At 66.8% G+C, this 57671-nt stretch carries 51 protein-coding genes (1 of these 51 running past the window's edge); 24 read left to right on the top strand and 27 right to left on the bottom strand.

Annotated features, from left to right (window positions below; all coding sequences use genetic code 11):
• The 5 genes from TV39_RS05685 to TV39_RS05665 all read right to left on the bottom strand — a co-directional run.
• Positions 1–299, bottom strand: partial view of an ABC-F family ATP-binding cassette domain-containing protein gene (locus tag TV39_RS05685; protein WP_043479499.1) — the 5' portion only. The gene continues 1528 nt to the left of window position 1, outside the view; only the first 299 of its 1827 coding nucleotides appear in the window; the start codon lies at positions 297–299; the stop codon falls past the left edge of the window.
• 38 nt (positions 300–337) lie between these two features.
• On the bottom strand, positions 338–1300 hold the full coding sequence (locus TV39_RS05680) for a 4-(cytidine 5'-diphospho)-2-C-methyl-D-erythritol kinase (RefSeq protein ID WP_043479497.1): 963 nt from the start codon (positions 1298–1300) through the stop codon (positions 338–340).
• A gap of 81 nt (positions 1301–1381) precedes the next feature.
• Positions 1382–2269, bottom strand: coding sequence for a 16S rRNA (adenine(1518)-N(6)/adenine(1519)-N(6))-dimethyltransferase RsmA (gene rsmA, locus TV39_RS05675; protein WP_043479495.1), 888 nt, complete (start codon positions 2267–2269; stop codon positions 1382–1384).
• Between the two features lie 174 nt (positions 2270–2443).
• Entirely contained in the window at positions 2444–3634 is a 1191-nt protein-coding gene (locus tag TV39_RS05670; RefSeq protein WP_235347289.1) for a resuscitation-promoting factor, read from the bottom strand.
• A 270-nt stretch (positions 3635–3904) separates the two neighbouring features.
• Entirely contained in the window at positions 3905–4792 is an 888-nt protein-coding gene (locus TV39_RS05665) for a TatD family hydrolase (protein WP_043479491.1), read from the bottom strand.
• A 173-nt stretch (positions 4793–4965) separates the two neighbouring features.
• Between TV39_RS05665 and TV39_RS05660 the strand changes: the two genes are divergently transcribed.
• From TV39_RS05660 to TV39_RS05650, 3 genes are read left to right on the top strand one after another with little or no spacing between them, the layout of a single operon-like run.
• Positions 4966–6084, top strand: coding sequence for an AAA family ATPase (locus tag TV39_RS05660; protein WP_043479489.1), 1119 nt, complete (start codon positions 4966–4968; stop codon positions 6082–6084).
• A gap of 14 nt (positions 6085–6098) precedes the next feature.
• The gene (locus TV39_RS05655; RefSeq protein WP_043479487.1) at positions 6099–7490 is read left to right on the top strand and encodes a DUF58 domain-containing protein; all 1392 of its coding nucleotides are present in this window, start codon (positions 6099–6101) and stop codon (positions 7488–7490) included.
• Complete coding sequence (locus TV39_RS05650) at positions 7487–10006, top strand: DUF3488 and transglutaminase-like domain-containing protein (RefSeq protein WP_043479485.1); 2520 nt, start codon at positions 7487–7489, stop codon at positions 10004–10006. The genes TV39_RS05655 and TV39_RS05650 overlap by 4 nt, the downstream gene beginning before the upstream one ends.
• Positions 10007–10030: 24 nt before the next feature.
• Here the strand turns inward: TV39_RS05650 and TV39_RS05645 are convergent, their stop codons facing one another.
• Together TV39_RS05645 and rsmI are read right to left on the bottom strand one after the other, a co-directional pair.
• Complete coding sequence (locus TV39_RS05645) at positions 10031–11530, bottom strand: NAD-dependent succinate-semialdehyde dehydrogenase (protein WP_043479483.1); 1500 nt, start codon at positions 11528–11530, stop codon at positions 10031–10033.
• A 153-nt stretch (positions 11531–11683) separates the two neighbouring features.
• Complete coding sequence (rsmI, locus tag TV39_RS05640; RefSeq protein WP_235347288.1) at positions 11684–12751, bottom strand: 16S rRNA (cytidine(1402)-2'-O)-methyltransferase; 1068 nt, start codon at positions 12749–12751, stop codon at positions 11684–11686.
• A 54-nt stretch (positions 12752–12805) separates the two neighbouring features.
• Between rsmI and TV39_RS05635 the strand changes: the two genes are divergently transcribed.
• The gene (locus tag TV39_RS05635) at positions 12806–14512 is read left to right on the top strand and encodes a dolichyl-phosphate-mannose--protein mannosyltransferase (RefSeq protein WP_043479481.1); all 1707 of its coding nucleotides are present in this window, start codon (positions 12806–12808) and stop codon (positions 14510–14512) included.
• Positions 14513–14594: 82 nt separating this feature from the next.
• Complete coding sequence (locus tag TV39_RS05630; RefSeq protein ID WP_043479479.1) at positions 14595–16424, top strand: AMP-dependent synthetase/ligase; 1830 nt, start codon at positions 14595–14597, stop codon at positions 16422–16424.
• Positions 16425–16485: 61 nt separating this feature from the next.
• On the opposite strand, the gene TV39_RS05625 is transcribed toward TV39_RS05630, so the two are convergent.
• On the bottom strand, positions 16486–17781 hold the full coding sequence (locus TV39_RS05625) for a TIGR01906 family membrane protein (protein ID WP_043479477.1): 1296 nt from the start codon (positions 17779–17781) through the stop codon (positions 16486–16488).
• Between the two features lie 122 nt (positions 17782–17903).
• Entirely contained in the window at positions 17904–18896 is a 993-nt protein-coding gene (locus TV39_RS05620) for a stage II sporulation protein M (protein ID WP_200890961.1), read from the bottom strand.
• Between the two features lie 72 nt (positions 18897–18968).
• Between TV39_RS05620 and TV39_RS05615 the strand changes: the two genes are divergently transcribed.
• A complete protein-coding gene (locus TV39_RS05615) occupies positions 18969–19778 on the top strand; it encodes an RDD family protein (RefSeq protein ID WP_043479475.1) in 810 nt (269 codons plus the stop codon).
• 10 nt (positions 19779–19788) lie between these two features.
• Here the strand turns inward: TV39_RS05615 and TV39_RS05610 are convergent, their stop codons facing one another.
• From TV39_RS05610 to TV39_RS21595, 5 genes are all read right to left on the bottom strand, one after another.
• Positions 19789–21021, bottom strand: a complete 1233-nt coding sequence (locus tag TV39_RS05610; RefSeq protein ID WP_235347287.1) for a L,D-transpeptidase — start codon at positions 21019–21021, stop codon at positions 19789–19791.
• 118 nt (positions 21022–21139) lie between these two features.
• Positions 21140–22369 carry a L,D-transpeptidase gene (locus tag TV39_RS05605; RefSeq protein ID WP_043479473.1) on the bottom strand — a complete coding sequence of 410 codons (1230 nt, stop codon included), beginning with the start codon at positions 22367–22369 and terminating at the stop codon, positions 21140–21142.
• 158 nt (positions 22370–22527) lie between these two features.
• A complete protein-coding gene (gene ahcY, locus TV39_RS05600) occupies positions 22528–24015 on the bottom strand; it encodes an adenosylhomocysteinase (protein WP_043479471.1) in 1488 nt (495 codons plus the stop codon).
• Between the two features lie 112 nt (positions 24016–24127).
• Entirely contained in the window at positions 24128–24394 is a 267-nt protein-coding gene (locus TV39_RS05595) for a Trm112 family protein (protein ID WP_043479469.1), read from the bottom strand.
• Between the two features lie 90 nt (positions 24395–24484).
• Entirely contained in the window at positions 24485–24874 is a 390-nt protein-coding gene (locus TV39_RS21595) for a DUF3499 domain-containing protein (RefSeq protein ID WP_082049529.1), read from the bottom strand.
• A 143-nt stretch (positions 24875–25017) separates the two neighbouring features.
• Between TV39_RS21595 and TV39_RS05590 the strand changes: the two genes are divergently transcribed.
• Positions 25018–25545, top strand: coding sequence for a metallopeptidase family protein (locus TV39_RS05590; RefSeq protein ID WP_043479467.1), 528 nt, complete (start codon positions 25018–25020; stop codon positions 25543–25545).
• A gap of 7 nt (positions 25546–25552) precedes the next feature.
• Here TV39_RS05590 and TV39_RS05585 read toward each other — a convergent pair whose 3' ends face one another.
• Genes TV39_RS05585 through TV39_RS21590 form a run of 3 tightly spaced genes read right to left on the bottom strand, consistent with a single transcriptional unit; the run spans position 25553 to position 31150 of the window.
• Positions 25553–27247, bottom strand: a complete 1695-nt coding sequence (locus TV39_RS05585; protein ID WP_052500502.1) for a DUF5719 family protein — start codon at positions 27245–27247, stop codon at positions 25553–25555.
• On the bottom strand, positions 27240–30575 hold the full coding sequence (locus TV39_RS05580; RefSeq protein WP_200890960.1) for a glycosyltransferase family 2 protein: 3336 nt from the start codon (positions 30573–30575) through the stop codon (positions 27240–27242). The genes TV39_RS05585 and TV39_RS05580 overlap by 8 nt, the downstream gene beginning before the upstream one ends.
• 29 nt (positions 30576–30604) lie before the next feature.
• On the bottom strand, positions 30605–31150 hold the full coding sequence (locus tag TV39_RS21590) for a WhiB family transcriptional regulator (RefSeq protein WP_082049531.1): 546 nt from the start codon (positions 31148–31150) through the stop codon (positions 30605–30607).
• 406 nt (positions 31151–31556) lie between these two features.
• On the opposite strand from TV39_RS21590, the gene TV39_RS05570 reads away from it, so the two are divergent.
• Positions 31557–32261: a TIGR03089 family protein gene (locus TV39_RS05570; RefSeq protein ID WP_043479464.1), complete on the top strand. Its 705-nt coding sequence runs from the start codon at positions 31557–31559 to the stop codon at positions 32259–32261.
• A 7-nt stretch (positions 32262–32268) separates the two neighbouring features.
• Here TV39_RS05570 and TV39_RS05565 read toward each other — a convergent pair whose 3' ends face one another.
• Positions 32269–32853 (bottom strand): GtrA family protein, encoded by a 585-nt coding sequence (locus TV39_RS05565; RefSeq protein ID WP_043479462.1) that lies wholly within the window; start codon positions 32851–32853, stop codon positions 32269–32271.
• 231 nt (positions 32854–33084) lie between these two features.
• Here TV39_RS05565 and TV39_RS05560 point away from each other — a divergent pair, with 231 nt between their 5' ends.
• The 6 genes from TV39_RS05560 to TV39_RS21335 all read left to right on the top strand — a co-directional run bounded on the left by TV39_RS05560 (position 33085) and on the right by TV39_RS21335 (position 39198).
• Positions 33085–34233, top strand: coding sequence for a 5-(carboxyamino)imidazole ribonucleotide synthase (locus TV39_RS05560; RefSeq protein ID WP_043479460.1), 1149 nt, complete (start codon positions 33085–33087; stop codon positions 34231–34233).
• Positions 34230–34823 carry a 5-(carboxyamino)imidazole ribonucleotide mutase gene (purE, locus tag TV39_RS05555; protein WP_043479458.1) on the top strand — a complete coding sequence of 198 codons (594 nt, stop codon included), beginning with the start codon at positions 34230–34232 and terminating at the stop codon, positions 34821–34823. Before TV39_RS05560 ends, purE begins: the two co-directional genes overlap by 4 nt.
• Positions 34824–34833: 10 nt before the next feature.
• Positions 34834–36462 carry an LCP family protein gene (locus TV39_RS05550; RefSeq protein WP_043479455.1) on the top strand — a complete coding sequence of 543 codons (1629 nt, stop codon included), beginning with the start codon at positions 34834–34836 and terminating at the stop codon, positions 36460–36462.
• A gap of 117 nt (positions 36463–36579) precedes the next feature.
• Positions 36580–37830, top strand: coding sequence for a mannose-6-phosphate isomerase, class I (gene manA, locus TV39_RS05545; protein WP_043479453.1), 1251 nt, complete (start codon positions 36580–36582; stop codon positions 37828–37830).
• Positions 37831–37834: 4 nt separating this feature from the next.
• Positions 37835–38782: a lipid II:glycine glycyltransferase FemX gene (locus TV39_RS05540; RefSeq protein WP_043479451.1), complete on the top strand. Its 948-nt coding sequence runs from the start codon at positions 37835–37837 to the stop codon at positions 38780–38782.
• Positions 38783–38934: 152 nt separating this feature from the next.
• A complete protein-coding gene (locus TV39_RS21335; RefSeq protein WP_052500501.1) occupies positions 38935–39198 on the top strand; it encodes a hypothetical protein in 264 nt (87 codons plus the stop codon).
• Positions 39199–39339: 141 nt separating this feature from the next.
• On the opposite strand, the gene glpX is transcribed toward TV39_RS21335, so the two are convergent.
• Positions 39340–40362 (bottom strand): class II fructose-bisphosphatase, encoded by a 1023-nt coding sequence (gene glpX / locus TV39_RS05530; RefSeq protein WP_175417425.1) that lies wholly within the window; start codon positions 40360–40362, stop codon positions 39340–39342.
• Positions 40363–40556: 194 nt separating this feature from the next.
• Between glpX and TV39_RS05525 the strand changes: the two genes are divergently transcribed.
• From TV39_RS05525 to TV39_RS05505, 5 genes are all read left to right on the top strand, one after another.
• The gene (locus TV39_RS05525) at positions 40557–41264 is read left to right on the top strand and encodes a DUF4245 domain-containing protein (protein WP_043479449.1); all 708 of its coding nucleotides are present in this window, start codon (positions 40557–40559) and stop codon (positions 41262–41264) included.
• A 9-nt stretch (positions 41265–41273) separates the two neighbouring features.
• Entirely contained in the window at positions 41274–41888 is a 615-nt protein-coding gene (locus TV39_RS05520; protein WP_043479447.1) for a carbonic anhydrase, read from the top strand.
• A gap of 86 nt (positions 41889–41974) precedes the next feature.
• Positions 41975–43396, top strand: coding sequence for a class II fumarate hydratase (locus tag TV39_RS05515; RefSeq protein ID WP_043479445.1), 1422 nt, complete (start codon positions 41975–41977; stop codon positions 43394–43396).
• A gap of 195 nt (positions 43397–43591) precedes the next feature.
• A complete protein-coding gene (locus TV39_RS05510; RefSeq protein WP_043479443.1) occupies positions 43592–44263 on the top strand; it encodes a TetR/AcrR family transcriptional regulator in 672 nt (223 codons plus the stop codon).
• Positions 44260–45876 (top strand): MDR family MFS transporter, encoded by a 1617-nt coding sequence (locus tag TV39_RS05505; RefSeq protein WP_043479442.1) that lies wholly within the window; start codon positions 44260–44262, stop codon positions 45874–45876. Before TV39_RS05510 ends, TV39_RS05505 begins: the two co-directional genes overlap by 4 nt.
• Positions 45877–45883: 7 nt before the next feature.
• Here the strand turns inward: TV39_RS05505 and TV39_RS05500 are convergent, their stop codons facing one another.
• Positions 45884–46354, bottom strand: a complete 471-nt coding sequence (locus TV39_RS05500) for an NUDIX hydrolase (RefSeq protein WP_043479440.1) — start codon at positions 46352–46354, stop codon at positions 45884–45886.
• 60 nt (positions 46355–46414) lie between these two features.
• Positions 46415–46975: a prepilin peptidase gene (locus TV39_RS05495; protein WP_043479438.1), complete on the bottom strand. Its 561-nt coding sequence runs from the start codon at positions 46973–46975 to the stop codon at positions 46415–46417.
• 58 nt (positions 46976–47033) lie between these two features.
• On the opposite strand from TV39_RS05495, the gene TV39_RS05490 reads away from it, so the two are divergent.
• Positions 47034–47867, top strand: a complete 834-nt coding sequence (locus tag TV39_RS05490) for a hypothetical protein (protein WP_043479436.1) — start codon at positions 47034–47036, stop codon at positions 47865–47867.
• Positions 47868–47903: 36 nt separating this feature from the next.
• On the top strand, positions 47904–48548 hold the full coding sequence (locus TV39_RS05485; protein ID WP_043479434.1) for a GNAT family N-acetyltransferase: 645 nt from the start codon (positions 47904–47906) through the stop codon (positions 48546–48548).
• A 187-nt stretch (positions 48549–48735) separates the two neighbouring features.
• Here TV39_RS05485 and TV39_RS05480 read toward each other — a convergent pair whose 3' ends face one another.
• Entirely contained in the window at positions 48736–50178 is a 1443-nt protein-coding gene (locus TV39_RS05480) for a PhoH family protein (RefSeq protein WP_043479433.1), read from the bottom strand.
• Positions 50179–50455: 277 nt separating this feature from the next.
• Positions 50456–51217 (bottom strand): isoprenyl transferase, encoded by a 762-nt coding sequence (locus TV39_RS05475; protein ID WP_043479431.1) that lies wholly within the window; start codon positions 51215–51217, stop codon positions 50456–50458.
• 212 nt (positions 51218–51429) lie between these two features.
• Here TV39_RS05475 and trhA point away from each other — a divergent pair, with 212 nt between their 5' ends.
• Positions 51430–52101 (top strand): PAQR family membrane homeostasis protein TrhA, encoded by a 672-nt coding sequence (gene trhA, locus TV39_RS05470; RefSeq protein ID WP_200890963.1) that lies wholly within the window; start codon positions 51430–51432, stop codon positions 52099–52101.
• Here the strand turns inward: trhA and TV39_RS05465 are convergent.
• From TV39_RS05465 to mca, 4 genes are all read right to left on the bottom strand, one after another.
• Positions 52098–52793: an HAD family hydrolase gene (locus tag TV39_RS05465; RefSeq protein ID WP_043479429.1), complete on the bottom strand. Its 696-nt coding sequence runs from the start codon at positions 52791–52793 to the stop codon at positions 52098–52100. The two genes, trhA and TV39_RS05465, sit on opposite strands and share 4 nt — an antisense overlap.
• Positions 52790–55057: a thioredoxin domain-containing protein gene (locus tag TV39_RS05460; protein WP_082049525.1), complete on the bottom strand. Its 2268-nt coding sequence runs from the start codon at positions 55055–55057 to the stop codon at positions 52790–52792. Before TV39_RS05460 ends, TV39_RS05465 begins: the two co-directional genes overlap by 4 nt.
• Entirely contained in the window at positions 55035–55403 is a 369-nt protein-coding gene (locus TV39_RS05455) for a hypothetical protein (protein ID WP_043479427.1), read from the bottom strand. Before TV39_RS05455 ends, TV39_RS05460 begins: the two co-directional genes overlap by 23 nt.
• A 66-nt stretch (positions 55404–55469) precedes the next feature.
• Complete coding sequence (mca, locus tag TV39_RS05450) at positions 55470–56375, bottom strand: mycothiol conjugate amidase Mca (protein WP_043479425.1); 906 nt, start codon at positions 56373–56375, stop codon at positions 55470–55472.
• Between the two features lie 95 nt (positions 56376–56470).
• On the opposite strand from mca, the gene TV39_RS05445 reads away from it, so the two are divergent.
• A complete protein-coding gene (locus tag TV39_RS05445; RefSeq protein WP_043479423.1) occupies positions 56471–56929 on the top strand; it encodes a DUF4307 domain-containing protein in 459 nt (152 codons plus the stop codon).
• A gap of 202 nt (positions 56930–57131) precedes the next feature.
• On the top strand, positions 57132–57626 hold the full coding sequence (gene greA / locus TV39_RS05440) for a transcription elongation factor GreA (RefSeq protein ID WP_011691028.1): 495 nt from the start codon (positions 57132–57134) through the stop codon (positions 57624–57626).
• Positions 57627–57671 lie beyond the last annotated feature (45 nt).

Genomic DNA, 57671 nt, shown 5'->3' with positions numbered 1-57671 from the left:
TTGGCAGCCCACTCGTAGTCCGCTTTGTCGCCCACGATGGCGGCGCCGACCGTGAGGTCGCCGTCGAGAACGTCGCTCTGGTCCAGGTATCCGATGTTGACGTCGCTGCGCTTGGTGACGCGTCCCGAATCGGGGGTGGCGCGCATCGCCAGCAGGCGCATGAGGGTGGACTTGCCGTCGCCGTTGCGGCCCACCATGCCGATCCGGTCGCCCTCCTCAAGGCCGAGGGTAACGCCGTCGAGGACGGTGCGGGTTGCATACGAGACCGTGAGGTTCTCGCCGCCGAGCAGGTGAGCCACTGGGAACTGCTTTCTTCGGTGGAAATTCGTTTAAAGTACTAAAGGAGCGTATCGGAGATGATGCGCGCGCCGGGCACCGGACCGTGGACGGCCAGGGCATTCAGGCCGTGATGGCTGAGGTCTTCCGCTAGGCCGGCTGCCGCCTCAGGACTGTGGGTGAGCAGAGCCACGGTGGGGCCGGAGCCTGATACAAGTCCGGCGATGGCTCCGCACGATTCCCCGAGTCCAAGGGTATCGCGCAGCCCCGGCGCCAGCTCAATGGAGGCTCGCTGGAGGTCGTTGACCAAGACGCGGCTCAGGGCGTCTGCATCGCCGCTGCGCAGCGCCTGGAGGATCTTCGGATCAACGGCGGCGGGCTCATCCACAGCGACGCCTTCCGCGAGGCGGAGCCGGTCCAAAGTGCGGAAGACCTCCGGCGTGGACAGGCCATAGTCGGCAGTGACCAGGACCCAGTCCATTTGGGCCTTCGCCAGCGCCGGCGACAACTCATCACCCACGCCCAGCCCGACGGCGGTCCCGCCGAGGAGGGAAAACGGGACATCGGCGCCGAGTTCTGCGGCGAGATGGGCGAGCTCATCGCGGGATAGCCCGCTGTTCCAGAGGGCGTCGCAGGCGAGCAGCGTGGCTGCCGCGTCCGCTGAACCGCCACCCATGCCGCCAGCCACCGGGACGCGCTTGGTAATTTCCAGGTGGACCCCGGTGGAGTGCTCGGACACGTCGGCCATGATGGCGGCCGCCTTGTAGGCGAGGTTCCGTTCGTCCAGCGGAATGTCCACGTCAGAGAGGTCCAAGGTGCTGGCCGGACTGATGCTGACGGTGATGCCTTCCGCGGCAGTGCTCGTGGCGGCCACTTCCTCATAGAGGGACACCGCCAGATAGACGCTGGCAACGGAATGGTAGCCGTCCTCGCGCAGCGGGCCCACGTCCAGCGAGACGTTGATTTTGCCCGGAGCCTTGACCCGGACCGTCCTCGCGGCAAAGCGCCCTCTCACTGCGTTCATGAGTCCAAGCTATGGCATGGCGGCGTCAGGCTCCAAGCATGCATCCTCAAGGGACCGCGCATACGGCAGCGGCCTGTCACTTCACGCCTGCCGGGCCTGGCGGGCTTCGGCGATCCGTGCGAAGGCTGTGATATCGAGCACTTCGCCCCGCGCAGTGGGGTCGACGCCGGCGGCCCGGAGGCAGCGTTCGGCTTCGGCAGCGCTGCCGGCCCAGCCGGCCAGGGCGGCCCGCAGGGTTTTGCGCCGCTGGGCGAAGGCCGCGTCGATGACGGCGAACACCTCTTCCCGGGTGGCGGTGGTGGCCGGAGGTTCCCGGCGGGTGAAGGCGACCAGCCCGGAGTGGATCTTGGGCGCCGGCCAAAAGACGTTCATGCCGATCACGCCGGCCTTGCGCATGCCGCTGTACCATGCCGCCTTCACCGAAGGCACGCCGTAGGTCTTGGAGCCGGGGCCGGCGGCAAGCCGGTCCGCCACCTCGTCCTGGACCATGACCAGGCCGTGCCGCAGGCTCGGGAAATGCTGCAGGAGATGGAGCACCACCGGCACCGCCACGTTGTACGGGAGGTTTGCCACGAGGGCGGTCGGTTCCACCGGCAGTTCCGTGACCTTCATGGCGTCCGCCAGCACCAGGTGGAAGTCCTTGGCGGCGTCCGGCCGCCACTGCTGCACTGTGCCCGGCAGTTTGGCGGCAAGGACCGGATCGATTTCGACGGCGACGACGGACTTTGCGGCGTCCAGCAATCCCAGGGTGAGCGACCCCAGGCCGGGACCGACCTCGAGGACTGTCTCATCGGCGTGGATGTCGGCGGCGGCCACGATCCGGCGGATGGTGTTGCCGTCGATCACGAAGTTCTGGCCCAGGGTCTTCGTGGGACGGACTCCGATTTCCTCGGCGAGCCGGCGGACATCTGAGGCGCCAAACAGGGCTGCGGGCGCGGTGCCGGAGGCGGCGGGGGTCGGTTCAGTCACCTAGGTATCCTATCCCGTTGGCCTGCGGCGGCGGCCCCTGTGAAGCTCCCCGGCCCACCTGGGACGGGCACGGCGAAGGCCGGGTCCGTTATCCGGACCCGGCCTTCGATTCACCCGCGGCGGTGGTCAGCCGCCGCGGGTGTCAGCAGGAGCAAATGCTCGCTGCAGCGGCTATCAGCTGGTCGCTGCCCAGCCGCAGCCCCAGGGGGAGAGTCCGCGCTGCGCGTAAACGCGGTTGGCAATGTCGATCTGCTGGGCTTTGGTGGCAAGGCTGGCGTTGGGCGCATAGGCGCCGCCGCCGGCACCGATCCAGGTCTGGATGTCGAACTGCAGACCGCCGTAGTAGCCGTTGCCGGAGTTGATGGACCAGTTGCCGGTGGATTCGCACTGCGCGATCTTGTCCCACATGGCTTCATTCATCATGGCGGGTGCCGCTGCACCGGTGTTCGCACCGGCGCTCGAAGCTGCCGCTTCGGCCTTGGGCTTTTCCTTGGTGCCCACCGAGACCTTTTCGGTCACGGGCTGGACGGAGACGGTCTCGGACACGAGGGTCCGGGAGGCTTCGCGGCCGTCCACCAGCACCAGCTTGAAGTTCTTGTCCACCTTGCCGGGAACACCGGCCTGGGTAACCTTCTTCTCGCCCACGAAGAGGTCGGAGCTTTCGGAGCTCAGCGTCTCGAAGGGAACCTCTTCGGACGTGGCGGCCGTTTTGGAGGAATCCACCCGGGACACCTTGATCGCCATGTCGTTGACGACGTGCGCGTTACGCGGCTGGGAAAGCCTGTCGCCGGCGCCGACGGTCACGCCGGCGTCCTTGAGGACTTCCGCTACGGTTGCCGCAGTGGTGGTGGTCTTTGACGCCTTGCCGTCCGCCAGGATGCTGACGGTCTTGGGTGTCGAAATGGCCACGAAGGAACCGGAGACGGCCAGCTGGGCGTCCTTCGGCGCGGAGACTTCCGAGGCACTGGCGACGCCGAGTTCGGTGACCAGCCCTTCGACGTTGGCCGACGTGGTGTTGATCGTCTTCTCAGCCCCGTCGAGGCTGATCTTCACTGCCTTGGCAAGATTGACGTTGATGACCGAGCCATCCTCCACGCGGGCGTCCGCCGACGGGGATACCCGGTCCGCAGCCTGCAGCTCCACCTTGGCACTCTTGACCACTTGGCCTACCGTCCCGCCGAACGTCTGGACGGAGCTGACTTTGCCGTCCACATTCAGGGTGACTGTTTTGTTGTTGCCTACGAAGGCCACCAGGCCCAGCACGAGTGCAGAGAGCACAACCAGCTGGGCGCCGACCTTGACGAAACTGAACTTACCGTCCGAAGTGAAGAACTTGACCACGATTGCCCGTAACTCTAGGACCATCCGGGCACGGGGAAAAACGCACATCACCCACCGACGCAAACACCCTCAGGGCAACTCCGGACACGGTCCGGCTGTTTGCAGCAGACGTGTGCGCCGCCACACTCAGGACTCACCGGACCCGCCGTGAGACGGGCCTGGAACTGAGCGAAATTATCCGAAGGCCTTCCCCGACCCCGGCTAATAGTTTTCCACTGTAACCGAAGCGTTATAAAGCAGCCAAGATTTGATGCATACCTGGTATTCCTGACAGCTGGCTGAGCGGGACCGCTGTCAGTCCCAGGATCCGTATGCCCGCAGGGAATTTTCGGCGATTTGGGAGCACAGCCGGGACAACTCGGTGCTTGTCAATTCGGCCATGGTCCGGACGGTGTGCGGGATCAGGTAACTGGCATTGGGGCGGCCCCGGAATGGATGCGGGGTCAGGAACGGCGCGTCAGTTTCCACGAGGACCCGGGCCGGATCTGCGATCGCAAGGGCCGCGCGCAGGTTGGCCGCATTCTTGAACGTCACCGTGCCGGCGAAGGACATGTACCAGCCTTCGTTGTTGCACGTCCGTGCGAGTTGTTCGTCCCCGGAGAAGCAATGGAACACCACCCGTTCCGGGGGTCCTTCTTCGCGCAGGATCTGGACGACGTCGTCGTGGGCGTCCCGGTCGTGGATCTGCAGCGTCAGCCCGAGGCGTTTGGCGATGTCGATGTGGCGGCGGAACGAGTACCGCTGGTGCAGCAGCCCCTCCCCCTCGGTGCGGAAGAAATCGAGTCCCGTCTCGCCGATGGCGCGGATCCGTGGGTGTGCAGCGAGGGCCTCGATCTCCGCCAGGGCATCCTCCAGCTCCCCCCGGACTGCATAGTCCGGGGCGTCGTTGGGGTGGATGGCCACCGCGCCGAGCAGCCGCGGGTCCAGGTCCACGGCCAGCACCGTGAACCTGGAGGATTCCAGGTCGCAGCCAACCTGCACCGCTCCCTGCACGCCCACTGACGCGGCGACGTCCAGGGCAGCGGCCACGTCCACTGTCACGTCGCTGTTGGGGAAGTCCAGGTGCGTGTGGTTGTCCATGACCGGGACGGGCAGCGGCTCCGGAGCGGGCGGATAGCCGTGCCGGCCGGAGCCGTCGCTTCCGGGCACGCGAAACGGGGCTGGCGTCAACGGGGTGTTCATCCTTCTACCCTAGCCGCCCGGGCATTCCGCCTCCCGCCGGGAATTACCGGAACTCTCTGTCAGCTCCGGCAGTTGTGTTAGTAGTCTGGTAGGCATACGGGCGAAGGCCCGGCGGCGGGCGCGCACTCCTTGCCACCCCGTGCCAGGCTTTCCCGAGGGCTGAAAGGCTGCCGATGGATTCCCACAGACGCACCACAGTAGATGAAGCGCTCCCGGAAGGGCAGGGCTTCCCCGGCGGTGCGGGGGTTGTTGGAAACCAGCTCAACGGAACCCGGCCGACTGCCATGGATGCGGAGGCCTTCCACAACGCCAGCGAGCGCATCCTCTCAGCCATCAACACGGTGATCGACGGTAAGGCGGAGGCGGCGAAGCTGGCCCTCACGGTCCTCCTTGCCCAGGGACACCTGCTCCTCGAAGATGTTCCCGGCGTGGGAAAGACGCTGCTCGCGAAGACACTCGCCCGCACCATTGACTGTTCGGTCAGCAGGATCCAGTTCACCCCGGACCTCCTGCCCTCGGACGTCACCGGCGTCTCCATTTACAACCAGGCCTCGCGGCTGTTCGAATTCAGGCCCGGCGCCGTGTTCGCCAACATTGTCATCGGTGACGAGATCAACCGGGCCTCGGCTAAGACGCAGTCCGCGCTCCTGGAATGCATGGAGGAGCACCAGGTGACCGTGGACGGGGACTCCTACAAGCTGGATGAGCCGTTCATGGTGGTGGCCACCCAGAACCCGATTGAGATGGAAGGGACCTACCCGCTGCCGGAAGCGCAGCGGGACCGCTTCATGGCCCGGATCTCCATGGGCTATCCGGACAAGGACTCCGAGATTGAGATGCTGGAGACGCACCAGGCGACGTCGCCGCTGACGCGGGTGACCGCCGTCGTCACCGCGGCCGATGTGGCCGCCATGATCGCCACCGTCCAGCGGGTCTACGTTTCACAGGCCGTCAAGGAGTACACGGTGTCGCTGGGGCGCGCCACCCGCGAAAGTGCCATGCTCCGTCTCGGCGCCAGTCCCCGGTCCATGCTCCAGCTGTTGCGGGCGGCGAAGGCCACCGCTGCGCTGGACGGCCGGGACTTCGTCCTCCCGGACGACGTCGTCGGTGTTGCCGAATCCGTGCTGGCGCACAGGATCATCCTTGACCGCAAGGCCGCCAGTACGGGTGAAACTCCGCACAGCGTCATCCGAGGCATCCTGGCGAAGCTGCCGGTGCCGCAGGAGATGTCCGCGGCACCGTCCCGGGGCGGCAGCCCGCGAGGCGGCCCCGACCAGCGGCGTACGCGCTAGCCGAAAACACCCCGATGGCCCTCATGGACAAGCTCCCTGGACACCTCTTCACAACGCGCGGCTGGGGGTTGCTGGCTGCCGGCGTGGTTTCGCTGCTGGCCGCGCAGGTCATGGGCCGCCGCGACCTGCTCACGCTGGGCATCCTTCTGGTTGTCCTCCCGCTGGTCTCACTCGCGGGGATCCGCATCCTCAAACCCAGATTCAAGGTGTACCGGGAATTCAGCCCCGCCAGCGTGGAAACCTCCTCGACCACCACCGTGCGGCTCGCCGTGGCCCGTACCGGCGCGGCCGCGGGGCAGGTGATCATGGAGGAACGCCTCCCCTCGCGGTTCGGCGAATCGCCGGCTTTCCGGTTCCCGTCCCGCTCCGCGGCCGGCGGGACCAGCCGGTACGAATACCATCTCCGGTCCGGCAAGCGGGGACAGTTTGTGATTGGCCCTGTGACGGCCGAGTTCACCGATCCCTTCGGCCTCTCGATGCACCGCCACGCGATCGACGACGGCGACACGCTGACCGTGACACCCGCCGCCGTCGAACTCCCCGCGACGGGACTTGCCGGCGCGCGCGGGAACGACGGCGTCACTGCCACGCGGATCCGGGCGAATCCAAGCGACGACGACGTCATGACCCGCGAATACCGCCACGGGGATCCAATGCGCCGGGTGCACTGGGCTGCGACGGCCAGGCATGGTGCACTGATGGTGCGGCAGGAGGAATCCGTTACCACGCCGGAGGCCACCATCATCCTGGACCACCGGTGGTCGGCCTTTGCGCGCGGACCGGGTGCTGCCTTCTCCGCCACCTCCGGCGAGGACGGCCACGAACTGGTCACCAGCGACACGTTCGAGTGGGCCGTTACCGCCGCGATGTCTGTCAGCGCGCACCTGGCGGAACGAAACTATGCCCTGCGGTTCCTGGATCCCGCGGGAGAACCTGCCTTCCTGCATTCGCCCTCCGCCCCCGAACCCGAGGCCGAGGAATACACCGGGTCCGCCGGCCTGCAGTCCATCGCCGAGAGCCTGGCGGCCGTCCAGCTCTCCGGCGCGCACCATGCCGCAGCGCCCGAATCAGGCCACAGGCCCTTCGACGACCGGCTCATGGACAAGCTCTCCGCCCACCGGCAGCGCGGCCCCGTCATGGCCATCCTGGGACATCTGCAGGCAGCAGAGGCACGCGCCCTGTCCGCGGCTGCCGGGTTCGGCGCCAATGCATTCGCGGTAGTGGTCACCGAACACCCGGCCGAATGCCAGGCGGCTCTTGAGACGCTGAGGTCCGGCGGCTGGCGGGCCGTGGCCGTTACCCCTGGCACATCGGTGCCTGCGGCATGGTCCTATTTCGACCAGCGCGACGCGGCTGCCGCCACGGCCGCCGCGGACGTGCGCCGGGGCACGGGGGTCAGCCGATGACCCTGACTCCCCAGCGGCGTTCCGGCCAGGGTCCGGACACCGGCCGCGCGCCTGAGGTCCTTGCACCGTCACCGGCTCCGGCCGCACGGTGGCGCCGCGTAGGTGCGCAGCCGTGGGCCATGGCGGCGGCCGTCGCCCTTGCGGTCGCCGGTGCCGCAGTCTCCCTGAACGGCGTGCTGCGTGGATGGGCCTGGTATCCCCCGGTGCTCACCACCGTCTGTGTGGTGGCCCTGGCCATGGCTGCCCTGAGGTCGCTTCGCGCGCAACCATTCCTCGTGGCGCTGGGCGGCTTTGCGTCCCTCGTTTTCATCCTGACCTTCACGTTCTTCCGCCGGTACAGCATCGCCGGGTTCATTCCGTCCGGCGACACCATGGAGCAGCTGGGCAGATACCTGCGGCGGGCAAGCGAGACCGTCCTGGCCGAGAGCTCCCCCGTTGCGCCCAACGCCGGCATAGTACTGGTCACCTGCGCGGTCCTGGGCCTGGTGGTGATCCTGGTGGATGCCCTGGCAGTGCCGTTGGCCCTGCCGGCAACCAGCGGCCTGGGTCTCGTGGCCGTCCTCGTGGTGCCGGCCATGGTCAAGCCGCAGAGCGTCGGGGTGTGGGGGTTTGCCGCAGCGGCCGCCGGCTACCTGGTGATCCTTGCCTGCAGCCAGTGGTTCGCCCCTGACAACCGCATCACGGCAGACACCGCCCGCAATCCGGGACAGTTCCGCCGCGCAGCCCTTACCGGCGGCATGGCGCTGGTGATCACGCTCCTCCTCCCCCTCGCCGTCCCGGGCTTCGACCAGGGCACGTTCCCGCAAGGTTCCAGGCTGAATCCGTGGGGTTCGGCCACCGGGCTCAACCCCATGATCAGCCTGGGCAGCAGCCTGCGGAGCCCCTCCGGCGACGGGCGTATCACCTATGCCACCAGTGCCAGCAGGCCCCCGTACCTGCGGTCCGTCACGGTGGACCGGTTCGACGGGGATTCGTGGTCACCGGACGACCGCGACGCTTCCCGGCGGGTAGGGGTGGGGAGGATGGACGCCGGGTATGAGATCCTCGCAGACGAGCAGGTCCGCCAGGTCACGGCCGTCAATACCGGCCGTTTCACCAGCCCGTACCTGCCGGTGCCGTATGCTCCGGATGCGGTCAACGGGCTGGCCGGACGGTGGAGCTGGGATCCGGCCACGTTGAGCATCAAGGGCGTGGACACGAACTCACGGAACCAGCAGTACGTGGTGCAGTCGTCTGCGCCCAGGCTCACTCCGGAGCTTTTGTCCCAGTCCTCGGCTCCGGTGCGCGGGATCTCGGAGGAGTTCGTCCGGACGCCCAACAACGTTCCGGAGATTGTGCGCAGGACGGCGGATACCGTCACCGGGGGAAGCAGCACGCCGTACGCCAAGGCGATGGCCATCCAGAACTACCTGCGTTCCGTCGAGTTCACGTATTCCCTGCAGTCCCCGGTCCAGGGTGGCTACGACGGCAACGGACTCTCCGTGCTCGCGGACTTCCTGGCCCAAAAGAGCGGTTACTGCATCCATTTCGCGTCGGCCATGGCCGTCATGGCCAGGCTGGAGGGAATCCCTAGCCGCATCGCTGTGGGCTATGCCCCGGGCCGGTCCACGGGTGCCACAGTTTCGGTTCCCGGGCAAGGGGCGCTGACGGAATACGAGGTCGATTCCCGGGACGCGCATGCCTGGCCCGAACTGTATTTCCAAGGCCTCGGCTGGGTAGCGTTCGAACCCACACCCTCGCGTGGAGTGGTGCCGGACTACGCGTCGCAGGCCTCCACTCCAGGCGGTGCCAGCACCAACGAAAACAACGACGGCCTGGTCCCGTCCAACGCCGCCACGCCGGCCGCGACACCAAGCGCCACGCCGGCGCCGCTGCCGGGCCTGGACTCGGCCGGTGAAGCAGGGCACCCGTTGACGCTGCCGCTCTATGGAGCCGCCGGGGTCCTGGTGCTTGCCCTGCTCGTTGCCTCGCCCCGGCTGGTGCGCGCCGGGCTGCGGTCCCGACGGCTCAGGGGCGCGCCGTCCTCGGGTGGCAACCCCGCTGCTGCTGCCTGGGCTGAACTGCGGGACCTTGCCACCGACTACGGACTGGCTCCCGGCGTCAGCGAAACTCCGCGGCACTTCTCCCGCCGGCTTCTCGGATCGGGTGCGCTTGGCGCGCGCGACGACGGGGACGGCGCCGGCGTCCGGGCGGTCGCCTCGCTCACCGCGGACTTTGAACGCCGGCAGTATGGCCCGCCCGCCGGCCGAGCTGACGCTGGCGCCGCACCGTCCGAAGCGTCGGTGCCACCCGCGGCCGAGAGGATTATGGCGGTCCAGGCAGCCCTGCGCAGGCACTCGCGCCCGGCCCGCCGGTTGCGGGCGGAGTGGCTGCCGCCGTCGGTCCTGAATCGCTGGGGGCACGTGGCCGGCGCTCCGTTCCGGGCCGTCACCCGGGCCGCAGCCACAACGACGCAGGCCGCCGCGCGGTCCTGGCGGACGGTGCGCGACGGCCTGCGGCGGCTGCGGCGGGGCTAGGCTGCTGACTGGCCTGCGTCGGGCTTAGCCGGCGTAGGGGTCTGCGATGCCGATGTACTGGGTGTAGAGGTATTCCTCGATGCCTTCGAGGCCGCCTTCACGTCCCAGGCCGGACTGCTTGACGCCGCCGAACGGTGCGGCCGCGTTGGACACGACGCCGGCGTTCAGGCCCAGCATGCCGGTCTCGAGGCGTTCGCCCATCCGGATGCCGCGGTTCAGGTCCTTCGTGAAGACGTAGGCCACCAGGCCGTATTCGGTGTTGTTGGCCAGGCGGACCGCCTCGTCCTCGGTGTCGAAGGTGATGATCGGCGCGACGGGTCCGAAGATTTCCTCGGAGAGGATGCGGGTGCCCTCGGTGACGCCCTTGAGGATGGTGGGCTGGTAGAAGTAGCCCGGGCCGTCCACCGGGCCGCCGCCGGCCACGGCCACCGCACCTGAGTTCACGGCGTCGGTGACGAGCTCGTGGACCTTGTCCCGGCTCTTGGCATCGATCAGGGGGCCCACCTTGGACTCCGGCTCGGTGCCGCGGGCGGTGGTCATGTCAGCCATCTTCGCGGCGAACTTCTCCGCGAACTCGTCCGCGACGGACTCGTGCACGATGAACCGGTTCGCGGCCGTGCAGGCCTCGCCCATGTTCCGCAGCTTCGCCAGCATGGCCCCGGTGACGGCGGCGTCGACGTCGGCGTCCTCGAACACCACGAACGGGGCGTTCCCGCCGAGTTCCATGGAGGTCCGCAGCACCGTCTCGGAGGCGTCGGAGAGCAGGCGGCGGCCCACTTCGGTGGAACCGGTGAAGGAAAGCTTCCGCAGCCGCTGATCCTTGATCAAAGGCCCGGTGGTGGCACCGGCCGTCGAGGTCGGGATGACGTTCAGGACACCGGCGGGCAGGCCGGCTTCCTGCATCACGGCGGCGAACAGCTGGGAGGTCAGCGGGGTCAGGTTCGCGGACTTGAGCACCATGGTGCAGCCGGCAGCCACGGCGGGGGCGATCTTGCGGGTGGCCATGGCCAGCGGGAAGTTCCACGGGGTGATCAGCAGGCAGGGACCCACCGGCTTCTTGGTGACCAGGAGGCGGGACTTGCCGTCCGGGGAGACCGAGTAGCGGCCGAAGGCGCGGACGGCTTCCTCGGAGAACCAGCGCAGGAATTCGGCGCCGTAGGTGACCTCGCCCCGGGCCTCGGCGAGGGGCTTGCCCATCTCCAGGGTCATCAGCAGCGCGAAGTCCTCGGCCCGGGCAGTGACCATCTCGAAGGCGCGGCGCAGGATCTCCCCGCGTTCACGGGCCGGGACCTTGGCCCAGGAGTCCTGGGCGGCAGCGGCGGCGTCGAGGGCGGCTTTGCCGTCCTCGGGGCCGGCGTCAGCGATGCTGAGCAGGACCTTGCCCGTGGCCGGGTCCTCGACGTCGAACGTCTTCCCGGACGCGGCCGGGCGCCACTCGCCGTTGATCAGCAGGCCGGTGGGAACAGAGGCCAGCAGCTCGCTCTCGCGCTCCGCAGTAACAGTGGGCTGTGCAGTTACAGTCACGATGACTCCCTCGTCAGCAATTGGGGTTGGGGATGGGTTCAGCTCTCGGCTGCTTTACAGCCACGGTACTGCCGCGTGATCCGGAGCGTCTATGCATGTGCGCACTAGGCATGGCGGACTTTGCTGTGCAGCTGCACAAGGTGCGTGCCTGATTTAGCGCGCTGCCAGGACGGCGGAATATAGCTCCCTCTTGGAGACTTTTGCGTCCTCGGCCACAGCCGCCACTGCTTCCTTCAGCCTGATGCCTTGGGCGATCAGGCCGTTGACGGCGGCCACATGGTCCTCCGGCTTGCCTGGCTCACGTTCCGGGGCCCCGCCCACCACGACGGCTATTTCGCCGCGAACCTCGTTGGTTTCCGCCCATCGAAGGAGGTCAGTCAAGGGGCCGCGGATGACTTCTTCATACGTCTTGGTCAGTTCGCGGCACACAGCGGCCGGGCGGTCGCCGCCGAAGCGCTCGCGCAGCGCCCGAAGCATCGGTTCCAGCCGGTGGGGCGCCTCGAAGAACACCATGGTCCGGCGTTCCGCGTCGAGTTCGGACAGCCGGGAGGCGCGCTCACCGGCCTTGCGGGGGAGGAATCCTTCAAAACAAAAACGGTCCGTGGGAAGGCCGGACAGGGCAAGTGCCGTCAGGACGGCCGACGGGCCCGGCACGGCGGTGACTGTCAGGCCGGCCGCCACGGCACCCTCAACCAGCCTGAAACCCGGATCCGAGACAGCAGGCATGCCCGCATCGGTCACCATCACGATGGTCTTCCCCGCCCGCACCTGATCCAGGAGTTCGGCGGTCTTTACCGCCTCGTTGTGCTCGTGGTAACTGATGATCCGCCCGGACACGGCAACTCCCAGGTTCTGCACCAGCCGGTGCAGCCGCCGGGTGTCCTCGGCGGCCACAATGTCAGCGGTGGTGAGGAGGTCAACCAGCCGCGGCGACGCATCGCCGACGTTGCCGATGGGGGTCGCTGCCAGCACGATCCTGCCCGGCAGCGACGCATCGCCGACGTTGCCGATGGGGGTCGCTGCCAGCACGATCCTGCCCGGCTGCCCGTCCGCGGAGCGGGCCGCCGCTTCCCCTGCGGGAGCCCAGGCCTCATCCATGGCACCCGCCGCGTCCTCCGGCGTCGAACCTGCCTCCGGCGTGGAGCCTTCCTCCGGCGCAGTGCCGGCGTCGTCGGAGCCGCTCGCGCGGGAAGAACGGGAAGTGCTGAATTGTTGGTCCACAGAACCAGCCTACTGCTGGCAGGCTCTTCCAGCGCCAAAAGGTAGCATGGGCACGTGACCCAGACCTCCGTACCTCCTGTCGAGGCCGACCCAGCCAAACCGGTGCAGCCGGCGTCCGGGACATTGGGACGCAACCTCGAGGGCCACCGGTGGATCCGCCGGCCGCAGGAAGCATTCACGGAAAGCGCCCTGCAGGAGCGGCTGATCGGCGACATCCGCAGCTGGCGTGACTATCCGCCGTCGCTGCGGCTGTGGTTCTGGCTCATTCCGGCCATCACGGCGGCGATCGGCGGTATCCTCCGGTTCGTCCGCCTCGACAGTCCGCGCAGCCTGGTGTTCGACGAAACCTACTACGTGAAGGACGGATACTCGTTCCTCATCAGCGGGTACGAACGCAGCTGGCCGGACAAGGCCAACGAATCGTTTGTGGCGGGGAACCCCGGCGTCATCCTGTCCTCCCCCGAGTATGTGGTGCACCCGCCGGTGGGCAAATGGATGATCGCGGCCGGCATGTGGCTGTTCGGCCCGGACAACCCGCTCGGGTGGCGCTTCGGGGCAGCGCTCACGGGGACGCTGTCCATCCTCCTGATCACCCTGATCGCGCAGAAGCTCTTCCACTCGCTGACGCTGGGGGCGGTGGCCGGACTCCTGCTGGCAGTGGACGGGCACCACCTGGTGATGTCCAGGACCTCCCTGCTGGACATCTTCCTGATGTTCTGGCTCCTCGCCGCGTTCGGTGCACTGCTGCTGGACCGTGACGACGGACGGCGGCGGCTGGCCGCGAGGCTGGCACGGCAGGCTGGCGCCGGCACGACCGGCAGGCCGTCCGTGATCCAGTTGGTCTCCGGGCCGTGGCTCGGGATCCGCTGGTGGCGCGTCGCCGCGGGGGTCTGCCTGGGACTCGCGGTGGGCACCAAGTGGTCGGGGCTGTTCTTCATGGCCGGCTTTGGGCTCCTGACCGTCTTCTGGGACCTGAGTGCGCGCCGGATCGCGGGCATCCGGGGATGGATCAGCGGCGGCATCATCAAGGACGGGATCCCCGCTTTCCTGAGCATCGTGCCGGTGGCTGCCCTGGTGTACCTCGCCACGTGGACGGGCTGGTTCCAGTCGAAGGATGCGTATTTCCGCCACTGGGCGGATACCAACCCGTCAGCACAGTGGGGCTGGGTGCCCGGGCCGCTGCGGTCCCTGGCCCACTACCACCTGGAAGCGTACAAGTTCCATCAGGGCCTCAGCTCAGACCATCCCTATGAGGCGAGTGCCTGGAGCTGGCTGGTCATGGGGCGCCCCACGTCGTTCTTCTACGAGTCCCCCAAGCAGGGAAGCCCCGGCTGCGATGTTGCCAGCTGCACGTCCGCCATCCTCTCGGTGGGCAACCCGCTGATCTGGTGGAGCGCCACGGTGTCGCTGGTGATCCTGCTGTTCTGGTGGGCCGGCCGCCGCGACTGGCGGGCCGGTGCCATCCTGGCCGGGGTCGGCGCGGGCTACCTCCCCTGGTTCATGTATCCGGAACGCACCATGTTCACTTTCTACGCCGTGTCCTTTGAACCGTTCCTGGTACTCGCCCTGACGTATTGCCTGGGTCTGGTGCTCGGGCGGCGGGAGGACCCGCTGTGGCGCCGGCGTTCCGGGCTCTACCTGGTGGCCCTGTTCGTGGCCGGAGCGGTGCTGCTCTCCGCGTTCTTCTACCCCATCTGGACCGCCGAAATCATCCCCTACCAGGATTGGCGGTTCCGAATGTGGATGCCGTCCTGGATCTAGGGCAGGATGGCAAGGGGGGGCCGCGGGCAAAGGACCGGGGTACCGGGAAACCAAAATCGCGGATCCGGAACGGAGACTGGCTGTGAGAGAAGCAAGCACTGAACTGCTCGTGGAGCTGGACCAGGACAGCAACGTGACCGACCTTCTGCTCGGGCAGCACGCCAAGGACCCGTCCCACGCAATTTATGCCCGCAAAGGCCCCAACGGCTGGGTTGACATTCCCGTCCAGCAGTTCCTGGACAAAGTCGTGGCACTGGCCAAGGGCCTGATTGCCGGCGGCCTGGCGCCCGGCGATACCGTGGCAGTGATGTCCGGAACCCGGTACGAATGGACCCTGGTGGACTTCGCCATCTGGTTCGCCGGCGGCGTCACCGTGCCGGTGTATGAAACGTCCTCCGCCAGCCAGGTGGAATGGATCCTGCATGACTCCGGGGCCCGCAGGGTGTTCGTTGAGGACCCGGCGAAGGCAGAGTTGGTGGCTGGTGTCCTGGCCCAGTCGGAACTGCTCGGCGACGCTGTGGTGACGGTTGTGCGGATGGACGACGACGGCGGCGCACCCAACCTGGCCAGCCTCGCCGCCGCCGGTGCCGGCGTCACTGACTCGGAGCTGGAGCGGCACCGCAGCACGGCCGGCCTGGCCGACGTCGCCTCGCTGGTCTACACCTCCGGAACCACGGGCAAGCCCAAGGGCTGCGAGATAACGCACGGCAACTTCGCCCTGGTGGCCACCAATATTGTGGGGTTCCTTCCCGAGATCCTGCGGCAGGAAGGTGCCCGGACGCTGATGTTCCTCCCCCTGGCGCATGTCCTTGCCCGCGCCGTCCAGGTGGTGTGCCTCAGCGCCGGGGTCACCCTGGGCCACACTGCCAGCGCAGCGCAACTGCTCGAGGACCTGGCCACGTTCAAACCCACGTTTCTGCTGGTGGTGCCCAGGATTTTTGAGAAGGTCTATGCGGGTGCCGCCCACAAGGCCGCCCTTGCCGGAAAGGAACGGCTATTCGCTGCCGCTTCCGCAGTGGCCATCAACTACTCCAGGGCGCTCGACGCTGAGGCCCGCGGAAAAGGCAACGGACCCGGGCTCATGCTCCGCGCCAAGCACTCCGTGTTCGACCGGCTGCTCTATCCCAAACTCCGCCAGGCCTTCGGCGGGCAGGTCAAGTACACGGTATCCGGCGCCAGCCCGCTGAGCTCCAACGACGCCCACTTCTTCCGCGGCGCAGGAATTCCCGTACTGGAAGGCTACGGCCTCACTGAAACCACGGCCCCCTGCACCGCCAACACCCCGTCACGGACCAAGGTGGGGACAGTGGGGATTCCCGTGCCGGGGACCACCGTCCGGGTGGCCGACGACGGCGAGATCCTGGTCAAGGGCATCGGCGTCTTCAAGGGCTACCATGCCAACGAGGCCGCCAACGCAGAAGCGTTCGTGGACGGGTTCTTCCGCACCGGAGACCTCGGTTCGCTCGATGAAGACGGCTTCCTCACCATCACCGGCCGCAAGAAGGATCTCCTTGTCACCGCCGGGGGCAAGAACGTGGCACCCGGGCCGCTCGAGGAAAAGATCCGGGAGCACCAGCTCGTGGCACAGGCGGTGGTGGTGGGAGACGGACGGCCGTTCGTCTCCGCGCTCGTCAACCTCGATCCGGAAGGCCTGGAGAACTGGTGCTCGGCCCAGCGGATCCCGCTCCTGGGCCTCGCCGAAGCCACAGCCGATACCCGCGTCCGGGAGGCAGTCCAGGGCGCAGTCGACCAGGCCAACCTGCTGGTCTCGAAGGCGGAGTCGATCCGCAGCTTCGTCCTGCTGGATGCTGACTTCACGGTGGAGTCCGGTCACCTGACGCCGTCACTGAAACTGAAGCGGGCCGCCGTCGTCCGCGACTTTGAGGCACACATCAACGGGCTGTACAGCTAAACAAACAGTGAAGGCGACCGGCACGCGTGCCGGTCGCCTTTACTGTGGTCCTGAGTCCTCCCTACCGGGCTGCGGAATTTCCGCGTCCGCGGCCTGCCTGGGCGTCAGGGTGCGCTGCGGCGCCGTCGGCACCGTCCTTGGACGTTGCGTCGGTGGCAGCTGCGTCCTTTGCGTCCGCATCCTTGGCCACGGCGTCCTTGGCAATTCCGCGGCGCTTCCGGGTGGGCCAGGTGAGGACCAGGGTGGCCACAGAGGCGATCAGCACCAGGGCACCGATGACAATCCCGGCGTCAACCCAGAACTGGCCCGGGAACAGCCGGATGAGGGTGTCATCCAGGGCGAACGTCCAGGTCCCGTTGGCAAAGAAGATGCGGTGGAACTCAGTGAAGAACTGCTGCCAGCCCAGCACCGCCAACGTGCCGAGCCCGACGATGATCACGATGGTGACGATGGAGCCGGCAAAAAGGCCGCGGCGGACGCCCCCGGTGCTGCGGCGGCGCAGGTAGATGATGGCGATGATGCTCAGCAGGAGCAGCAGCGCACCGCCGGCGAAAGCGGACAGGATGACCAGTTTGACGTCCGCCATGTGGCTGACCTCGCCCTCCTGGAACAGTGCGTCGCCGCTGCGGTTCACGAGTTCGCCGAGATACCGCGGACCGGACCAGTTGCTGAGGTAGTCCACCGCGTAGGAACCGTAGGTCATGCGGTCGTCGGTGCTGAAGCCGTAGCCGTCGCCCGGGAAGCCTGGTCGGTTGTATTCAACCCAGAGGAACAACGGGCTGGTGACGGCCCGGACGGCGAGGACCAGGAGGATCAGCGGGTAGAAGACAGCAAGCAGGACCTGCATCACGCGGGGCAGTACGGGCTTGGTGTTGTTCGCCAGCTCGCGTTCGGCGTTCCGGCGCTCCACTTCATCCTGCGGCGGCCGCACCTGAAGGGCGGACGTGGGCAGCGGCTCCCGGAAATGCGTTCCCCTCCCCTGTGGTTCGGCAGCAGGCTCGACGGCGGCTTCCGCGGCCTTGCGGTCGGCGCGGCTGCCTGCCTGGGGCGCAGCAGCAGCCGGCGACGTTCCGGTCCGGGGAACACCTGGCTGGGAAGCACCCGGCCGGGGAGCACCGGGCCGGGGAGCATCTGCCTGGGAACCGCCCGTGGCGCGCGCAGGGGTGCCGGCGGACGCTGCCGGCTGCTCCTTGCCCGCACCGGGGGAGGTGTTTCCGGCCGGGGTTGCTCCCGTTGCCCCGGCCCCTGTGCCTGCGCCCGCGGGCTTCATCCAGTCGAACGCGGGTTCGTCGGTATCATCGGCCGGATCCAGGTGCGGATCCTGCCGGTTCGGCGGGGTGGGCGTCTTCTCAGTCACTGCAGTTTCACTTCCGTAGGCGTCCGCGTCGCCGGGAACCGCCAGGCAACGCTACTTATCTCCAGATGAGCCTACCGTCAGGCACTCCGTGGCGGCAGGTGCCACCCCGTTCTGTAACGTATTCAGGCAGCCAATGCCGCGTATCCGGCGTCGCCGCTTTCCAGGTCTCCGGTGGCACCCGATCGGTACGCGCGCCTGCCCCACACCAGGACGTAGATCCAGTAGGCAGCCAGGACGGCCGCCCCAATGCCGATCTTGGCCCATACCGGGAGGCTGCTGGGTGTGACAAAGCCTTCCACGAGGCCGGCGACGAACAGCACCAGGACAAGTCCCAGGGCAACGGTGATCAGGGAGCGTCCCTCCGCCGCTACCGCCTGTCCCCTGGTCCGGGGTCCCGGCGACACCAGCGCCCAGAAGATCTTCAGGCCCCCCGCGCAGGCGATGAACACTGCGGTGAGTTCCATCAGTCCGTGCGGGAGGATGTAGCTGAAGAAGATGTCCGATTTGCCGACGGCGGCGAATACTCCCGCAGCGACCCCGAGTCCCTGGGCGTTGCCGAAGAGGATCATGGGAACCCAGAAGCCGGTGATGCCCAGCGCCACCGCCTGGGCCGAGATCCAGGCGTTGTTGGTCCAGACGGCACCGGCAAATGACGCGGCGGGGTTCTCCGAGTAGTAGTCGATGAAATCCTGCTCGACGTACTGTTTGATGGCGGCATCCGAGCCGAGGGCACGGAGCGCATCAGGGGACGACGCGATCCACAGTGCGTAGGCGCCCGCGACCAGGCAGAACGCCACACCGCACCACACGGTGAGCCAGCGAAGCCGGTACAACGCCGCCGGTAGCGCTATGACGAAGAACCGGGCGAGGTCGTCCATGACGTTGGACCGGGCCCCTGTGAAGCGGGTGCGGGCCTGGGCCAGTGTGGCCGACAGGGAGGCGGACAGACCGCTTTCGGGTGCCACGGAGCGAAGCAGGGAAAGGTGGGCGGACGTGGCCTGGTAGAGGCGCAGCAGTTCGTCGGCTTCGCTTCCGTTGAGCCGGCGCTTATACGCCAGCACGTAGAGCCGCGCCCATTTGTCCCCGTTGACCGCGGAGAACGCATCGATGTCCACGGCACTACCCTAGCGCGCCCGGATTAGACTGTGAGCGTTCGGTAGGCGGCGTGTAGGGGACGGGGACCCGGCTTGAGCTCAATCATCACAGGTGAAGCAGTTGTACTGGAGCTCCGCCCGGCGTCGTTCGCCGCGCGGGCACTGGGCCTGATTCTGGACGTCGCTGCGAACGTCCTCCTGCTCACGGTGATGATGACGGTGATTTCGTCGGCCTTCAGCGACCTGGACGGGGCGGCCGCGCGCGCCCTGGTTCTGGTCAGTGTGGTTTTCTGCTTCGTGATCCTCCCGGTGGCGGTGGAAACCCTCACCCGCGGCCTCTCGCTGGGAAAGCTGGCGGCAGGACTCCGGATAGTGCGGGACGACGGCGGCGCCATCCGCTTCCGTCACGCTGTGATCCGCGGGCTGGTCGGTTTCCTGGAGATCTACCTGACGTTCGGCGGCCTGGCCATCGCCGTCGCACTGTTTAGCGGCAAATCCAAGCGGCTCGGCGATGTAGTGGCAGGAACATACTCCCTCCGGCGCCGTGTGCCGGCGGACCCGCCGTTCGTGCCGTTCGTGCAGCCGCACCTTCGGGCCTGGGCGGCCCTGGCTGACATCGGCCGGATACCGGACGCCGTCGCCCGCCGTGCGGGGCAGTTCATCCGCCAGGCAGGCCGGATGTCGCCGGCGTCGCGCGCTTCCATGGCGGCGTCACTGGCCACCGAAGTTTCAGCGTGCGTCGCGCCGCAGCCTCCGGCCGGCACGGGCCCGGAAGAATACCTGGCGGCAGTCCTGGTGGAACGCCGCGAGCGGGAACTGGCAAGGCTGAGCCGGGCGCGGACGCGAAGCACGGGCGTAGGGGAACGGCTGCACCACCTGCCCTACAGCCGGGACACCCCGTAGCGGGCAGGTCCTACCGCTTGGCGTACTGCGCCCAGGGAATGTTCCAGTCGCCGTAGCCTTCCAGCGGTTCCACGGGCGGAGCGCCCGTGTTGAGGGTCTGGACAACGTCGCCGGTCTTCATGTTGTTGAAGAACCAGGCCGCGTCAGCCGGCAGCAGTCCGACGCAGCCGTGTGAGACGTTTGCTTTGCCGACGTAGCTCCAGGCGGATTCGAGGGCCTGGTGGACGTAGACGCCTGAGGAGGTGAGCCGGTTGGCGTATTCCACGGTCAGCGGCGGGTAGTAGCCTTTGTCGCCGGGCTTCAATCCGATGCTCCCGGCGTTGAACTTGGAGTGGCGTTCCTGCTCCATGATCACTGCGTAGCCGGTGGGCGAGAGCCACTCGGCATCACCGAGGGTTACGGGGGCGGTCTTGACCAGTTGGCCGTCAAAGAAGACGTTCATGGTTTTGGTGACATCATCCACGACGGCCACCCGCTGCGGGCCAACCTTGAAGCTGACCTTGGTGTCCACGTTGCCCACCATCTCGTTCCCGAAGTCCACGCCGAACAGCTTCAGGTCAACAGTGACCTGGCTACCGGATGCCCAAAACGCCTCGGGCCGGATGCGCACGCGCTGGTCCGAATACCAGCGCCAGGCGACGGCCTGGCCCGAGGACGAGGTGATGGTGACGGCCTTCTCCATGGCCGCCTTGTTCAGCACCGGCTCCGAGAAGACGATTTCAATCGGCTGGCCGGACCCGACGGTGGAACCGTTCTGCGGGTACACGGCGGCGTCGGCCTCGTTTGCCGTGGCCACGGTGTTGAAGGTCTGCGTTTTCTTGGTTTCGCGCCCCGCCTGGTCCACGATCGTAAAGGCGTACTCGTAGGACGCGTCGAACTCCAGGGGGTCAAGGGCGGTCCAGGTGGAACCGTCGGCACTGTAGGTGCCCTTGACGGGTTCTCCGCCGTCGGCCGTTGCCAGGACAACGTCCTTCACCGTTCCGTTGACGGCTTTGACAGACGGCGCGACCGCGGGATTTATGCCCGCGGCGCCGTCTGTGGGGGTCACGCCGAGCTCAACCGCCTTGACCACAGGGGCAGCGAGTCCCGGTTCGTTGCGGACCGGGCTGGAAGACTCCGACTGGAAAGCGGGCTCCGCCCAGCTGGGGGCCGTGGCGACGCCGATGCCGCCGGCAGCAACCGCAGCGCAGATGGCCACGACGCCCAAAATTTTCATGGTTTTCCGCTTGTGGACTTCAGTCATGACCTTCTCCATGTCCCCCGACAGGCCCGTGATCAGCCCCAATACCGTCTTAGTCTCATTCAGTGAGGTGCCGCAGCTCCCACCACTGACCAGACGATTTTACCGTACGGCCGGCGAGTCAATTGGCGTACTGGGCCCAGGGGATGTTCCAGTCACCGAATCCGTCGTCGAAGTTGGCGTTCTCACCCTCTGTGTTGACCACCTGGACGACGTCCCCGGTGGTCATGTTGTCGAAGACCCATTTGGCGCTCTCCGCGGCGAGGCCGATGCAACCGTGTGAAAGGTTGGTCACGCCGATGTACGGCATCGCGGAGTCCGTGGCCTGGTGGATAAACTCGCCGCTCGGCGTTAGGCGCGTGGCGTAGTTGACGTCCAGCTCGCCGTAGTAGGCCGGGTCGCCCGGCTTGAGCCCAATGCTGGCAGCAGACATGTGTTCCACGCGGTACTTTTCCATGAACACGAGGTAGCCGCGGGCCGACGGGAACCGGGTGTCACCCATGGTTGCGGGCCACGAACCGGCCGGCTGGTCATTGACGCTGACTGAAAACGTGTGTGCCGTGGCATCAGCCACAGCCACCTTCTTGTCGCCGATATGGACCGTGACTTTCTTGTTGAAATTCCCAATCTGCCCGTTGCCGAAATCCACGCCGAAAAGTTGCATGTCCATGGTCACGGTGCTGTTGGCCGCCCAGAAGTTCTCCGGCCGGTACCGGACCATGGTGTCGCTGAACCAGTGGAACTCCCCCGCCTGGCCGGACGTCGACGAGATCTTGATGGCCTTCTCCACGGCATCCCTGTTCACCACGGGCTCACTGAACGTCACCTGCAGCGGCTGGGCGACGCCCACCTTCATGCCGTCCAGCGGATAGACGGCGGCATCCGCCTCATTGGCGGTTGACACCGTGGTGAAGGTGCGGGTGTCGTTGGTCTTGCGGCCGGCCGTGTCCGTCACGACGAAGGTGTACGTGTAGGTGCTGTTGAACTGCAGCGGACCTGCGGCCGACCAGCCGGTTCCGTCCGCGCTGAGGTTCCCCTCAACGGCGGTGCCCCCGGCGTCCGTCAAGGCCACGCGTTCCACCGTTCCGTTGCTGACCTTGAGCGAGACGGGTGCTGCCGGGTTCACCTGCTTCGCGCCGTCGGCCGGGGACGCCGCAAGTTGCACCGGGGCAACCACCGGCGCAGCGAGGCCCGGGGTGGTGCGTTCCGCGGCGCCGGCCTCGGATTCAAAGGCGGCGCGGCCGGCCCCCGGCGCGACCGCGGCGAAGACACCGCCGCCCGCCGCAAGCACGCACAGTGTTCCGAGCAGGAAGGCCTTCCTGCGGGTGGTCCAGCGTTCCCGGGCCGTCACAGCTCGGGGACCGTTGCAGTCATCATGGGCACAGCTTAGGCCACACTCCTTGGAGTTGCCGGGGAATCCGGCATCGTAACGGTCACGAAGAAGGGCCCCGGATCTTGAACCGGGGCCCTTCAGATGGTGCTTTCCTGCCGGTTTGGCAGCCCCAGTCCTTAGTAGCGGTAGTGATCCGGCTTGTACGGCCCCGCAGCGTCCAGGCCCAGGTACTCGGCCTGCTCCTTGGACAGTTCCGTCAGCTCCACGCCCAGGGCATCCAGGTGCAGCCGGGCGACCTTCTCGTCAAGGATCTTCGGGAGCACGTAGACCTGGTTTTCGTATTCCCGCTCGCCCTCCGGCTGGTCCCGCTTGGTGAAGAGTTCAATCTGCGCGATGGTCTGGTTCGCGAACGAGTTGCTCATCACGAAGGACGGGTGGCCGGTGGCGTTGCCCAGGTTCAGCAGGCGGCCTTCGGAAAGGACGATGATGGACCGGCTGTCCTTCCCCGTAGCGGGGTCTGCGTCGAAGACCCACTCGTGCACCTGCGGCTTGATTTCGACCTTCTTGACGCCGGGAATCCGCGCAAGGCCTGCCATGTCGATTTCGTTGTCGAAGTGGCCGATGTTGCCCACGATCGCCTTGTCACGCATGCCGGCCATGTGCTCGGCCATGATGACATCCTTGTTCCCGGTGGTGGTGATGAAGATGTGTCCCTCGCTGAGGACACTCTCCAGCTTGGCCACCTGGTAGCCGTCCATTGCGGCCTGCAGTGCACAGATCGGATCGATCTCCGTGACAATCACGCGGGAGCCCTGGCCGCGGAAGGCCTCCGCCGCGCCCTTGCCGACGTCGCCGTAGCCGCAGACGACGGCGATCTTGCCGCCCATGAGGACGTCGGTGGCACGGTTGATGCCGTCGGGCAGCGAGTGCCGGATGCCGTACTTGTTGTCGAATTTGCTCTTGGTCACCGAGTCGTTGACGTTGATGGCCGGGAAGAGCAGCTTGCCCTGCTCCGCCAGCTGGTAGAGGCGGTGCACGCCCGTGGTGGTCTCCTCCGTGACACCCAGCAGCCGGGAACCGATGCGGGTCCACTTCTGCTTGTCCGCAGCCAGCGAGGCGCGAAGGACGTCGAGGAAAACCCGCCCTTCATCGGACTCGTCCTCCGCTGCGGCGGGAACGGAGCCGAGGGCTTCGAACTCAACGCCTTTGTGCACCAGCATGGTGGCGTCGCCGCCGTCGTCGAGGATCATGTTCGGGCCAAGATCCGGGTTGCTGTCCGCACCGGGCCACGTGAGGATCTGCTCGGCAGTCCACCAGTATTCCTCCAGGGTCTCGCCTTTCCAGGCGAAGACGGGGACGCCCTGCGGGTCATTCACCGTGCCGTTGCCCACCACGACCGCGGCAGCGGCTTCGTCCTGGGTGGAGAAGATGTTGCAGGAAGCCCAGCGGACCTCGGCGCCCAAAGCTGTGAGGGTTTCGATCAGCACGGCGGTCTGGACGGTCATGTGCAGCGAACCGGCAATCCGGGCGCCCTTAAGGGGCTGGCTGGCGCCGAACTCCTCGCGCAGGGACATCAGTCCGGGCATTTCGTGTTCCGCAAGGCGGATCTGGTGGCGGCCGGCCTCAGCCAGGGAGATGTCAGCAACCTTGTAATCGAAAGTCATGTGAGTCCTTGTGTTGTATCCGGAAAATTCTGGAACGGCGGAAGAGCATGTCCGTTCGGCGAACTATGGGAAGTTCGGCGCCAAGTGGACGGGCGATGGGCCGGCCGGGCAGTTATTCGGCGCTGGCGGGGCGCGGCGCTGCGGAACCTGCCGCTGCGGCGCCGGGACCGCCGTCGTGCTGGTCCGAAGACGCAGCGTTCGCCGCGGAGACCAGTTCCGGCGGCAAAAGCAGCGGGATGCCGTCCTCGATGGCGTAGCGCAGCTTCTCCCCTGACTGCCCCGCGGCGGTGGAGACGAGTTCCTCGCCTTCCTGCACCAGCGTTGAGCCGGTAACGGGGCAGCGCAGGACAGACAACAGGTCAGGACTGATCTTTGGCATGGTGGATGCTCCCTGATGGCGCCGCAGCAGGCGCCGGTGGCCGATGGATTTGCAGCTTCCAGCGTACAAGCTTCGCGGCGGCGCCGCGGCTCAGGAGGGTTCGCGGAGGACGCGCAGGTGTCCCCTTCGGGCGCCTTCCGAAGCCGGCGGGGCCTCAAGCGAGGCGTGGGCCGGACGCTGGCCAGGTGCGGGATCTGCGGCGGACGGCCGCAAGGCCGCCTCCCGGACGGCGTTGGCGAGGGCTAAAAGGTCATCAGGTCCCGGCTGCGGCGGCGTGGCCGGCATGGCCAGTCGCAGCACTTCCCAGCCCCGCGGCACCGTGAGCGACCCGGCATGCTGTTCGCACAAATCGTAACAATGGGGCTCCGCGTACGTAGCCAGCGGGCCCAGGACAGCCGTCGAGTCCGCGTAGACGTACGTCAAAGTCGCCACCGCCGAGTTGCGGCAGGCTGATCTTGAACATTGACGAATAGCACCCACGACATCACAGACTACTCCCCGTTTGCTGCGGTGCCGTGCATTCCGGCCCGCAGTGTCCTATGTTGTCGGCTGACACCCGGGCGGCCAGTGTGGCGTTCGCCAGTTATGTCGCGTATTTCAAGCGGCGGGTCTAGAGTCGATATATGCAGCAATCGCACCACGTTCCGGGGTTTACGGTCCGGTTGGCTGACCCGGGAACCGGCCAGCCGGCGGACGACGCCGCGCCCGCGGTAGCGGTCCGCGGCAAGAGCTTCAGGCAGCGCCGCAGGAACCGCCACGGCCGCGGCCTGCGCGGCGAATTGATGCTGCCCACGCTACCCGGATACCGCACCCGTTCCGACCGCTTCGACGAGATGGTCATGGACTCCGCCCAGCGTCTGCATGACATCTGGGGAAAGCCCTTGGACGGCGTCAGGTTTGCTGTTGACGAAATCCCGCAGGGCCTGGAACAGCTAGTTGCAGACCGGTCCCCCGCGCCCATGGGGCTGTACGAGCCCGCCACTGCCGACGAAGGCCCGGTGATCACGCTCTACCGCCGGGTCATCGAAAACGCCTGCTCCAGCCGGGACGAACTCCAGGACCTGGTGCACGACGTCGTGGTGGAGCGCACCGCCGAAATGCTCGGGGTAGCACCGGAAACACTGGACCCCGTGTACCGGCGGCGCTACTAGCCCCGGGCTAGTAGCCCAGTTTCACCGCTACCTGTTCCTGGCCGGCGGCGCCTGCGGCTACCGCAACCGTGGCGATGTCCGTGCGACCGTCCTGTTCCAGCAGCACGGTGCCGTACGCGGCATCGCCGGAAGCTGACACAACGTACCCGAGCACCTCGGTACCGCCCACTTCACCCGGCACCTTGATAACCGCCGTCGTGCCGCCTGCGATGTCCGCCGTGGCGGCGGCGCGGACCTTGCCGTCGGCGGTGATGGGCGTGTAGGTGATTTTGGCCCGGTCCTCGGGAGCGCCAAAGACCAGGTACCGCTCTCCGCCGCGCGGTACCGTGACCACGTGCTGGCTGCCCAGCCTGGCGGACGACGGCGACCACGCGAAGTCCGTGGCACTGTCAGATTTGAGGCCGCGGGTAACCCGGGCAGCGGCGGCGAACGATACGTCGGAAGTGGCGGCAACGGTGTACTGGCCGGTCGGCACCCCGGCCAGCGACACCTCAGTCACGGACCCGCCCTTGGCTGTCACAACGCCGCCGCCTGGCAGCGCCTTTTGGCCGTCGCGTCCATACAGCTTGATTTCCACCACGGCGTCCGCCGGGCCCGGAACAGTGATGTGCAAGGCAGCCGCGGCATCGGCAAATCCCTGTTTGGCGGTGAGTGCCCTGGCGGATGCGGGGTCTTGGATGTCCAGTCCGGACATGACCTGCCGGGTCGCAGGTGCCGCGCCGGGCACGATGAAGTCCACGCCGCCGGGGGTGAGCCCCCGGAGGACGCTCTGCTGGATGACCGCAGTGACCGGGCCGCCGGCACTGCGTGCGTGGATGCTGAGCTTCTCCTGGTCCGGAGCCAGTCCGGCCAGCACGATTGAACGGGTAGTCCCCGGCGCCACCAGCAGCCCCCTGCTGCCGGGCGCCTGAATCTGTCCCGCCGCCCCATACAGCTCCAGACTGACTGTTGCCGGGGTGCTGGAGGCATTACTGAGATTAAGGACTGCCGTCCGTCCCAGCGACGTATTAGCCCCTACCAGCCACAGGTCGTTGGCCGGCTGCTGGCAGCCTGCCGCAGCTAAGCCCCGCAGGTCGCCGTCAGTGGCGGTGTAGCTCATGACAGCGCCAGCGGTGGCTTGCTGGTTGCCTACGGCATCTGCACTCAGGACGCTGACGGAATCCACCGTGCGCTGGGAAACGACACCTGCCAGCAGCGCAGGAGGGGTTGGCGCAGCGGTGGGAACACCGGGGTCCTTGGCAATTTCGGCCAGGGGATTGCCGTTGAGCTCCGCGAGCCTGCTGCCGGGCACCACACCGGCGTTGGTGCTCAGCACGGCTGCGCTGACCAAGCTCTTGGCAGTGGCCGATTCCGGGCTGAACTGCGGGTCGGTGCCGACGGGTGTACCCTCCAGCAGGCGGGCCGGACCCGGGCAGATCCCCACATTGCTTCCCGCCGGGACTGCCGCCAGCGGCGCGTCAAGCGGGCGGCTCCCCGCGCTTTGGGGTCCCAGGGACGCTGCCGCGACCAGGCTTCCGGCTGCGGCCACGATGACCACAGCTGACACCACTCCGGCGACCGTTCCGCGGGCGGACAGTCCGCGGGCGCCGGGTGCCTTAACGCTGCCGGCCACGGGCGCTTCGTCCGTGTTCCCGCGTGCTGCGTCGGAGCCGTCCGCTGCCTCGTGGACACCCGTCGCGGCGTCGTTCCCGTCCTTATGCATGCTGATGTTCCTTACGCAGGGAGCCTTCATCCCGGGAGAGGCCCGTGTTGGGCCGGCGGGCGGGCATGGGGATGGCCAGCAGGACAGTCAGTCCGATGACCGTCGCCTGCATGATGGCGGACCACACTGCCCACGGGTTTTCGTAACGGATGGTGAGCTGCCCGGCCTGGGCGGGCAGAGTGAAGGCCTGGGACCAGCCGGAGGTGGTGGACGTCAGCCGCTTGCCATCCATCCACGCGGACCAGCCCGGATCGGAACGCTCCGCCAGGACCACGAGCCTGCCTTCCGGTCCTTCCGGAACGGCGGCATCGACTGTTTCCAGGTCCGAGGGCAGGAGTCCGATCGCAGCGCCGGCGCCGTCCACGATGCGCACGCGGTGGGCAACGGCGGCGGCGTCGATGACGGGCTGGTTGAGCGGACTGATCCGCCAGAGCCAGCCGACGTTGGTCTGACCTACTGCCACCAGTCCGGGCACTGCATCCATCCGGCTCGCGGTCAGCTGCGCGGCAGTGTCCGACGCCCGCAGCACAACGAATCCCGCGCCCAGGCGTTCCAGCTCCGGCCTCGGGTCGACGCCCTGGCCGGCAACCACCGTGGCTACGACACTGCGCAGCGCCGCCGTGACGGCGTCGTCATCCCTGACCGTTTCCTTACCGGGGTCACCCATGATGTTGCGGGCGGCTGCGATGGTGGACAGTCCGTCAAGGGTGGTCCCGGCGCCACGCACGATCGAGGCGTCGAAGCTGCCGTCCTCCGCCGTGTCGATGACCAGCGTCCGGGTCTGCTCGGGGCCCTGGCCCCGGTCGATGGCCGTGGCCGGCAGCGTGCGGGCGGCCGTGGGAGCGATCTGCCGCGGGGTTCCCAGGGGGGTTGTACCAGCGGGGGTCGCTTCGGCCGCTGTTGCCCCTGATACGGACTGCAACAGGTTCTGGGCTGCCCACGCGGTCAGTCCTGCCGCGGGTCCGGCCAGGAGCAGCACCATGGCTAGGACGGACACGGACTTGAGGCCGATCCGTCGGGCGGCCGGGGCTGAGGCCGTCTTCTCAGCGAAGCAGAGCAGGCCGTCGGCTCCGATCAGGGCGGCGCCCAGCAGGAGGAAGCCGGACGCGGACACGGCCGGTCCTGTGAAGGGAGTGACAAGGGTGTCCGCGCTGGCGCCGGTGGCGATGTGGTTGGCGAGCCAGCCGCCTGCGAGGACGATCAGGGCGGCTACCCACAAGGCGCGGGCCACGCGGGTGCGCTTGCCCGGGACAAACAGTGCCGCAGTGGCGAGTGCAACCACAGGCAACCCGACCAGCAGGGCCAGGAGCAGCGCCCACGGGACGCCGGAACCGCCGAAGACGGCAAGGCCGGCCAGGCCGCCGTCGACGTCGAAATACAGGGGTTGACCCAGAAGCTGCTGCCACAAGGGCGCGCCCTGGAAACCGAGCGGGACGCCGGGGTCGGCGAGCAGTGCCCGTGGGCGGTCAAGCACCGAAATACCGAACGGAATGAAAATGGCGGCACTTGGCAGCAGCGCCCACCATACTGTCCGCCCGCGCCTGCCAAGCAGGATCCCGGCCAGGACAACCACGACGACGAAGGGAAGCAGTAATGAGGGTGCAGCTGCTGTTACAACAGCCAGAGCCAGACCGGCGGCCGCCGCCGCAGTCCATGAAGGGGTGCCGTTAACGCCCGGCTTGGCGGGAGGCTGTTCCTGGAAGCGCCGGTCCCCCGGCTCGGGAACAGCGAAACGTCCCTGGCCGCGTGCGGTGCCGGTGGCACGCAGCAGTGCCAGAACCAGCAGCGGCATCATGATGTGTGCAACCAGGGCACCAAGGCGCCCCTGGTTCAGCGCAACCTGCAGGGCGGGAGCCCCGCCCCAGGCAACTGCTGCCACCAAGCGGAAGCGCCGCCGCGTGGTCAGGCCGCCCGCCGCGAACCACGCGGCAAGGCCGGAGAGCGGCATGGCCAGGAGCAGCAGCCAGGCGAGGGCGCTGTTCGCGTCCCCTCCGCCCACAAGGCCAAGGACCCACAGAAGAAGTGCGAAGGGGTCGCCGTGGCCGGGCAGTCCGGCGCCGAGGCCGATCCACCAGCTGGTGGCGTGGTGCCAGATGTCCGATACCTTCGACGAGACCGGAATCAGGGCACCGCCGGAGACAGCTTCGGCACGGAAGAACCCGGAGAGACCAATCAGCGATGCCGCCGCTGTCAGGATCACCGCGAGCAGGGCACCGTTGCCCACCCATCCGCGCTCCGAAGTGGTCAGCGCGGCAAAATCATCCGTGGAGTCACCGCTGGGCTGTTCCGCCAGCGGATCGCTCCTGGCTGCGTCCCCTCCCGGGTCATCGGAGCCCAGGGCTTCAATGAGGGAACGCCGGTGGGCCCAGACCTCGCGGCGCGGGGTCTGGAGCCCCTTGATGACCGAGCGGCGGATCCGCCGCGTCCTTGCTGCGTCGCGGCGTCCGCGGATCACAGCCCCGGGCCGGCCCAGCGGCACGAAGGTTGCCATGAGTTGGGAGAATCCGTGGCCGGGGTCCTTGACGGCAATGCTCAGGACGAGTTTGAAGAGGCTGCCCAGCAGCGCCCCTGCGGCGTGCAGGGGTACCTTCCACCACACTGTGTGTTTGAGGCGCAGGTAGACCTGGGCCTTCCGGGCGGCACTGGCGCTCCCCAATGCTTGGGGCCGATGCGAAACGTGGAACATCCGTGCGGTGGGCACCACCACAACGCGGTGTCCAGCCAGGCGGTTGCGCCAGCAGAAGTCCACATCGTCACCGGTGCCGGGAAGGGCGGCGTCGAACCCGCCCAGTTCTTCCCAGACGTCGCGCCGGACCAGCATCCCGGCCGAGTTGACCGCGAAGGTGTCGCTGCGGCCGTCGTACTGCCCCTGGTCGAGTTCGTCCGCCTCAATGAGGGTCAGCCGTTCAGCCCAGCGGCTGGTGGAAAGCCCGACGTCGATCAGTCGGCGCTTGGCGTCCCAGTCCAGCTGCTTGCACCCTGCCACCGTCACCGAGGGCGCACGCTCCACGGCATGGAGCAGTTCGGCCAGGGCTTCCGGCGCGGGAGCGGCGTCGTCGTGCAGCAACCAGATCCACTCGGTGTCGTTCCGGCTGTCCGGGTTTCGGGGAGCCAAGGCGGCCAGGCCGGCCTTGACCGCGTCCCCCATCCCGGTCCGCCCCTGGTGGAAGCTGGTGACGTTGTCCTCGCCGAATGCCTGGTCAAGCAAAGCCAGGGAATTGTCCCGTGAGCCTGTGTCAACGCCAATAAAAGCATCTACCGGACGGGTCTGCTCCGACAATGCCGCCAAGGTCCTGGGAAGATAGTCACCGCCGTTGTGGGCGACCACAACGGCGGTGACGTGTACTACTTGAAGAATTAGACTGCTCGCTTCCTCAGCCGACGGCGCTCGCGCTCGGAGAGGCCTCCCCAAATGCCAAAGCGTTCGTCGTTCGACAGTGCGTATTCCAGGCACTGTGAGCGCACGTTGCACGCGCCGCAAACTTTCTTGGCGTCGCGGGTGGATCCTCCCTTTTCGGGAAAGAACGCTTCCGGGTCAGTCTGGGCGCACAGTGCGTCCGTCTGCCATCCGAGTTCGCCTTCGTCGTCGAAGTTCTGCTCGAAAGGAAGCCCGATCCAGACCGGCTGCGCAGTGGTTTCCGAATGGAGGGTCTGCAGTTCCATCGGCGGATCGTGAAGATCGCCGTCCTGGTCAGGGTTTCCCGCCAGAAGGGCTTCATGAGCTGCAAGGAAGGCCGTGGCCTGGTCCTGCAGTAAATCACTGGTGCTCTGGTTGTACCGCTCGGCGGCATCCGGATCTGCCGGATCAACGTACCAATCGCTTGGCACGCCGCGAGAACGGTACTTTGCCGACGCCTGACCGGCGACGACTGCATCTTCATGGATACGCTCAACTTGCCCCATTTGTGGCGTCCCTCCTGATGTTGCTGCCCCTGACTGAATAACTGAACACTCGGTTGTGTGCCCCGTATTTGCGCAATGGCGATCGATACCTAATTACACGTGTGTAAGTCGCTGGGAGTCAAGCGGCAGCCGGGATAATAATCAACTTCGACCGCAATCCGCTGCCACGCCACGCCCGGGATTTTTGGACGACTCGCCGTCATCCCGGGAATTTTGACAGCATACTGACTACTTTTCTGGGAATTTCCCGGGAATCCCGGGGAAACCGGCCCTGCTCTGCGCTTTAGGCAATCAAAATGAGCAAAAGGAACGTGGCACAGATCACAGGGCTTTGCGGGGCGTTGGCCTCCGACCGTGGCCCGCCCGCCACCTCCCGGCGCGGCGGGCACCGTGGCAAGATGTTGCCATGAGCATCCCGGCGATCGATCTGATGACTGCACTGCGGTCCGGCCACTCCACCTCACCGCGACTCACCTGGTACGGACCGGACGCAGAGCGGGTGGAACTGTCCGGCCGTGTCCTGGACAACTGGGTCGCCAAGACCAGCAACCTGCTGCAGGACGAACTCGATGCCGAACCCGGGACGCGGTTGCGGCTGGACCTTCCGGCGCACTGGAAGTCCATGATCCTGGCTCTCGCCGCCTGGCAGCTGGGAATGGAGGTCGTCCTCGGCTCCGCCGATGCCGAACTCCTCGCCACCGCGTCACCGGAGGCCGGTCTTGAGGGTGAGGCGTTCGACGCCGTCATAGCTGTGCCGCTTCCGGCGCTGGCCATGCGGTGGCCCGGTGAGCTGCCGCCCGGCGTCGTCGATTTCGGCGCCGAAGTCCGTTCGCACGGCGACGTCTTTATGGCACATGAGGATCCCGAGGGGTCGCGCCCTGCCGTCGTATCCTCAGCCGGCACCTTGCACGCGCACTCAGACCTGCTCGAAGGGTTCGCCGCCGCCCACGAAACCGGCGTCCGCTTGCTGGTGCGGGCCGGCGACGGGCTTGAAGCGGCCCTCGTCCAGTGTCTGGGAGCATGGCACAACAACGGGTCGGTCGTACTGGTCCACCCTGACGTCGCAGTGACGGACAAGCTCCTCAGCGACGAACGGGTGCAGGGAGGGTAGGCGGAGCCTAGCTGCTGCGGGGCGGTCCCGGACGCTCCGGATCCTGCACGTCGGCCTGCGCCTCGTTGGCGGGAACGCGAACCGGGTGCTGGTTCTGGTGGTGGTGCAGTTCGATGATCTCGTGGTCGTGCGAGAAAGCGGGCTCTTCGTCGAGTTCCTTGTTGAATACGAGGAACCGGTAGGCGAAGAAGCGCACCACGGTGGCCACGAGGATGCCGGCCACGCCAGCCAGGAACAGCATGTTCTTGTCCGTGATGCCCATCGAATACTTGGCCAGTGCCGTGAAGCCGGTGGAGATGCCGATGCCAATGCCGTTGATCAGGATGAACATCAGGAATTCCCGGATCACGTTGTCCTGGCGGCGGTGCCGGAAGGTCCAGAACCGGTTGGCGATCCACGAGAAGATCGTGGCAACCGTCGCGCCCACGAACCGTGCCTTGGCCTCGCTGTCGGTCATGGGGCCGTGCATCAGGTAGTAGGTCAGGCCGTTGTCGATCACGAAGGCGACACCGCCGACGGCGCCGAACTTGGCCACCTCGCGCCAGAAAAGCGAGGCGAGTCCGCGCAAACGTTCTGCAAGTGTGTAAAACATGACCCTCCATGGCCGACTGAAATTTCAGGCCACAGGGCCGAGAACCCATTTTAGCCCGCAAAGCTGGGAGCCGCCCCGCCTGGCCTGGAGCGCGGTCTCCTGCGACGCTGCCATGACGCAAAATTCCCGGCCGAAACGGTGGTGAAGCCCGGAACACCCCTGCTGTTCTGTAGGCTGGCTCTTGTGACTTTTCCAGTAATAGGCGTAGTTGGCGGCGGCCAGCTAGCCCGCATGATGGCCCCCGCCGCAACGGCCCTGGGCTTTGAACTCCGTGTCCTGGTCGAAGGCGAGGACGTTTCGGCGGTTTCCGCCGTGCCGACGTCGCCGGTGGGCGACTACAAGGACCTTGACGCCCTCCTCGAGTTTTCGCGCGGGCTCGACGTCATGACGTTCGATCATGAGCACGTCCCCAACGACCACCTGCGGGCACTGCAGGAGGCCGGCGTCAACGTCCAGCCCGGACCGGATGCCCTGGTCCACGCGCAGGACAAGCTCGTGATGCGCGCAGCCATCGACCGGCTCGAGCTGCCAAACCCCGCCTGGTCAGCTGTTGCCGACGTCGACGCCCTGGTTGCTTTTGGCGAGAAAACCGGATGGCCGGTGGTCCTGAAGACGCCCCGCGGGGGCTACGACGGCAAAGGCGTCCGGATGGTCGGGTCGGCTGAGGAAGCCGCCGACACGGCCGACTGGTTCGCGGCCATGACGCCGCTGCTGGCAGAGGCCAAGGTGGACTTCAGCCGTGAACTGTCGGCGCTGGTCGCCAGGACGCCGGACGGTGAATCCCGGGCATGGCCCGTCGTCCACACCATCCAGGTGGACGGCGTCTGCGACGAAGTGATCGCCCCGGCCCAGGACATTCCGCTGGAGGTGGCCGCTGCCGCCGAGGACGCCGCAATCCGCATCGCCAACGAACTCGGAGTCACCGGCGTTATGGCCGTGGAGCTCTTCGAAACCCCCGGCGTCGGTTCCGGCTTCCTGATCAACGAGCTCGCAATGCGTCCGCACAACACCGGCCACTGGACCCAGGACGGATCGGTGACGAGCCAGTTCGAGCAGCACCTGCGCGCCGTGCTGAACCTCCCGCTCGGCGCCACCGATGCGCTGGGGCCGGTCGTCGTGATGAAGAACTTCCTCGGCGGCGAGAACCAGGAGCTGTTCTCTGCGTATCCGCTGGCCATGGCCAGCGAGCCGGCCGCCAAGATCCACTGCTACGGCAAAGCCGTCAGGCCCGGCAGGAAGATCGGCCACGTCAACCTGGTGGGGGCATCCGCTTCCGACGTCGACTCCGTCCGGCAGCGCGCCACCACCGTCGCCAACATCATCCGGGACGGCCGTGCTCCGGCGCGAACAGCACCGGGGAACTCCGAGGAGACCGTATGAGTACGCCTGCATCGCCGATCCGTCCGGCGGGAACGGACAACGCCGGGCCGATCGTGGGCCTCGTCATGGGCTCCGACTCGGACTGGCCCGTTATGGAAGCCGCAGCAGAGGCCCTCGCCGAGTTCGGCATCCCGTTCGAAGCCGATGTGGTCTCAGCCCACCGGATGCCTACTGAAATGATCCGCTACGGCCAGACGGCGCACGAGCGCGGTCTGCGCGTCATCATCGCCGGAGCCGGCGGCGCCGCGCACCTGCCCGGCATGCTGGCGTCTGTGACGCCCCTGCCGGTCATCGGCGTCCCCGTCCCGCTGAAGACGCTCGACGGCATGGACTCATTGCTGTCCATCGTCCAGATGCCCGCCGGTGTCCCGGTGGCCACAGTGTCGATCGCCGGCGCACGCAACGCCGGCCTGCTCGCCGTCCGCATGCTGGCATCCGGGACGGACGACCTCGCCGTCCGCCTGCGCGACGAGCTGATTGAGTTCGCACAGGAGCTCAACGACGTCGCCACCCGCAAGGGCGCGGCCCTGCGGCACAAGGTCAGCGAAGTGTTCTCCGACGGCAACGTCGTTCTCCGGGGCAGCCGTTAGGAATCAGCAGATGACCACCAGCCACTCCAGCCCCCAGGCGCCGCAACAGGCCCTGACGGACCCGGTCCGCAACCCCGTGAACGCCCCGGCGCCGGTCAGGACGAAACGCGCATTCGTCCTCCTCCTGCTGACCCTGTTCGTCCCGGGCAGCGCCCAGATCGTTGCCGGCGACCGCAAACTGGGCAGGATCGCCCTGAGGGTGACGCTCGCCGTCTGGGGACTGGCGCTCGTGGCACTGGTGCTGCTGCTGGCAAACCGGACGCTCCTGATCGGGATCCTCACGAATTCCGTGGCGTCGCTTCTGATCATCGTCATCCTCATCGCCCTCGCAGTGGGCTGGGCCGCGCTCTTCGTCAACACCCTCAGGCTCATCCGGCCTGTCCTGCTGGCACCCGGAATGAGGCCTGTCGTCGGGGTTGCCCTGGTCCTGGCAATGGTGCTCAGCACCGGAACGCTTGGCTACGCCGCGTACGTGCTGAATGTGAGCCGGAACGCGATCGGCAGCATCTTCTCCGCGGGTCCCGCCATCGACCCCGTGGAGGGCCGCTACAACTTCCTGATGATGGGCGGTGACGCGGGAGACGACCGAACGGGCCGGCGACCGGACAGCCTCTCCGTCCTCAGCGTCGACGCCAAGACCGGCCAGACCGCCATCATCTCGGTGCCCCGCAACCTGCAGAACGCGCAGTTCAGCGAGGGCTCCCCCATGCGGCAGATCTACCCGGACGGTTACGACTGCGGCAACGAGTGCCTCATCAACGCGATCAACACCGAGGTGACGAACGAGCACACGGACCTCTATCCCGGGGTGGCCGATCCCGGCGCGCAGGCAACCCTGGAGGCCGTCTCGGGCACGCTCGGCATCACCGTGCAGGCGTATGTCCTGGTGGATATGGACGGCTTTGCCAAGCTCATCGACGCCATGGGCGGCATCAAGATCAAGGCCGGCGGCTGGGTGCCGCTGAGCGGCGACATGGTGGACGAAGCCAACGGAATCCACGGGATGCCCACCGGCTGGATCGCGGCGGGCGACCAGCACCTGGATGGCTACCACGCCCTCTGGTACGGACGCTCCCGCGAATTCGTTGATGACTACGCCCGCATCCAGCGCCAGCAGTGCGTCCAGCAGGCCATGCTCAAGCAGTTGGACCCTGCAACGCTGCTCTCGAAGTTCGAGGACATCGCCAACGCGGGCACCAAGGTGGTTGACTCCAACATCTCCGCGAGCCAGCTCGGCAGCTTCGTGGACCTGGCAATGAAGGCCAAGGGCAAGGAGGTCAGCCGGCTGACTATCGGGCCGCCGGACTTCGACGCCTCCTTCTCCACCGTGCCGGACTTCGACCAGATCCACGACAGGGTCGACCGGCTCCTTGCCGCACAGTCGGCCGGGGCAGCGCCGGATCCTGCCGGGGAGGACAGCATCGTGCAGGCCGGTGCGGCCGCCGGCCCGCTCATGGCAGCCGCACCGGCGGCACCCCTGACCCAGCCTGCGCCGTCGCCGTCGGACTTCACACCGGTGACCACCACCCCCGACGGCGAGCCCATCACGGAAGAGATGCTCAACCAGTTCAAGCGTGAGGGCAACGAGCAGGCGATCCGGGACCTCGTGGCCACGAACGGCCAGTGCCGCCCGCTCTAGGCTCCCCCGGCCCCACCGCCCGACGCCGGCGACGGCGTCGGCATGCATTCGACCGTCAGCACGCATCGACGAATCTGCGGCAGCCGCGCTGCTGCAATGAGAAAAGGACACCTGGCTGTGTACGAAATTGAGAACGTCCTCCGGCCCTATGCCTGGGGCTCCACCACGGCCATTGCGGGCCTGCTGGGCCGGCAGGCCTCGGGCGGCCCGGAAGCGGAGCTGTGGGTGGGCGCCCACCCCGACTCGCCGTCGGTGGCGCTAGCGGCCGACGGCGGTCCGCTGGGTTTGGATGCGCTCATCAGTTCCGACCCCGGCCGTCATCTGGGCAATGCCAGCGTGGCGGAGTTCGGGCCCCGGCTGCCGTTCCTCCTCAAGGTCCTGGCCGCGGAGAGCCCGCTGTCCCTTCAGGTACACCCGACGCTGGAACAGGCCCGGGCGGGCTTTGCCCGCGAAGAGGCTGCCGGCGTCGACCGTTCCGCCGCGGAACGGAACTACAAGGATGACAACCACAAGCCGGAGATGATCTTCGCCCTGACGCCGTTCGAGGCGCTCTGCGGTTTCCGCCCCGCCGCGTCCTCGCGCGCCCTCTTTGACCACTTGGTGGCGTCCATGCGCGGGATGTCCCTCGAAGTTCCCCAGGTGTTCCTGGACGTCGTGCAGGATCTCTCCGAGCCGGAGGAGCACGACGCACTGAAAGCGGCGTTCACCAGGCTCATCGGCGGAGGCCATGCTGTTTCGCATGCTGTGCGCGAGCTGGTGGCGGCGCTCAAGGCCGGGCTTCCGATGAACCCCTACCAGACCGAACTGTCCACGGCGGTCAGCCTGCACGGACACTATCCCGGGGATCCCGGGGTCCTCATCTCGCTGCTGCTGAACAGGATTTCGCTGGCTCCGGGAGAGGCGGTCTACCTGCCGGCAGGGAACGTCCACGCATACCTGCACGGTCTCGGCATCGAGGTCATGGCGTCCTCCGACAACGTACTCCGGGGCGGGCTGACGCCGAAGTTCGTTGACGTCCCGGAACTGTTGGCCACCGTCGAGTTCGCGTCGGTGGGCGTGCCGATGCTGGCGGCGGAGACGTCCGGGCTGGGCCAGGAACTGTACCGGCCCCCGTTCCGCGAATTCCAGCTGCAGCGGATCGAACTGGAGCCCGGCGGTGCCCCCGTCCCGCTGGCTCAGTCCGGCGCCGCAGTAATCATCGTGGTGTCCGGCTCCGTGCTGCTGGACTCCCCCAAGGGCGACCTCCACCTGGACCGTGGCGCGAGCGCGTTCCTCCCGGCCGCGGAGGCGCCCGTCAACGTGCACCCGGCAGCCGGCTCAGCCGGGACCGCCGTCGCCTTCGCCGTGACCACTGCGCTGGGGGCCTGAGCTGATGGAGTATTTCCTGCAGACCCCCCAGTGGGCAGACTTCCAGCGTTCCCTTGGCCGCACGGTGCACGAACAGTCGGGACCGGGCTGGAGCTTCCTCGCCGTCGAGGAGAAGAACCCGGCGGGCAAGGTCCTCTATGCCCCGTACGGCCCCGTGGCGGAGTCCCTGGAAGCGTTCGACGCCGCCCTGGCGGCGCTCGTGGCGCTGGCCCGGACGTGCCACGCCGCGTTTGTCCGGATCGAGCCGGTCACGGCCGGATTCGACACGCCCGAGTCCGGCAGGGTGCTGCGGAGCCGCGGCCTGCGGCCGGCACCCGTCAACCAGCAGCCGGAACTGAGCTGGATCGTGGACCTGGACCGGGACTTCAAGGACGTGCTGGCCGCCATGAAACCCGTGAACAGGAACCTCTACCGGAACATCCATAAGAAGGACGTCACGTTCCGGTCGTCGCAGGACCCCGAAGAAATCCGCGTGCTCTTGAATTTCCTCCACATGACGGCCAAAAGGAGCGGGTTCAAGCCGCAGAGCGATGAGTACCTCAGCCAGGTGGCCCGGTCCCTCATGCCTGCGGGCGCGGCCACGCTGTTCATCGCCGAACGCCACGGCGGCCCCATCGCCGCGGCCCTGGCGTACGACTCCGCCGACACCCGCACCTACGCCCACGCCGCCCTGGACGACTCGCACCGGAAGCTCAGCGCCGGCATCCCGCTGCTGGTGACCCTCATGGCGGATGCCAAGGAAAAGGGCCTGAAGCACGTTGACCTCTGGGGCGTGGCACCCGAGGACCAGCCGAACCACAAGTGGGCCGGCTTCACGGCCTTCAAGAAGTCGTTCGGCGGGCGCGAAATCGCCTACCCGGGCACCTGGGACCTTCCCGTGAAGAAGCTCCGCTATGGCGCCTACCAGATCGCCAGGAAGGCCCGCGAAAAGCTCCGCGCGCTCCGCAACTGAGTCGGTTCTCTCCTCCCCCGTGCCTTCCACCCAGCGCGAACGGGCCCAGCGGCACGGCAGCAAGCCTCCGGGCGTATACGGACCTGGACGACAAATCGGTCCTGACGCATGAATCGGGCGCGCGGATCTGGGGGTTTGGCCTTCCGCCCTGGATGCAGGAGGACTGGCGGATCCATGTGGCCAGGGACCGTGAGGGCAGCAAGCCCCGCCGCCAGAACGTGGTGGGCCATCGCCTGACGTTCAAGGACGGCGAAGTTGTGGTGCACGACGGCGTTCGGGTCACCGCGCCGGCAAGGACGTGGCTTGACCTTGCCGCTTTACTGTCGGTCGACGAACTGATCGCAGCGGGCGATTCCTCGGATGGCGGGAAGTCCGCGTCTTCACAGAGGATCTCGAGGGAGACAGCCCGTTCGTGATCGAAAAGGTCAAGGCCGTGATGAGGTTCCGTGACCAGCCCCAACGAGCAGCACGAACGGGCACTTGGGGCCTTTTATCGCCATGACTAAGGGGCCGCAAGTGTCCGTTCGCGCTGAATGAAGCGGGGTGAAGCGGGTGAGCTAGCTCTTGCGGGCGTAGCCTTCCCACTTGCTGGCCTGGTGCTCGCCGTCCACGAAGCGGATGGTGCCGGACTTGGACCGCATGACGATCGACTGGGTCAGGACCTTGTCCTTGGAGTAGCGCACACCCTTGAGCAGGTCGCCGTCGGTGATGCCGGTGGCTGCGAAGTAGCAGTTGTCGCTGGAGACGAGGTCGTTCGTGGAAAGCACACGCTCGAGGTCGTGCCCGGCGTCGATGGCCTTCTGCTTCTCGTCATCGCTGGTGGGCCAGAGGCGGCCCTGGATAACGCCGCCGAGGGACTTGATGGCGCACGCGGCGACGATGCCTTCCGGCGTACCGCCGATGCCCATGAGCGCGTCAACTCCGGTACCGGAGCGCGCCGCAGCGATGGCTCCGGCGACGTCGCCGTCCATGATGAACTTCGTCCGGGCACCGGCCTCGCGGATTTCCTCCACGAGGGGACGGTGGCGGTCCCGGTCCAGGATCATGACGTTGAGCTGGTTGACCTTGACACCCTTCGCCTTGGCGATTAAATGCAGGTTCTGCTTGACCGGAAGTCGCAAGTCGACCATGTCCGCAGCTTCCGGGCCCGTCACGAGCTTCTCCATGTAGAACACGGCGGAGGGATCGAACATGGAGCCGCGTTCGGCGACGGCGAGGACGGCGAGGGCGTTGTTGATTCCCAGTGCGGTCAGGCGGGTTCCGTCGATGGGGTCGACGGCGACATCGCACTCGGGGCCGGTGCCGTCACCGACGTGCTCGCCGTTGAAAAGCATCGGAGCTTCGTCCTTCTCGCCTTCACCGATGACCACAACGCCGTTGAAGTGGACGGTCTGCAGGAAGGAGCGCATGGCGTCGACTGCTGCGCCGTCAGCCTTGTTCTTGTCGCCGAAGCCAACCCAGTGGCCGCCGGCAATGGCCGCGGCTTCGGTGACGCGGACAAGTTCAAGGGCAAGGTTGCGGTCCGGTTCGTCAATGCCTACGGCAAGCGACGGCGAAATCGTGGAGTACTGCTGGGTCATAGGCGCTGGTGACACGTGAACCTCTTCTTCGAGTGGCGATCATTGAACCCGTACGGCCGGTATGAGTCCGTCACGGTGATTCCTCTGCTATTGATCATAGTCGCGGCAGCATCCGCAGGTCATGGGATGACCAGCCCGTGAAACATGGCGTTTCCTCACCGGCTGAACAGCATGAATGTGAGAACGGCATTCACATGCGCGACTATAGAAGCGTGAGCGAAACGCAGGACAAGTCCACCCCCAACAACCTGACGGCCGGCACGGGCTCCCCCAAGGGCTCCGAGTCGGCCCCTGACGCACCGGTGGTTAAGCCCGTTATCCGCGCCGCTGCGGCAAAAAGGGCCAACGCCTCGGTCATCGGGATGATCATCGCGCTGCTCGTCAGTGTTGCCGCGTTTCTTCCCATCGTCTTGATGAACCCCTCCCCGAAGTCTGAAGGTTACCGCCCGAACGTGGACGTCGGCGCCATAGCCCAAAACGCAGCCGGTGTGGCGGGATTCACACCTGTGGCTCCCCGGACCGGCGACACATTCAGTCCGAATTACGCCCGCTGGGAGTCCGGGACCGGCACGGGCGTGCCAACATGGGAGGTCGGATACCTCACGCCGAAGGAGTCATTCATCGGTTTGGTCCAGACCGCCCGGGCGAACCCCACGTGGCTGCTGCAGCAGACCAAGAATGCCCCGGTCACCGGAAGCCGCAATGCCGGCGGCCTCGACTGGGAACTCCGCGACACGGGTAAGGGCGAGAAGAGCATGGTCCTCAGCCACAAGGGCACCACCGTCGTCCTCACCGGCACAGCCCAACTTGACGAGTTCGCCGTCCTGGCAGACGCCGTCGTGAAGTCCTTGGAGAGTAACCCGGCCGCTACGGTTTCACCCTCGGCCACATCTTCGCCGTAAAGTGGCTCCGTGGCTACTTACCTGACTCCTGCACTGGCTTGGCGGCGACTGCGCGAAGGAAACGAACGCTTTGTCGCCGGAGAATCCTCCCACCCCAACCAGGACGCATCACGTCGTTCCTCGCTGGTGGAGAACCAGCACCCGTTCGCGGTGATCTTCGGCTGCTCGGATTCACGCCTCGCCGCTGAAATCATCTTCGACCTTGGCCTGGGCGACGCGTTTGTTGTCCGCACAGCCGGCCAGGTCATCGACGACGCCGTCCTGGGGTCGCTGGAGTACAGCATCGGCGTTCTGGGCGTGCCGCTGATCGTGATCCTCGGCCATGACAGTTGCGGCGCAGTCAGCGCCACGAAGGACGCCGTTGAAACGGGCCAGATGCCCATGGGATTCATCCGCGACCTCGTGGAGCGGATCACGCCGTCAGTACTGACCTCGCTGCGCAACAACGAAACTGAGGTCAACGACATGGTGGTGGAGCACGTGAAGCAGACCTCACACCGGCTCGTGGACAGCTCCCGTGTGATTTCGGACGCAATCGAAACCGGACGCGCAGCCGTGATCGGCCTCTCCTACAGCCTCAAGGAGGGCCGCGCCGACCTCGTTTCGGGAATCGGCGAGCTCTAGATCCCCGGCATCCGGGCGGCCCGCGCGGTCCGACGCATGCGGTTCACGGTTTTCGATGGAGCCGCCAACCGCCCTAAGCTAGCCCCATGACTTCCACTGAAGAATTCCGCATTGAACATGACACGATGGGCGAAGTCCGCGTCCCCGTGAACGCCCTGTACCGTGCCCAGACGCAGCGTGCAGTTGAGAACTTCCCCATCTCCGGCAAAACCCTGGAACGTGCACACATCGAGGCCCTCGCCCGGGTCAAGAAGGCTGCCGCCCAGGCCAACGCAGAACTTGGAGTGCTCGACGGCGAGCTGGCCAAGGCGATCGCGGACGCCGCCGATGAGGTAGCCACCGGAAAGTACGACGGCGACTTCCCGATCGACGTTTTCCAGACCGGCTCCGGCACCTCCTCCAACATGAACACCAACGAGGTCATCGCGGAGCTCGCCTCCCGCGCCCTCAAGGCCGCCGGTAGCGACAAGGTTGTCCACCCGAACGACCACGTCAACGCCTCGCAGTCCTCCAACGACGTCTTCCCCACGTCCGTCCACGTGGCGGCGACGTCTGCGCTCATCAACGACCTCATCCCGGCCCTCGGCTACCTGGCCGACTCGCTTGACCGTAAATCCGTCGAGTTCAAGGACGTCGTCAAGTCCGGCCGCACGCACCTCATGGATGCCACCCCGGTGACCCTGGGCCAGGAGTTCGGCGGCTACGCCGCACAGGTCCGCTACGGCATCGAGCGCATCAACGCTTCGCTCCCCCGCGTGGCCGAAGTTCCCCTCGGCGGCACCGCTGTGGGCACCGGCATCAACACGCCGGCAGGCTTCCCGGAGCGCGTCATCGAACTGCTCGCCACGGACACGGGCCTGCCGCTGACCGAAGCACGCGACCACTTCGAGGCCCAGGCCAACCGGGACGGCCTGATCGAAGCCTCCAGCCAGCTGCGCAACATCGCGATCTCCTTCATGAAGATCAACAACGACCTCCGCTGGATGGGCTCCGGCCCCAACACCGGCCTCGGCGAAATCGCCATCCCGGACCTGCAGCCCGGCTCCTCGATCATGCCGGGCAAGGTCAACCCGGTCATCTGCGAGGCGTCCATCATGGTCTGCGCGCAGGTCATCGGCAACGACACGGCCATTGCCTGGTCCGGCACCAACGGTGCGTTCGAACTGAACGTCGGCATCCCTGTCATGGCCGCCAACCTGCTCGAGTCCGTCCGCCTGCTGGCCAACACCAGCCGCGTCATGGCCGACAAGATGATCGACGGCATCACCGCCAACGTTGAGCGTGCACGTTTCCTCGCCGAGGCCTCGCCCTCCATCGTCACGCCGCTGAACAAGTACATCGGCTACGAGAACGCCGCCAAGATCGCCAAGAAGGCCGTCGCCGAGGGCCTCACCATCCGCGAGACCGTGGTCGCCATGGGCTTCCTGGAGCGCGGCGAACTGACCGAAGAGCAGCTGGACACCGCGCTGGACGTCATGTCCATGACGCGCCCGCCGCACAAGGCATAAGTCCCCACCGCCTCCCTTACGCGCGACGGCGGCCGCCCACCTTCCCAGCGAAGGCGGGCGGCCGCCGTCGTCGTTAAGGCAGTTGTGGCCGAGGCGGCGGGGGCGCAAGTGTCCGTTCGCGCTGTGGTGCGGGGCCGCAAGTGTCCGTTCGCGCCAAAATTGCACTAATTTGAAACTGGTGCAAAACTTCACTTTGTGAATAATAGTGCAATAAGCGACGGCGGCCTGCGCGAACGCAAGCGGGCCGCGACGCGGAGTTCCATCAGCGCCATCGCGCGGTCGCTGACGGCGGAGCGGGGCCTCAACGGCTACACCGTGGAGGAAGTGTGTGACCGGGCGGGCATTTCCCGCCGGACGTTCTTCAACTACTTTCCATCCAAAGAAGATGCAATCCTCGGCCACGTGGACGATGAACTGCCCGAAGAACTCTTTGCCGACTTCATCCGCGGCGGCGCAGCCTCACCGCCCGGCGACATCTCCGCCACTCTCCTCCAGGACCTCGTGGACCTGTCCCTGAAGATGTCCGAACGCATGAGTTCCTCGGACGAGGAGACCCGCCAGCTGATCGGCGTCATCAAGAAAGAGCCCCAGCTGATGCTCAAGATCATCGGCGCCACCGAGGAACGCGAAGCCCACTTTGCCCGGGTCCTCGCAGCCCGTGAACGCGTGGCCCCGGACCACCCCGTGGTTCGGATGGCCGTTGTTGCCATGGGCAGCATTGCCCGGCACTCCAGCATGGCCTACTTCTCCGAAGGCAACTCCCGGTCCTACCAGGACCTGCTGATGGAAAACATCACATCTGCGCGCCTGCTCTTCTCACAGCCGCTTCAAGTCCCTGTACCCTCTTCCGCCGAAGGACGCCCATGAGCACCGCCGTCACCCCCAAGCCGGCAGCCGTGCCGCTGCTGCTCACCCAGAAACGCATCTGGATCATCTTTTCCGCCCTCATCGCCGGCATGCTGCTCTCCAGCCTGGACCAGACCATCGTCTCCACCGCCATGCCCACCATCGTGGGGAAGCTCGGCGGCGTGGAGCACCAGGCCTGGATCACCACCGCCTACCTGCTGGCCACCACCATCGTGATGCCCATCTACGGCAAGTTCGGCGACGTCCTCGGACGCCGCAACCTGTTCCTCGTGGCCATCGCACTGTTCACGCTCGCCTCGGTGGGCTGCGCGTTCGCCACCGATTTCTGGGGCTTCGTGGTGTTCCGCGCCATCCAGGGCCTGGGCGGCGGCGGGCTGATGATCCTCTCCCAGGCCATCATCGCCGACATCGTGCCCGCCAAGGACCGCGGCAAGTACATGGGCCCGCTGGGTGCCATCTTCGGCCTCTCCGCCGTCGCAGGCCCGCTGCTGGGCGGCTACTTCGTGGACCACCTCACCTGGGAATGGGCCTTCTACATCAACATTCCCATCGGCATTGCGGCCTTCACCATCGCCTGGTTCACGCTGACCCTGCCGAACAAAAAGGCCGAGAAGCGGATCGACATCCTCGGTGTCCTGCTTCTCTCCGCGGCCACCACCTGCCTGATCTTCTTCACCGACTTCGGCGGCAAGAAGGACGAAGGCTGGGATTCACCGCTTACCTGGGCGTTCGGCGCCGGCCTGGTTGTCGCCGCTGCCGCGTTCGTCATGGTGGAACGCCGGGCCGAGGACCCCATCATCCCGCTGGGCCTGTTCAGGAACCGGATCTTCGTGAATTCCACGGCCATCGGCTTCACCCTGGGGCTGGGCATGTTCGCCGCCATCGCTTTCGTCCCCACGTTCCTACAGATGTCCTCCGGCACCTCCGCCGCCGAATCCGGGCTGCTGATGCTTCCGATGATGGCGGGCCTCATGGGCATGGCCATCTATTCCGGCATCCGGATCTCCAAGACCGGGAAGTACAAGATGTTCCCCATCATGGGCGCCGCGCTCACCATGGGCGCCATGCTCTGGCTAACCACATTGACGGCAGACACCCCCATCTGGGTCATCTGCGTCCAGCTGTTCGTGCTCGGCGCCGGCCTGGGCTCCATCATGCAGGTGATCGTCCTGGTGGTGCAGAACTCCGTACCCGCCGAGCAGATCGGCACGGCCACCAGCACCAACAACTACTTCCGCGAAGTGGGCGCTTCCCTGGGCGTTGCCGTGTTCGGCTCCATCTTCACCTCACGGCTGGCAGAGGCCCTGACCAATGCCTTCACCGGCGCCGGGGCCTCAGCCGACCAGGCAGCCCAGTCCACCCAGACCCTCGACCCGCAGGCCCTGAGCCGGCTCCCGGAACAACTACGGGACGCCATTGTGAACGCCTATGCCGACTCTCTGGCGCCGGTGTTCTGGTACCTGCTGCCGTTCCTGGGCATCGCGCTGATCCTCGCGCTGACGCTGAAGCAGATCCCGCTCTCCGACACCGCCGGAATGGTGGCCCGGGGCGAGGCTGTGGGCGGCGAAGAGGCGGAACGGCTGGAGGCCAAGCGCCAGTCCGCATCCGCCTAGCAGGCCGCTAGGGTTCGTAGTGGACAGCGTCCTCCGGCAGTAGCGCCCGTCGGATGCACTCGCGGTCCCCGGGCCGGAGGTCCGGAAGCCCGTCCAGCGGAAACCAGTCCACGGCCAGCGATTCGTCGTCGTTCACGCGCGCTTCGCCGGAGACGTGGCGGCAGCGGAACACAATGTCGAGGAAGTCGCAGACATCACCGTTGGGGAAGGTCACCGGCCCCACGACGCCGACTGAAACCATGCGTTCCGTTTCCGCCACGACCGCTGTCTCCTCGAAGATCTCCCGCACGAGTCCCGGGGCCGGATGCTCTCCGGGCTCCAGCATCCCGGAGATCAGCGCCCACCTGCCGTTGTCGGAGCGCTGGCCCAGCAGGACGTGGCCGTCGTCGTTGAATACCACCCCGCGTACCGCGGGAATCCACAACGGATCATGGCCGATTTTTTCGCGGAGCTTGAGGATGAAGTCGGGTGCTGCCATGCCTTCAGCCTAATCGCAGCAACGCTGGCCGAAGGCCGTGCACACTGTCAAGCGCACGCCTCAGCCCGCAGGCAGGAGCAGCATGGCCGCGGCAGTACCTGCCAGCATGAAGGGGCCGAACGGGATGTCCGATTTGAGGGTGCCGCGGCGGGCAGCCAGCAGGCCCAGGCTCCAGAGGCCGCCCAGGAGGAAGGCGGCGAAGGTCCCGGCGAACACGTGGCCCCAGCCGAGGTAGCCGAGGTACAGTCCCAGCACGCCGGCAAGTTTCACGTCGCCGAATCCCATCCCCGGGGGGTAAACCATGCGCAGGATGAAGTAGAAGAGCCACAGCACCGCTCCCCCGGCCAGGATGCGGACCCCCGGGAGTCCGAAGAGCCGCGCGGCGCCGTCGGGCACTGCCTCTGCGTCTGCGCCGGCCATCAGGACGGTGGCAACCGCCGCCAGCAGGAGCAATCCGCCCACCGCATAGGACGGAAACACAATCCTGTTGGGCAGCAGGTGGTGCCTGACATCGATGACGGTGAGCCGCACCGCCATCACGCCAAAGTAGGCGCAGGCCGCAAGGACCAGCCAGAAAGCCAGAGGGGTGGATTCCCAAAGTTCGCCCAGTCGTTGGATCACCCTCGGATGCTACTGGATTTTCCCGCTCCGCCGCTGAGCCCGCGCGTAAACTGTGGATATGTCGACATGGGACGCCAGGCGCCAGGGGGAAGCCGGTCAGCAGAGCAAGCCGGCGGACCTGGCCATGACGTTCCGCAACCTGTGCCGGTCATCGCCCTGGAAGTGGCAGAGCCTCCGTTTCGAGTATGTGGACCGCTCCGCGGCGGACCTCCCGAATCTGGACCCCGGAAGCCTGGACGCCCAAAACCCGGACCCCGACAACACGGTGCGTGCGTGGCTGCGCCGGCCCGGCGCCCTCCGCCTGGAGTCCGCGGACGGCGTGGTGCTGCACAGCACCACGGGCATCAATGACTCCAAAGACGGCTTCTATGTCAGCTCCACCAGGAAGTCGTGGCTCCTGCCTCCGCAGCTGGTCACCCCGGTGTACGACGACGGCGGACTGGTCCGGCGCCGCCCGGAGGCCGCGTACGGCGAACCCTGCTTCGGTAACGGCCGCTTTGCCGCCGCGCTGGATCCTGTGGAGCTTGCCGGCAACTCCCCCGTGCCGATCGAGTTCCCCAACCTCAATGCCCTGGAACTCGGCCCCGTCTCCTCCGTGGACCATCAGGGCCGGCCCGCCCTGGAGGCGGTGGTGATTCCCAATGCGGCCTACCGCCCTTCGGACCCCGGAGCGCCGCTGTGCCGGCCGGGACGGAACCTGATGAGGATCGACGTAGGCACCGGAGTCTGCGTCTCTAGCCGGTCGCTGGAGAACGATTCGCCGGGTTTTGGCCACTGGATCCGGATCCTGGCCGTGGACGAGTACATGCTCGATGACCTGTTCCTGGCCGAATCCATGAACCTGACCGACGTCCGCCGCCACATCACCTGGGACATCACCCGGGGCGCGTGACTGGCTGCGCGCCGGTGCCACCGCTAAGCTTCCCGGATGACTGAGCCCGCCTCCTACTGGCCCCCGTTCGCCCTCGTGCTGACCACGCCCCGCCTCTCCCTCCGGCCCATCCGCGACGAGGAGATTCCGGCTGCGGTGCAGGCGGCAGCCTCGGGCGTCAGCGAACCGGGCCGCAGCCCCTTCAGCACCCCGTGGAATGAGTTCTCCGCCGAGGACCTCGGACCGAACATGGCGCAGTGGTACTGGCGCTGCCGCGGGAACATGTCGCCGCAGGAGTGGACCCTCCTGCTCGGCATCTGGCACGACGGCGAGTTCATCGGTTGCCAGGACATCGGGGCCAAGGATTTCGCGACGCTCAGGACGGTTTCCACCGGCTCCTGGCTCAGGAAGTCGGCACAGGGCCGCGGCTTGGGCAAGGAGATGCGGGCCGCCGTTGTCTGCTATGCCTTCGATCACCTGAAAGCGGATGTCGCGGAGTCAGAGGCCGCCGCCTGGAACGAGAAGTCCCTGGGCGTCTCCCGTTCCCTCGGCTACGAGCTGAACGGCGTCACACGGGCGTCCTGGGGCGGCACAATGCAGGAAGTCCAAAAGGTCCGCGTCACCCCAACAACGTTCAAACGCCCCGACTGGACGCTGAAAGTGCAAGGCCACGAACCCACGGCCAAGTTCCTGGGACTGTAACGGCTGAGTGCCTGAGGCGACTGGCCCACTCGCCCGGTCGCGGTCCTTCGCGTAGGAGCGCATCGCGGCGCATCGGACCCCGGAGGTCGCCCAGCGACCGAAGCGGGTCCCTATGCGCCGTGTCTAAGCGACGGCGAAGGGCCGTGGCCGGGCGAACCCGCCCACGACCCTTCAGTAGTACAGAGGCCTAGATTTCCGCCCCCTCGAGCAGCTCGGTGACCAGGGCCGCGATCGGCGAGCGCTCGGAGCGGGTGAGGGTGATGTGCCCGAAGAGCGGGTGTCCCTTGAGGGTTTCCACCACGGCGGCCACGCCGTCGTGCCGGCCGACCCGCAGGTTGTCGCGCTGGGCGACGTCGTGGGTCAGGACGATCTTCGAGTTCTGGCCGATCCGGCTCATCACTGTGAGGAGGACGTTCTTTTCCAGGGACTGGGCCTCGTCGACGATCACGAACGCGTCATGGAGCGAGCGGCCGCGGATGTGGGTCAGCGGCATGACTTCCAGCATGCCGCGGTCCATGACTTCCTCGACGACTTCCTGGCTGACGAGGGCCCCGAGAGTGTCAAAGACGGCCTGCGCCCAGGGGTTCATTTTCTCCGACTCGGATCCGGGCAGGTAGCCGAGCTCCTGGCCGCCCACCGCGTAGAGGGGACGGAAGACGATCACCTTGCGGTGTTCGCGGCGTTCCAGCACGGCTTCGAGGCCCGCACACAGTGCCAGTGCCGACTTTCCGGTGCCGGCCCGGCCGCCGATCGATACGATGCCCACGGAGGGATCCATCAGCATGTCGATGGCCAGCCGCTGTTCCGCGGAACGGCCGTGCAGTCCGAAGACGTCACGGTCGCCTTTCACCAGCCGGACCTGTTTGTCCGCGCCCACCCGGCCCAGGGCCGAACCACGGTTCGAGAGCAGCACCAGTCCGGTGTTGACGGGCATCTCTGCCGCGGCCGGGATGAAAACGGGTTCGTGGCCGTAGAGTGTGGAGACGTCCTCCTCGCTGGCTTCAACCTCCGCCATCCCGGTCCAGCCGGAGTCCTTCACCAGTTCGTTGCGGTACTCGTCGGCGAGCAGTCCCATGGCTGAGGCCTTGACGCGCATTGGCAGGTCCTTGGACACCACCGTGACGTTGCGGCCCTCGTTGGCAAGGCTCTTCGCGACGGCGAGGATGCGGCTGTCGTTGTCCCCTCCGCGGAATCCCGCGGGGAGCACCTCGGGGGAAATGTGGTTCATCTCCACCATGAGGGTGCCGCCGTCGTCGCCCAGCGGGATCGGCCGGTCGAGGCCGCCGTGCTGGACCCGGAGGTCGTCCAGGAGCCGCAGAGCCTTGCGGGCGAAGTATCCCAGCTCGGGGTCGTGCCTCTTGCCTTCAAGCTCGGTGATGACCACGATCGGCACAATGACTTCGTGCTCCGCGAACCGCAGCAGGGCGCGGGGGTCTGAGAGCAACACCGAGGTGTCGATGACGAAGCTCCACACGGTGTCGTCAGTCGCGGCGCTTTCGCCGGATACAGCAAGACCGGCCGCAGCGTCATAATTCGCTGCACCGGTCTGTGAGGTTGCTCGCTTGGCGCGAGAGGTAGCTTTCTCTCCCTGGTCGGAAATGACGTCGGGCAGTTGTTCAGAAATAGCCACATCGACTCCAGCCCCGGGGCGCACGCCCGGATATTTTATAGGTGAGGCGGATCGGCCACGAGGCCGGTTCCGGCCTCCCATACATCCGGTGCGAAAATACGCTCCATGTACTGGCCTCCCCGATTAGCCGGCAGTGTGCCTGCTAATGAACTCAACGTAATTCCCCGCGGGTTTGTTTCCCAAACTATTTCCCGGCGATTCTTGTTGCGATCACGTGAACTCCGTGTGAACCGCCCGCGGGGGGATGCCCCGGGCACCGGATGTCAGGGGCCAGGCGTCAGGAGCCGAAGCGCCGCTGCCGGCCCGCATAGTCGCGCAGCGCCCGCAGGAAGTCCACTTTGCGGAAGGCGGGCCAGAGGGCCTCGCAGAAGTAGAACTCGCTGTAAGCGCTCTGCCACATCAGGAACCCGGACAGCCGCTGCTCCCCGGACGTGCGGATCACCAGGTCCGGGTCCGGCTGGCCCCGGGTGTAAAGGAAGCGCGAGATGTCGTCGACGGTGAGTTCATCCGCGAGCTTGCCGATGTCCTTGCCCCGGGCCACAGCGTCATGAAGGAGTTCCCGGACTGCGTCCACGATTTCGCGGCGTCCTCCGTAGCCCACAGCGACGTTGACGTGGAGTTTTTCATGGGCCGGCGTCCGGGCCGTGAGCTTGTTGAGCCGTTCGGCCAGATAGTCGGGCAGCAATTCCGGGGCGCCCATGGCGTGCACCGAGATGTCTGCGTCCTCGTCCAGTCGGTCAAGCGTGTTGGCAATGATCCCCATCAGCAGGTCCAGCTCTTCGCCGGAGCGGCTCATGTTGTCCGTGGAGAGCATGTAGAGCGTGACTACTTTGATGCCAAGTTCCTGGCACCAGCCGAGGAACTCATGGATTTTGTCTGCGCCGGCCTGGTGCCCCTGGCTGGTGGGGGCGTTGAACTGCTTGGCCCAGCGGCGGTTGCCGTCCACCATCACGCCGATGTGTTTGGGGATGCGGTCCTTGTCCAGCGAGCGCAGGAGCTTGCGTTCATAGAAGCCATAGAGGATCCCGGGCAACTCCATCCGGAGACTCACCTGACTTCCTTGATGTATGACGGCAGTGCATTCCTAGGCTACCCGCCCGCAACGGCGGCACGGTGCACGAGGCCTTCGCAATTCCGCCTCCACATTGTTACTCATGAGTAACTTACTGAAACGTAGTTTATTCTTGAGCCATGGAACGCAACACTCCCCACCCCGGCGCGGGAGCAGGCCGCGGCCGGAAATCAGGCCCGATGGACGACGCGGCAGTCCGCATCGCAGAGCTTCTGATGATCAAGCCAAAATGGCGGGGCTGGATCCACACCGTCACCGCCCCCCTGGCGTTCGCTGCCGGGCTCGCCCTGGTCCTGTTGGCCCCCACCACAGACCTGAAAATCGCGTCAGCCGTCTACGCCGTCACCGGAGTGCTGCTGTTCGGTGTCAGCGCCGTGTACCACCGCGGGAACTGGTCGCCGGGCGTCAAGATCGTGCTGAAGCGGCTCGACCACACCAACATCATGCTGGTGATCGCAGGCAGCTACACGCCGCTGGCGTGGGCCCTGCTGGAACGGCCCAAGGCCGTAGTACTGCTGTGGGTCATCTGGTCCGGCGCCATCCTGGGCGTGCTGTTCCGGCTGCTCTGGACCCATGCGCCCCGCTGGCTTTACGTTCCCATCTACATTGCGCTGGGCTGCGGAGCACTGTTCTACCTGCCGGACTTTTTCGCAGCCAACATCGCCTCCGCGGTCCTGATTTGCGTGGGCGGCGCCCTGTACATCGCCGGCGCCGTCTTCTACGCGCTCAAGAAGCCGAACTTCAGCTACCAGCACTTTGGCTTCCATGAGCTGTTCCATGCCTTCACCGTGTTCGCTTTCGCCGCACACTTCATCGCCATTGCCATCGCGGTCCTTGGCAGGAGTGCTTAGGGCCTTCCCGCGGCGATGAGGTCCGGGAGTTCCCCCATGTGCCGGAACACCGTGGTGCCCGGGCCCGCCAGCCTCGCCGCCGGTGTGACTCCCCCGCCATAGGCGAAGACGTGCATTCCTGCTGCGCGGGCTGCCTGAACCCCGAAAACACTGTCCTCCACCACGGCACAGCCGGCCGGTTCCGCCCCCAGTGTTCCTGCAGCATGGAGGAACAGGTCCGGCGCGGGCTTGCCACGGGCAACCTCCGATGCGCTAAAGATCCGTCCTTCAAACTGCGGCAGCAGCCCCGTCTGCCCCAGTGTCCGCTGCATCTTGGCGTGCGTGCCGCTGGACGCGACGCAGTGCGGGAGCGGAAGCCGGGCCAATGCGTCCGCGATGCCGTCCACCGCCACCAGGTCCCGTTCGAAGGCCGTGCGGTACCACTGCTGATACTCCTCTTCCCGGTCCGCATCCAGCCGGCTGCCAAGGTGCCGTTCAATCTCGGCCACGAAGTGCGCCTCGGACTTGCCCACGAAGCGTTCCACGATCTCGTCGAGGCCTAGCTCCCAGCCAAGGTCCGCGAGCACACGCTGGTCCACCCTGATGGCAATGGACTCGGAATCGACCAGGACGCCGTCACAGTCAAAAATGACCAATTCAAAGGGGCCAGGGCTCCGGAAACCCCGGGAGGCCGGGTGCGGCACAGGAGTCATCGGGTCATCATAGCCAGTCGGTCCAGCAGTTCAGCCACGGAACCTACCGGCCGTTCGCACACCATCCCGCGGCACAGGTACACCTGCGGTGAGCCGTCCGGCGCCGCCCCCCTGCCCTCCAGCAGGGGCACCGCAGGTGCGGCACCACCGTCCGCCGGGATCCCGGCGTCGGACGCCACAGCAACCACCAGCCCGGGACTGGCGGACAGCATCAGGGCGTGGTGGAGTGCAGCGCGCGCCGCACCGTCAGGTCCGACGACGGCCGCCTCCACCGGTCCTGCCAGCGCAGCCTGTGCCGTGGCCAGGAGCCAGCCGGCTGCCCGGGGCGCGCGGGTTGCCAGGGCAGGCAGCAGCGAAAGTATGTTGCCGGCCATGATCCGGTGGTCGGCGGAACCGGAAAGCGCGGCATAGCCCAGGAGCGCCCCGGCGAACGCTGCCGCACCGCTGGGCGTGGCGTTGTCGAAGGGTTCCAGGCCGGCCCGCTGCCCCTGGGCGTTGAACACCTGGGACGACTCACCGGCTGTGTCCACCAGCGTTCCGTCTACCGCGAACCGCAGGCGGGCGGCCTGCAGGATGTCTTCGGCGAGGCGGTACCACCGCTCACTGCCTGTCACTCCGTAAAGGGTCAGGAGCCCGTCAGCGCAGAAGGCGTAATCTTCGAGCAGGCCGCCTATCCCCCTGGCGCGGCCGGCATGCGACACACGGACCAAGGTGCCGGGTTCCGTCCCCGGGTCCCCGGCGCGCGGAGGCTGCCAGTGGACCCGTTCCAGGTAGGCGGCGGTTTGCTCGGCAGCAGCCACGAGCTCGGGCCGGTCCAGGACCGCACCTGCTTCAGCCAGCGCGGCGACAGCCAGCCCGTTCCAGCCGGCCACCACCTTGTCGTCCCTGGCGGGCTGGGGACGCGCCGAACGCACAGCCAGCAGGCGCGGCCGCACCCGGTCCCACAGGAGCTGTTCGGCGTCGTCGGGCCGCCGCCCCGGATGGAACGGGGAAGCCGCCGAGGTCACGGTGCCCTCTGCACGGACATTCATCAGCCGTGCGACGGCGGGCCCGTCGTCCGGCCCCAGGACGTCCAGCAGCTCGTCGGGAGTCCACAGGTAGCTGGCGCCTTCGAGGTGCTTGCCGTCCACCACAGTGTCCGCGTCCAGCGACGAGGCGAACGCCTCAACCTGCCCTGCCTCCGGACCCCCGCCCGTCCCCTCGTCAGACCCGGCCGCGTGACCGGCCAGGCCGAGCGACGCGATCATCCAGTCCGCCGTGCGGGACGCAACATCCGCGGATTCCCCGGCGCTGTACACAGCATCGCCGCCGAGCCGGACCCAATGCACGTAGGTTCGAAGCAGCTGGGCGTTGTCGTAGAGCATCTTTTCAAAGTGCGGCACGGACCAGTCGCGTGTCACGGAATACCGGGCAAATCCGCCGTCCAGCTGGTCGAACAGCGCGGAGCGGGCCATCGCTGCCAGCGTCCGGGCCGCCATGTCCCTGGCCGCGTCGGCGGTTTCCGACTCAACCGCGGCGTGCCGGAGCAGGAATTCCAGCACGGGCGACGGCGGGAATTTCGGTGCGGTGCCGAATCCGCCGTCGTGCGGGTCCTCGGAGCGGGCTAAAACACGCACTGCCTCGGAGAGCAGACCGGCGTCCAGCGGGTCCGGCGGCCCGGTCAGCTGAACGGCGGCGGCAAGCTGCGTTTCGGCCATCCCCCGGGCCAGCATCCCGGCGTTGCGTTCCACGCCGTCCCGCCGTTCCACCCACGCGTCGCGGACCGCTTCGAGAACCTGGCGGAAGGAGGGCCTGCCGGGCATGGGCCGCGGCGGAAAGTACGTGCCGGCGTGGAAGGCGCGCCCGTCCGGCATCAGGAAGACCGACATCGGCCAGCCACCCTCGCCGCTGATTGCCTGGGTTGCGGCCATGTAGACGGCGTCCACATCCGGACGCTCTTCCCTGTCCACCTTGATGGACACAAAGTTGGCATTCAGGAAGGCCGCAGTTTCCTGGTCTTCGAACGATTCGTGTGCCATCACGTGGCACCAGTGGCAGGCGGCGTAGCCAATGGAGAGGAACACCGGAACGTCCCGCTGCGCGGCGAAACCGAACGCTTCATCACCGAAGGGGCGCCAGTGGACCGGATTGTCCGCGTGCTGCCGCAGGTAGGCAGACGGCTCGCCGGCCAGCGCGTTGGCTGCTCCGGGCCGGACTGCGTCGGCCCCGGCTCCGCCGGTCACGCCGCTGCCGGCCCCGCCGTTAGCGCTGTCCGCGGCCTTCATCACCGTTGTGTTCCGTCCGGAGATCGCTGCCGCCCTGGCGGCCGCCGCGGGTCCCGGGCTGGTGCGTGCCCGAATCCTCGGCGTCCGTTCCGGGAGCTTCAGGCATGTCCTGATTTTCGGCGGCCAGGGCTGCCAGGCGTTCTTCCTCCACCTGGGCCCGGTAGCGGACCCTGCGGATGCGCCGCACCATGTCCACGATCAGCAGCGTGGTGGCCAGCACGAAGAATGCGGTCATGATGAAGCCCCACATGCCCGGAGTCACCTGGTCTTCGGAGAGGCCCGGGCGCAGGGACGGCGTGGGGCTGGGCGCCGGGGTCGTCGCGAGGGCAATGAGCAAGTGATGCACGGTTAAACCTTCTGTGGAGCGTTGTGAGGGCCCTGACTTCTACAGGGCATAGAAATGGGCCTGAACCTATCTTAGCCCGGCGAAGAGATCCTTTTCCGGCAGCTCAACCGGCACCCGCGACTGGATCAGGCTGTAGTCCTCCCAGGGCCACGCGCGGCGCTGCATGTCCGGAGACACTGCGAAGAAGAATCCCAGCGGATCCACCTGGGTACGGTGCGCACGCAGCGCATCGTCCCGGGCTTCAAAGTAGTCCCCGCAGTCAATCTGCGTGGTGGTGGGGTGCGTCGGCGGCGGCGGGGTGTGGCCTTCGGCGTCAGCCTCGAGCCAGGCTGCCAGCCGCTCGGCGTAGGGCGACTGCAGGCCCGCCTCTTCGAGGGCGAAGTGGAGAGCGCGGAACCGGTCAGGGCTGAACGCGCGGTCGTAGTACAGCTTGCCGGGTGCCCAGGGTTCGCCGACACCCTGGTACCGTTCCGGATCGCCGGCGGCTTCGAAGGCCTCGACGGCCACGCGGTGGGCCATGATGTGGTCCGGGTGCGGATAGCCGCCGTTTTCGTCATAGCTTACGATCACGTGCGGCTTGAAGTCGCGCACCAGCCTGACCAGCGGAGCAGCTGCCACCTCCAGCGGCTGGAGGGCGAAGGATCCCGGCGGGAGCGGCGGCAGGGGGTCGCCTTCAGGAAGTCCGGAGTCGACGAAGCCAAGCCAGCGCTGGCGGATTCCCAGCACCTTGGCAGCATTGTCCATTTCGAGGCGGCGGGCACCGGCCATGTCGCGTTTGGGGTGCGGCTCGTGTTCCATGGCGGGGTTCTGGATATCGCCCCGGGACCCGTCCGTGCAGGTGGCCACCATGACGTCAACACCGGCCGCCGCGTACATCGCCATGGTGGCCGCACCCTTGCTCGACTCGTCGTCAGGGTGAGCGTGGACGGCCAGCAGGCGGAGCGGTTTTGACTGGCTTGCAGACGCTGTCATCTGAAACGGCTCACTTTCTTCGAATTTTGGGAGTGCGGGTTCACGGCAGCCGGGACGCGGAATTATCCCGTTCGGATCCACACTAAACTGGAACGGTGACTTCCGAGGATCAGCCGGCCACTTCGGCGCCGGCAACTACCACCCTAGCCAATCGATACGGGGGCCAAAAGCGTGCCCTCTCCGGCAAGGCCAAGCGCACCATCGGAATCGCAGCGCTGGCTGCAGGGATCGGCTTCATGGCATGGATCTCCACCTCCCTGAACAGTGAGACCGTATCGTTCAAGGACATCGGGTACAGCACCACGGACGCCACCCAGGCGGAGATCGATTTCCAGGTCACCAAGGAGCCCGGGACCAGCGTCAAATGCGCAGTCAAGGCGCTGGATGCCAAGTTTGCGGTGGTCGGCTGGAAAGTGGTGGATATCGGCCCGAACCCGGCGGACGCCACCGCTGACGGCGGACGCACCACGGTGCACCGCGCGGTGGTGCGCACGGAGTCATTGTCAGTTTCAGGCGTGGTGGACAGCTGCTGGATCCCTGACGGGAACAAATAGCAGACCGCAGTCCCGCCGGCGCTTTCTGCCGTGGCCTGTGACCCACGCCGCAGGCCTTCTTTGGTTTGTCCAGCGCATTGACTACAATGGATCAATACCTTCTACCCCGCTGAGCTGGTTGCTGAGTTCCATGAGTGGCCACCGTGGCGGGGTTTTACTTGTTTGGCCCCAAACTTGTTTGACCACGAAAAAGGAGAAGTCCGTGTCTACCACCAACAGCGCAACTGCAGCTTGGCTTACCCAGGAAGCTTTTGACCGCCTGAAGGCAGAGCTGGACCACCTCTCCGGCGCCGGCCGGGCGGAAATCGTCCAGAAGATCGAAGCTGCCCGCCAGGAAGGCGACCTCAAGGAAAACGGCGGTTACCACGCCGCCAAGGAGGAGCAGGGCAAGATCGAGGCCCGCATCCGCCAGCTCACCGTTTTGCTCCGCGACGCCCACGTGGGCGAGTCCCCGGCCGATGACGGAATCGTGGAGCCCGGAATGATCGTTGTCGCCAGGATCGCCGGCGACGAGGAGACCTTCCTGCTCGGGTCCCGCGAAATCGCGGGCGATTCGGACCTTGACGTCTTCAGCGAGAAGTCCCCCCTGGGCTCTGCGATCGTTGGCCACAAGGAGGGCGACAAGCTCAGCTACACCGCCCCGAACGGCAAGGACATCACGGTGGAGATCCTCTCCGCCAAGCCGTACGCAGGCTAGGAGCGCAGCTCCGGAACCACGGCAAAGCCTTAACGCACGACGCGC

Origin of the sequence: Arthrobacter sp. SPG23 (assembly GCF_000876655.1) — a bacterium.
GTDB lineage: Bacteria > Actinomycetota > Actinomycetes > Actinomycetales > Micrococcaceae > Arthrobacter.
Note: the sequence above shows the minus strand (reverse complement) of the source record. Positions and strands in the feature narration are given on the sequence as shown.

What these genes read in the sequence shown, in the direction of transcription:
- TV39_RS05680 (WP_043479497.1), bottom strand. Translation starts at nt 1,300, where the DNA reads ATGAACGCAGTGAGAGGGCGCTTTGCCGCGAGGACGGTCCGGGTCAAG.
- TV39_RS05670 (WP_235347289.1), bottom strand. Translation starts at nt 3,634, where the DNA reads ATGGTCCTAGAGTTACGGGCAATCGTGGTCAAGTTCTTCACTTCGGAC.
- TV39_RS05665 (WP_043479491.1), bottom strand. Translation starts at nt 4,792, where the DNA reads ATGAACACCCCGTTGACGCCAGCCCCGTTTCGCGTGCCCGGAAGCGAC.
- TV39_RS05660 (WP_043479489.1), top strand. Translation starts at nt 4,966, where the DNA reads ATGGATTCCCACAGACGCACCACAGTAGATGAAGCGCTCCCGGAAGGG.
- TV39_RS05655 (WP_043479487.1), top strand. Translation starts at nt 6,099, where the DNA reads ATGGCCCTCATGGACAAGCTCCCTGGACACCTCTTCACAACGCGCGGC.
- TV39_RS05650 (WP_043479485.1), top strand. Translation starts at nt 7,487, where the DNA reads ATGACCCTGACTCCCCAGCGGCGTTCCGGCCAGGGTCCGGACACCGGC.
- TV39_RS05610 (WP_235347287.1), bottom strand. Translation starts at nt 21,021, where the DNA reads ATGACTGAAGTCCACAAGCGGAAAACCATGAAAATTTTGGGCGTCGTG.
- ahcY (WP_043479471.1), bottom strand. Translation starts at nt 24,015, where the DNA reads ATGACTTTCGATTACAAGGTTGCTGACATCTCCCTGGCTGAGGCCGGC.
- TV39_RS05595 (WP_043479469.1), bottom strand. Translation starts at nt 24,394, where the DNA reads ATGCCAAAGATCAGTCCTGACCTGTTGTCTGTCCTGCGCTGCCCCGTT.
- TV39_RS05590 (WP_043479467.1), top strand. Translation starts at nt 25,018, where the DNA reads ATGCAGCAATCGCACCACGTTCCGGGGTTTACGGTCCGGTTGGCTGAC.
- TV39_RS05585 (WP_052500502.1), bottom strand. Translation starts at nt 27,247, where the DNA reads ATGCATAAGGACGGGAACGACGCCGCGACGGGTGTCCACGAGGCAGCG.
- TV39_RS21590 (WP_082049531.1), bottom strand. Translation starts at nt 31,150, where the DNA reads ATGGGGCAAGTTGAGCGTATCCATGAAGATGCAGTCGTCGCCGGTCAG.
- TV39_RS05570 (WP_043479464.1), top strand. Translation starts at nt 31,557, where the DNA reads ATGAGCATCCCGGCGATCGATCTGATGACTGCACTGCGGTCCGGCCAC.
- TV39_RS05565 (WP_043479462.1), bottom strand. Translation starts at nt 32,853, where the DNA reads ATGTTTTACACACTTGCAGAACGTTTGCGCGGACTCGCCTCGCTTTTC.
- TV39_RS05560 (WP_043479460.1), top strand. Translation starts at nt 33,085, where the DNA reads ATGATGGCCCCCGCCGCAACGGCCCTGGGCTTTGAACTCCGTGTCCTG.
- purE (WP_043479458.1), top strand. Translation starts at nt 34,230, where the DNA reads ATGAGTACGCCTGCATCGCCGATCCGTCCGGCGGGAACGGACAACGCC.
- TV39_RS05550 (WP_043479455.1), top strand. Translation starts at nt 34,834, where the DNA reads ATGACCACCAGCCACTCCAGCCCCCAGGCGCCGCAACAGGCCCTGACG.
- TV39_RS05540 (WP_043479451.1), top strand. Translation starts at nt 37,835, where the DNA reads ATGGAGTATTTCCTGCAGACCCCCCAGTGGGCAGACTTCCAGCGTTCC.
- TV39_RS21335 (WP_052500501.1), top strand. Translation starts at nt 38,935, where the DNA reads ATGCAGGAGGACTGGCGGATCCATGTGGCCAGGGACCGTGAGGGCAGC.
- glpX (WP_175417425.1), bottom strand. Translation starts at nt 40,362, where the DNA reads ATGACCCAGCAGTACTCCACGATTTCGCCGTCGCTTGCCGTAGGCATT.
- TV39_RS05525 (WP_043479449.1), top strand. Translation starts at nt 40,557, where the DNA reads ATGCGCGACTATAGAAGCGTGAGCGAAACGCAGGACAAGTCCACCCCC.
- TV39_RS05515 (WP_043479445.1), top strand. Translation starts at nt 41,975, where the DNA reads ATGACTTCCACTGAAGAATTCCGCATTGAACATGACACGATGGGCGAA.
- TV39_RS05505 (WP_043479442.1), top strand. Translation starts at nt 44,260, where the DNA reads ATGAGCACCGCCGTCACCCCCAAGCCGGCAGCCGTGCCGCTGCTGCTC.
- TV39_RS05500 (WP_043479440.1), bottom strand. Translation starts at nt 46,354, where the DNA reads ATGGCAGCACCCGACTTCATCCTCAAGCTCCGCGAAAAAATCGGCCAT.
- TV39_RS05490 (WP_043479436.1), top strand. Translation starts at nt 47,034, where the DNA reads ATGTCGACATGGGACGCCAGGCGCCAGGGGGAAGCCGGTCAGCAGAGC.
- TV39_RS05485 (WP_043479434.1), top strand. Translation starts at nt 47,904, where the DNA reads ATGACTGAGCCCGCCTCCTACTGGCCCCCGTTCGCCCTCGTGCTGACC.
- TV39_RS05475 (WP_043479431.1), bottom strand. Translation starts at nt 51,217, where the DNA reads ATGGAGTTGCCCGGGATCCTCTATGGCTTCTATGAACGCAAGCTCCTG.
- trhA (WP_200890963.1), top strand. Translation starts at nt 51,430, where the DNA reads ATGGACGACGCGGCAGTCCGCATCGCAGAGCTTCTGATGATCAAGCCA.
- TV39_RS05465 (WP_043479429.1), bottom strand. Translation starts at nt 52,793, where the DNA reads ATGACTCCTGTGCCGCACCCGGCCTCCCGGGGTTTCCGGAGCCCTGGC.
- TV39_RS05460 (WP_082049525.1), bottom strand. Translation starts at nt 55,057, where the DNA reads ATGAAGGCCGCGGACAGCGCTAACGGCGGGGCCGGCAGCGGCGTGACC.
- mca (WP_043479425.1), bottom strand. Translation starts at nt 56,375, where the DNA reads ATGACAGCGTCTGCAAGCCAGTCAAAACCGCTCCGCCTGCTGGCCGTC.